At 68.7% G+C, this 57,117-nt stretch carries 48 protein-coding genes and 1 pseudogene (1 of these 49 only partly in view); 20 read left to right on the forward strand and 29 right to left on the reverse strand.

Annotated features, from left to right (window positions below; genetic code table 11):
- From AOZ49_RS33550 to dsbG, 9 genes are all read left to right on the forward strand, one after another.
- On the forward strand, positions 1-206 hold a 206-nt coding region (locus tag AOZ49_RS33550), incomplete at its 5' end, for a hypothetical protein (protein ID WP_231690352.1).
- Between the two features lie 10 nt (positions 207-216).
- A complete protein-coding gene (locus AOZ49_RS15560) occupies positions 217-990 on the forward strand; it encodes an SDR family NAD(P)-dependent oxidoreductase (RefSeq protein ID WP_054476308.1) in 774 nt (257 codons plus the stop codon).
- Positions 991-1,021: 31 nt separating this feature from the next.
- Positions 1,022-1,366: a carboxymuconolactone decarboxylase family protein gene (locus tag AOZ49_RS15565; RefSeq protein ID WP_054476310.1), complete on the forward strand. Its 345-nt coding sequence runs from the start codon at positions 1,022-1,024 to the stop codon at positions 1,364-1,366.
- 43 nt (positions 1,367-1,409) lie between these two features.
- Entirely contained in the window at positions 1,410-2,078 is a 669-nt protein-coding gene (locus AOZ49_RS15570; RefSeq protein WP_054476501.1) for a cupin domain-containing protein, read from the forward strand.
- The gene (locus AOZ49_RS15575; RefSeq protein WP_054476312.1) at positions 2,075-3,166 is read left to right on the forward strand and encodes a flavin monoamine oxidase family protein; all 1,092 of its coding nucleotides are present in this window, start codon (positions 2,075-2,077) and stop codon (positions 3,164-3,166) included. The genes AOZ49_RS15570 and AOZ49_RS15575 overlap by 4 nt, the downstream gene beginning before the upstream one ends.
- Before the next feature lie 27 nt (positions 3,167-3,193).
- Complete coding sequence (locus AOZ49_RS15580) at positions 3,194-4,228, forward strand: zinc-binding dehydrogenase (RefSeq protein WP_054476503.1); 1,035 nt, start codon at positions 3,194-3,196, stop codon at positions 4,226-4,228.
- 45 nt (positions 4,229-4,273) lie between these two features.
- Positions 4,274-5,497, forward strand: coding sequence for an MFS transporter (locus tag AOZ49_RS15585; RefSeq protein ID WP_054476315.1), 1,224 nt, complete (start codon positions 4,274-4,276; stop codon positions 5,495-5,497).
- Positions 5,498-5,546: 49 nt separating this feature from the next.
- Positions 5,547-6,047 carry a hypothetical protein gene (locus AOZ49_RS15590; protein WP_231690353.1) on the forward strand — a complete coding sequence of 167 codons (501 nt, stop codon included), beginning with the start codon at positions 5,547-5,549 and terminating at the stop codon, positions 6,045-6,047.
- Between the two features lie 131 nt (positions 6,048-6,178).
- Positions 6,179-6,952: a thiol:disulfide interchange protein DsbG gene (gene dsbG / locus AOZ49_RS15595; protein ID WP_054476320.1), complete on the forward strand. Its 774-nt coding sequence runs from the start codon at positions 6,179-6,181 to the stop codon at positions 6,950-6,952.
- 65 nt (positions 6,953-7,017) lie between these two features.
- Here dsbG and AOZ49_RS15600 read toward each other — a convergent pair whose 3' ends face one another.
- The 9 genes from AOZ49_RS15600 to AOZ49_RS15645 form a co-directional block, all read right to left on the reverse strand.
- A complete protein-coding gene (locus AOZ49_RS15600) occupies positions 7,018-7,785 on the reverse strand; it encodes an alpha/beta fold hydrolase (RefSeq protein ID WP_054476324.1) in 768 nt (255 codons plus the stop codon).
- Positions 7,786-7,980: 195 nt separating this feature from the next.
- Positions 7,981-8,733 carry an anti-sigma factor family protein gene (locus tag AOZ49_RS15605; RefSeq protein ID WP_231690354.1) on the reverse strand — a complete coding sequence of 251 codons (753 nt, stop codon included), beginning with the start codon at positions 8,731-8,733 and terminating at the stop codon, positions 7,981-7,983.
- Between the two features lie 2 nt (positions 8,734-8,735).
- Positions 8,736-9,254 (reverse strand): sigma-70 family RNA polymerase sigma factor, encoded by a 519-nt coding sequence (locus AOZ49_RS15610; RefSeq protein ID WP_054428810.1) that lies wholly within the window; start codon positions 9,252-9,254, stop codon positions 8,736-8,738.
- 138 nt (positions 9,255-9,392) lie between these two features.
- Entirely contained in the window at positions 9,393-9,920 is a 528-nt protein-coding gene (locus AOZ49_RS15615) for a hypothetical protein (RefSeq protein WP_231690355.1), read from the reverse strand.
- A 109-nt stretch (positions 9,921-10,029) separates the two neighbouring features.
- Positions 10,030-10,992 carry a restriction endonuclease gene (locus tag AOZ49_RS32535; protein ID WP_156355667.1) on the reverse strand — a complete coding sequence of 321 codons (963 nt, stop codon included), beginning with the start codon at positions 10,990-10,992 and terminating at the stop codon, positions 10,030-10,032.
- A 34-nt stretch (positions 10,993-11,026) separates the two neighbouring features.
- Entirely contained in the window at positions 11,027-12,811 is a 1,785-nt protein-coding gene (locus AOZ49_RS15625; RefSeq protein WP_054476340.1) for a sigma 54-interacting transcriptional regulator, read from the reverse strand.
- A gap of 4 nt (positions 12,812-12,815) precedes the next feature.
- Positions 12,816-14,120 (reverse strand): phospholipase D-like domain-containing protein, encoded by a 1,305-nt coding sequence (locus AOZ49_RS15630; RefSeq protein ID WP_082380466.1) that lies wholly within the window; start codon positions 14,118-14,120, stop codon positions 12,816-12,818.
- A 17-nt stretch (positions 14,121-14,137) separates the two neighbouring features.
- Positions 14,138-15,133: a hypothetical protein gene (locus AOZ49_RS15635; RefSeq protein ID WP_054476349.1), complete on the reverse strand. Its 996-nt coding sequence runs from the start codon at positions 15,131-15,133 to the stop codon at positions 14,138-14,140.
- 417 nt (positions 15,134-15,550) lie between these two features.
- Positions 15,551-18,397, reverse strand: coding sequence for an AAA domain-containing protein (locus tag AOZ49_RS15645; protein WP_054476353.1), 2,847 nt, complete (start codon positions 18,395-18,397; stop codon positions 15,551-15,553).
- A gap of 411 nt (positions 18,398-18,808) precedes the next feature.
- Here AOZ49_RS15645 and AOZ49_RS15650 point away from each other — a divergent pair, with 411 nt between their 5' ends.
- The 4 genes from AOZ49_RS15650 (at position 18,809) to AOZ49_RS15665 (ending at position 22,240) form a co-directional block, all read left to right on the forward strand.
- Complete coding sequence (locus AOZ49_RS15650; protein ID WP_054476355.1) at positions 18,809-19,141, forward strand: DUF4258 domain-containing protein; 333 nt, start codon at positions 18,809-18,811, stop codon at positions 19,139-19,141.
- A gap of 68 nt (positions 19,142-19,209) precedes the next feature.
- A complete protein-coding gene (locus AOZ49_RS15655; protein ID WP_054476357.1) occupies positions 19,210-20,238 on the forward strand; it encodes a radical SAM protein in 1,029 nt (342 codons plus the stop codon).
- Positions 20,235-21,074: a histidinol-phosphatase gene (locus AOZ49_RS15660; RefSeq protein ID WP_197286735.1), complete on the forward strand. Its 840-nt coding sequence runs from the start codon at positions 20,235-20,237 to the stop codon at positions 21,072-21,074. Before AOZ49_RS15655 ends, AOZ49_RS15660 begins: the two co-directional genes overlap by 4 nt.
- Entirely contained in the window at positions 21,074-22,240 is a 1,167-nt protein-coding gene (locus AOZ49_RS15665) for an ATP-binding protein (protein ID WP_197286736.1), read from the forward strand. Before AOZ49_RS15660 ends, AOZ49_RS15665 begins: the two co-directional genes overlap by 1 nt.
- A gap of 39 nt (positions 22,241-22,279) precedes the next feature.
- Here AOZ49_RS15665 and arsH read toward each other — a convergent pair whose 3' ends face one another.
- The 5 genes from arsH to AOZ49_RS15690 are packed head-to-tail and all read right to left on the reverse strand — an operon-like array spanning position 22,280 to position 26,140.
- Positions 22,280-23,008: an arsenical resistance protein ArsH gene (arsH, locus tag AOZ49_RS15670; protein WP_054476359.1), complete on the reverse strand. Its 729-nt coding sequence runs from the start codon at positions 23,006-23,008 to the stop codon at positions 22,280-22,282.
- A gap of 29 nt (positions 23,009-23,037) precedes the next feature.
- Positions 23,038-24,210, reverse strand: a complete 1,173-nt coding sequence (locus AOZ49_RS15675; RefSeq protein ID WP_054476364.1) for an MFS transporter — start codon at positions 24,208-24,210, stop codon at positions 23,038-23,040.
- Between the two features lie 3 nt (positions 24,211-24,213).
- Complete coding sequence (gene arsB, locus AOZ49_RS15680) at positions 24,214-25,293, reverse strand: ACR3 family arsenite efflux transporter (RefSeq protein WP_054476367.1); 1,080 nt, start codon at positions 25,291-25,293, stop codon at positions 24,214-24,216.
- Positions 25,294-25,297: 4 nt separating this feature from the next.
- On the reverse strand, positions 25,298-25,798 hold the full coding sequence (locus AOZ49_RS15685) for an arsenate reductase ArsC (protein ID WP_054476369.1): 501 nt from the start codon (positions 25,796-25,798) through the stop codon (positions 25,298-25,300).
- A 15-nt stretch (positions 25,799-25,813) separates the two neighbouring features.
- A complete protein-coding gene (locus AOZ49_RS15690) occupies positions 25,814-26,140 on the reverse strand; it encodes an ArsR/SmtB family transcription factor (protein WP_054428804.1) in 327 nt (108 codons plus the stop codon).
- A 416-nt stretch (positions 26,141-26,556) separates the two neighbouring features.
- On the opposite strand from AOZ49_RS15690, the gene AOZ49_RS15695 reads away from it, so the two are divergent.
- A complete protein-coding gene (locus tag AOZ49_RS15695; RefSeq protein WP_054476371.1) occupies positions 26,557-28,182 on the forward strand; it encodes an NRAMP family divalent metal transporter in 1,626 nt (541 codons plus the stop codon).
- Here the strand turns inward: AOZ49_RS15695 and AOZ49_RS15700 are convergent.
- The 11 genes and pseudogenes from AOZ49_RS15700 to AOZ49_RS15740 form a co-directional block, all read right to left on the reverse strand.
- On the reverse strand, positions 28,160-29,314 hold the full coding sequence (locus AOZ49_RS15700) for an acyltransferase family protein (protein WP_082380467.1): 1,155 nt from the start codon (positions 29,312-29,314) through the stop codon (positions 28,160-28,162). The two genes, AOZ49_RS15695 and AOZ49_RS15700, sit on opposite strands and share 23 nt — an antisense overlap.
- 13 nt (positions 29,315-29,327) lie before the next feature.
- Positions 29,328-30,155 carry an OXA-364 family class D beta-lactamase gene (gene blaOXA, locus AOZ49_RS33555; RefSeq protein ID WP_054476513.1) on the reverse strand — a complete coding sequence of 276 codons (828 nt, stop codon included), beginning with the start codon at positions 30,153-30,155 and terminating at the stop codon, positions 29,328-29,330.
- 38 nt (positions 30,156-30,193) lie between these two features.
- Positions 30,194-30,580 (reverse strand): serine hydrolase family protein, encoded by a 387-nt coding sequence (locus AOZ49_RS33980; protein ID WP_369815809.1) that lies wholly within the window; start codon positions 30,578-30,580, stop codon positions 30,194-30,196.
- Positions 30,564-31,898 (reverse strand): annotated as a pseudogene (locus tag AOZ49_RS33560) (M56 family metallopeptidase); the annotation flags it as partial. The pseudogene AOZ49_RS33560 and the gene AOZ49_RS33980, both read right to left, overlap by 17 nt.
- Positions 31,895-32,284 (reverse strand): BlaI/MecI/CopY family transcriptional regulator, encoded by a 390-nt coding sequence (locus tag AOZ49_RS15710; RefSeq protein ID WP_054476376.1) that lies wholly within the window; start codon positions 32,282-32,284, stop codon positions 31,895-31,897. The pseudogene AOZ49_RS33560 and the gene AOZ49_RS15710, both read right to left, overlap by 4 nt.
- 121 nt (positions 32,285-32,405) lie before the next feature.
- Positions 32,406-33,248, reverse strand: a complete 843-nt coding sequence (locus AOZ49_RS15715) for an ABC transporter permease (protein ID WP_054476377.1) — start codon at positions 33,246-33,248, stop codon at positions 32,406-32,408.
- A 68-nt stretch (positions 33,249-33,316) separates the two neighbouring features.
- Positions 33,317-34,300, reverse strand: a complete 984-nt coding sequence (locus AOZ49_RS15720; protein ID WP_054476378.1) for an ABC transporter permease — start codon at positions 34,298-34,300, stop codon at positions 33,317-33,319.
- Positions 34,297-35,883, reverse strand: a complete 1,587-nt coding sequence (locus tag AOZ49_RS15725; RefSeq protein ID WP_054428797.1) for an ABC transporter substrate-binding protein — start codon at positions 35,881-35,883, stop codon at positions 34,297-34,299. The genes AOZ49_RS15720 and AOZ49_RS15725 overlap by 4 nt, the downstream gene beginning before the upstream one ends.
- 70 nt (positions 35,884-35,953) lie before the next feature.
- On the reverse strand, positions 35,954-37,657 hold the full coding sequence (locus AOZ49_RS15730; RefSeq protein WP_054476380.1) for a hydantoinase B/oxoprolinase family protein: 1,704 nt from the start codon (positions 37,655-37,657) through the stop codon (positions 35,954-35,956).
- Entirely contained in the window at positions 37,654-39,795 is a 2,142-nt protein-coding gene (locus AOZ49_RS15735; protein WP_054476391.1) for a hydantoinase/oxoprolinase family protein, read from the reverse strand. Before AOZ49_RS15735 ends, AOZ49_RS15730 begins: the two co-directional genes overlap by 4 nt.
- Positions 39,796-39,965: 170 nt before the next feature.
- On the reverse strand, positions 39,966-42,044 hold the full coding sequence (locus tag AOZ49_RS15740) for a DUF8189 domain-containing protein (RefSeq protein WP_054428794.1): 2,079 nt from the start codon (positions 42,042-42,044) through the stop codon (positions 39,966-39,968).
- 145 nt (positions 42,045-42,189) lie between these two features.
- Here AOZ49_RS15740 and AOZ49_RS15745 point away from each other — a divergent pair, with 145 nt between their 5' ends.
- The 5 genes from AOZ49_RS15745 to pdeM all read left to right on the forward strand — a co-directional run bounded on the left by AOZ49_RS15745 (position 42,190) and on the right by pdeM (position 49,693).
- The gene (locus tag AOZ49_RS15745) at positions 42,190-43,827 is read left to right on the forward strand and encodes an ABC transporter ATP-binding protein (RefSeq protein ID WP_054476392.1); all 1,638 of its coding nucleotides are present in this window, start codon (positions 42,190-42,192) and stop codon (positions 43,825-43,827) included.
- A gap of 109 nt (positions 43,828-43,936) precedes the next feature.
- Complete coding sequence (locus AOZ49_RS15750) at positions 43,937-44,941, forward strand: ligase-associated DNA damage response exonuclease (protein WP_054476393.1); 1,005 nt, start codon at positions 43,937-43,939, stop codon at positions 44,939-44,941.
- A 48-nt stretch (positions 44,942-44,989) separates the two neighbouring features.
- The gene (locus AOZ49_RS15755; protein WP_054476395.1) at positions 44,990-46,594 is read left to right on the forward strand and encodes an ATP-dependent DNA ligase; all 1,605 of its coding nucleotides are present in this window, start codon (positions 44,990-44,992) and stop codon (positions 46,592-46,594) included.
- Positions 46,591-49,047, forward strand: a complete 2,457-nt coding sequence (locus tag AOZ49_RS15760; RefSeq protein ID WP_054476397.1) for a ligase-associated DNA damage response DEXH box helicase — start codon at positions 46,591-46,593, stop codon at positions 49,045-49,047. The genes AOZ49_RS15755 and AOZ49_RS15760 overlap by 4 nt, the downstream gene beginning before the upstream one ends.
- The gene (pdeM, locus tag AOZ49_RS15765) at positions 49,031-49,693 is read left to right on the forward strand and encodes a ligase-associated DNA damage response endonuclease PdeM (protein ID WP_054476399.1); all 663 of its coding nucleotides are present in this window, start codon (positions 49,031-49,033) and stop codon (positions 49,691-49,693) included. Before AOZ49_RS15760 ends, pdeM begins: the two co-directional genes overlap by 17 nt.
- Before the next feature lie 38 nt (positions 49,694-49,731).
- Here pdeM and AOZ49_RS15770 read toward each other — a convergent pair whose 3' ends face one another.
- The 4 genes from AOZ49_RS15770 to AOZ49_RS15785 are packed head-to-tail and all read right to left on the reverse strand — an operon-like array spanning position 49,732 to position 56,502.
- Positions 49,732-51,474, reverse strand: a complete 1,743-nt coding sequence (locus AOZ49_RS15770; protein WP_054476405.1) for an ABC transporter ATP-binding protein — start codon at positions 51,472-51,474, stop codon at positions 49,732-49,734.
- Positions 51,471-53,207: an ABC transporter ATP-binding protein gene (locus AOZ49_RS15775; protein WP_231690356.1), complete on the reverse strand. Its 1,737-nt coding sequence runs from the start codon at positions 53,205-53,207 to the stop codon at positions 51,471-51,473. Before AOZ49_RS15775 ends, AOZ49_RS15770 begins: the two co-directional genes overlap by 4 nt.
- Entirely contained in the window at positions 53,204-54,391 is a 1,188-nt protein-coding gene (locus AOZ49_RS15780; RefSeq protein ID WP_054476406.1) for an MFS transporter, read from the reverse strand. The genes AOZ49_RS15775 and AOZ49_RS15780 overlap by 4 nt, the downstream gene beginning before the upstream one ends.
- A 14-nt stretch (positions 54,392-54,405) precedes the next feature.
- The gene (locus AOZ49_RS15785) at positions 54,406-56,502 is read right to left on the reverse strand and encodes a TonB-dependent receptor (RefSeq protein WP_231690357.1); all 2,097 of its coding nucleotides are present in this window, start codon (positions 56,500-56,502) and stop codon (positions 54,406-54,408) included.
- A 155-nt stretch (positions 56,503-56,657) separates the two neighbouring features.
- On the opposite strand from AOZ49_RS15785, the gene AOZ49_RS15790 reads away from it, so the two are divergent.
- A protein-coding gene (locus AOZ49_RS15790; protein WP_180187738.1) for a helix-turn-helix transcriptional regulator crosses the window boundary here: on the forward strand, positions 56,658-57,117 show its 5' end (the start). 464 nt of this gene lie beyond the right edge of the window; the window shows 460 of its 924 coding nt (coding positions 1-460); the start codon lies at positions 56,658-56,660; its stop codon lies off the right edge, out of view.

A 57,117-nucleotide genomic window follows, 5' to 3' on the forward strand; every position in this document is an offset into this window, starting at 1 on the left:
ATGGCGATAAAGAATTTCTTTTAGTGATGGGAAGTTTATCTGATTTGTCGCGGGGCGCTGATCAGCGAAGAATCTCGGTAATGGGGCGCGGTTGTGTTGATCGCGCCGGCGGCCGGCGCGGATGGGTCGTAGACAGGTTTTCTATCAAGCCGTCGCCATTCGCGTCGTGGCATTCCGTGATTCCTGCCCGCACCGCGGGCCCGTGAGGCAATTCAAATGAACAAGCAATTCAGTGGCAAGAAACTGTTGGTGGTCGGCGGCAGCAGCGGCATGGGGCTGGAGACGGCGCGCCAGGTCCTGGCCGAAGGCGGCCGGGTGGTCATCGTCGGCCACCGTGCCGACAAGACCGAACAGGCGCGCCAGGCGCTGGCCGAACTGGGCCAGGTGTGGGCCTTGAACGCGGACCTGGCTTCCGACGCCGGCCTGCGGGCGCTGATCGCGGAAATCGACGCGCGGCATGCCGACATCGACCTGCTGGTCAACGCCGCCGGGGTGTTCTTTCCCAAGCCGTTCCTGGAGCACCAGGAGGCCGACTACGAGCCGTACATGGCGTTGAACAAGGCCTTCTTCTTCATCACGCAGAGGGTCGCGGCCAACATGGTGGCGCAGGACCGTCCCGGCGCCATCGTCAACATCGGCTCGATGTGGGCGCGCCAGGCGATCGCCGCGACGCCGTCGTCCGCCTACTCCATGGCCAAGGCCGGCCTGCATGCGCTGACCCAGCACCTGGCGATGGAACTGGCCGCCAAGCGCATCCGCGTCAACGCGGTGTCGCCGGCGGTGGTGCAGACGCCGATCTACGAGGGCTTCATCCCGAAGGCCGAGGTGCATGCCGCGCTGCAGGGCTTCAACGGTTTTCACCCGATCGGCCGGGTCGGCACGCCGCAGGATGTCGCCGGCGTGGCGGCCTTTCTGCTTTCCGAGCAGGCCAGCTGGGTCACCGGCGCGATCTGGGATGTCGACGGCGGCGTGATGGCCGGCCGCAACTGATCTGCCCCAACCCTCAAAAGGAATGACGACCATGATGCAAGACTGGAATGCCTACCGCGACGCGCTGCTGGTCCGTGTCGGCGACTACGCCGGCCAGAGCCCCGACGTGATGCGCGGCCTGATGACGATCGACGGCGCCGCCGCGAAGAGCGGTCTCCTGGAACCCAGGATCCATGAACTGATCGCGCTGGCGGTGGCCGTCACGACGCGTTGCGACGGCTGCATCTCGGTGCACACGAAAAAGGCGGTGGAGCATGGCGCGACGCTGGCCGAGATTTCGGAGGCCCTGGGCGTGGCCATCGCGTTGAACGCGGGCGCGGCGCTGACCTATTCGGCGCGGGTGCTCGAGGCGCACGCGCAGTTGTCCGGCGCCTGAGCCGCGCTTGCGCCGCAACGTCCACCCCCATCGCCGCCACGCCATGCTCGTCAACGCCGATTTTTCCCGCCCCGCCAGCGTGTCGCCGGCCGATTACCGTTGGACCGCGTCGCCGCAAGGCGGCGTGGAGCGCGTGCTGCTGGACCGGGTCGGCGCGGAGCAGGCCCGCGCCACCAGCATCGTGCGTTACGCGCCCGACAGCCATTTCCCGCGCCATGCCCATCCCGGCGGCGAAGAGATCCTGGTGCTGTCGGGCACGTTCTCCGACGACGGCGGTGATTATCCCGAGGGCTGGTACCTGCGCAACCCGCCGGGTTCCAGCCACCGGCCGCATAGCGCGGCGGGCGCGATGATCTTCGTCAAGCTGCGGCAGATGGCGGCCGCCGAGCGCGACCGCGTGCGCATCGATACGCGCGACGCGTCGCGTTGGCGGCACGCGGGCGGCCGCGCGGAATGCCCGCTGTTCCAGGATGGCTGCGAGCGCGTCAGCCTGCTGCGGCTGGCCCCTGGCCTGCCGCTGTTGGCGCCCGCCGCCGGCGGCGTCGAGGTGCTGGTGCTGGCGGGCGCATTGGCCGGTGGCGGCCGGCTGCTCCCGCAGGGCAGCTGGCTGCGCCAGCCGCGCGGGGCGGCGGCGGTGTTCATCGCGGGCGGACAGGGCGCGACGGTATACCTGAAGACCGGCCATCTGGCCGACACGCGGGAGGCGCGATGAACACGCCAACGCGCGTCATCGTCATCGGGGCGGGGCTGAGCGGCTTGTACGCCGCGCATCTGCTGGCGCGGCGCGGCGTGCGCGACTACCTGGTGCTGGAGGCGCGCGACCGCCCTGGCGGCCGCATCCTGGGCGCCGGGCCCTACGACCTGGGACCGGCCTGGTTCTGGCCCGAGGTCCAGCCGGAACTGGACCGGGTGATCCGACAGCTGGGCCTGGCGCGCGACGCCCAGTACGAAAGCGGCGCCACGCGGGTGGAGCGCGGCGGGCCTGTCCTGTCGATCAACGGCTACGCCAGTTACCCCGCCTCGGTGCGGCTGGCGGGCGGCATGCGGGCGTTGACCGACGCGTTGTGCCGGGGCCTGGATCCGGCGCGGCTGCGGATGGGTCATGCCGTGAGCCGGCTACGCGTCGACGCGGGCGGGGTCGAGGTCGAGACGACAGGACCGGCTAACGCCTTCGCCACCCATGCCGCGGATCATGTGCTGCTGGCGTTGCCGCCGCGCCTGGCGCTGGCCACGATCGCGTTCACGCCCGGACTGCCGCCGGCGCTGGCGGCGCAATGGCGCGCCACGCCGACCTGGATGGCGCCGCACGCCAAGTACCTGGCGGTCTACGACACGCCTTTCTGGCGTGAACAGGGGCTTTCCGGCCAGGCGCGCAGCGCACTCGGGCCGCTCGGCGAAATCCACGACGCCAGCGTCGAGGGCGGCGCGGCATTGTTCGGCTTCTTCAGCCTGCCCGCCGCGGCGCGCGCGCAGGCGGGCGAGGAGGCGCTGCGCGCCCATTGCCGCGCCCAGCTCGCGCGCCTGTTCGGGCCGCTGGCGGCAAGGCCCAGGGAGGCGTTCATCACGGATTGGGCGCAGGACCCGCATACCGCCACCCAGGCCGATCGCGATCCGGCCGCCGGACACGCATCGGCGCCGCCCGTCCGCGCCGCCGATGGTCCCTGGCACGGACGCCTCACGGCCATCGCCAGCGAATGGGCGCGCACCTATCCCGGCTATCTGGCGGGCGCGGTGGAAGCCGCCACGGCGGGCGTCGAGGCGCTGGCGGGCAACCCCGCCGGCTCGGTCGGCGGCTCATAGCAAACCATTGAGATGAAGGAGACGATCATGATCCACACCTACCGCGCCATCCAGTCGCCGGCGCCGGGCCGGCTCGAACTGGTCGAGCGTGAAATGCCGCCGCCGGCGCCGGGGCATGTCGTGCTGGCGGTGCAGGCCTGCGGCGTCTGCGGCGCCGATGCCGCCGACATCGACCATCCGACGATGGCGCGGCCGCGCGTGCCGGGCCACGAAGTCGTGGGGCGCATCATCGCGCTCGGACCGCAGGTGCCGCCGCCGTGGCGCGTCGGCCAGCGCGTGGGCGTGGGCCGACTGGGCGGCCATTGCAACGCCTGCGAGCCGTGCCGCCAGGGCCGCTTCAACCTGTGCGTCGACCAGCCCGTCGTCGGGGTGGACTGCGACGGCGGCTATGCCGAGCGGATGCAGGTGCGCGCCACGGCGCTGGCGCGGATTCCCGACGAACTGGACGCCTTTCATGCCGCGCCGATCCTGTGCGCCGGCATCGCCACCTTCAATGCCCTCAGGAAATGCGGCGCCGAGGCCGGCGATCTTGTCGCGGTGCTCGGCATCGGCGGATTGGGCCACCTGGCGTTGCAGTACGCGCGCAAGATGGGGTTCCACGTCGTCGCCATCGGCCGGGGCGCGGACATCGCCCGCGACGCGCTCGACCTGGGCGCGCACGCCTACATCGACACCCGCGAGGAAGCGGCCGGCGAGCGGCTCAGGCAGATGGGCGGGGCGCGCGCGCTGATTGCGACCATCGGCGCGCCGGATGCGATCTCGGACGCCCTGACGGCGCTGGCGCCGCAAGGCCGTGCCATGCTGCTGGGGGTCGGCAAAGACCCGCTGTCGGTGTCGTCCGGCTGGCTGGTGGGCGGCGAGCGGACCCTCGCCGGTTCGATCACCGGCACGCCCCACGACAGCGAGAGGACGCTGAAATTCAGCGTGCTCGCCGATGTCCGCCCGATGATCGAGATCGTGCCGCTGGCGCAGGCCGAGACGGCCTACCTGCGCATGAAGTCGGGCCAGGCGAAGTTCCGCATGGTGCTGGACATGGAGGCCGCGGACGCGGCCCGGCCCTGATCTAAGATTGCGCTCCCACACTGCTGTTCAACCTAGAGGCATCCCTTGTCGACCCCTTTATCCGCATCCTCGATCGATCCGGCGCAGGCGCTGTCGCCGCGTGAGCAGCGCGGCAACATCGCGCGCCTGACCGTGGCGCAGGCGCTGGCCGGCGCCAATTCGGTGGTGGTGTACGCCACCGGCGCCATCGTCGGCGACCTGCTGGCGCCGGACAAGGCCCTGGCGACGCTGCCGCTGTCGATCTTCGTGGTCGGCATGGCGGCCTGCATCCTGCCCGTGGGCGCGATCGCGCGGCGCCATGGCCGGCGCACCGCCTTCCTGGCGGGCACCGTCTGCGGCGTGCTGGTCGGCCTGCTGGCGGCCGCGGCCGTGGTGCTGGGGTCGTTCGCGCTGTTCTGCCTGGCGACCTTCTTCGGCGGCGCCTACGCGGCGGTCGTGCTGTCGTTCCGTTTCGCCGCCGCCGACGGCGTGTCGCCCGCCCGGCGGGCCCGGGCGCTGTCGCTGGTGATGGGGGGCGGCGTCGTGGCCGGCGTGGTCGGCCCGCAGCTGGTCACCCACACCATGTACCTGTGGCCGGCCCACATGTTCGCGGCGACCTTCGTGGTGCAGGCCGCCGTGGCGGCCCTTTCGGCGCTGGTGCTGGCCGGGGTGCGCCTGCCGATGCCCAGCGCCGCGCAGGTGGCGCAGGGAAGGCCGCTGGGCGTCATCGCGCGCCAGCCCCGCTTCATCGTCGCGGTGGTCTGCGGCGCGGTGTCGTACATGCTGATGAACTTCCTGATGACAGCGGCGCCGCTGGCCATGATCCTGTGCGACCACTCCCAGGAGAACGCCAATCTCGGCGTGCAGTGGCACGTCATCGCCATGTATGCGCCCAGCTTCGTCACCGGCCGCCTCATCTCGCGTTTCGGCGCCGGCCGCATCGTGTCGGCCGGGCTGCTGCTGACCGGGCTGTCGATCGCGGCGGGACTGACCGGACTGACGGTGGCGAACTTCTGGCTGACCCTGGTGCTGTTGGGCGTGGGTTGGAACTTCGGCTTCCTGGGCGCCTCGGCGCTGGTGCTGGAGTGCCACCGGCCCGAGGAGAAGACGCGGGTGCAGTCGCTCAACGACTTCATCATCTTCGGCATCATGGCGGTGGGCTCCTTCGCTTCCGGCGGTCTGCTGGCCCTGTACGACTGGATGACGGTGCTGTGGGTATCATTCATTCCTTTGGCACTGGCGGTGGCGGCCTTCGCCGCGAGCGCCGCCGGCGCGCGGCGGCAAGCGTAGACGCCGCCGTGTGGAATGCGTCGCGGAAACAAAAACATGGGAGTCGTGCATGCCGATAGATTTCGAGCCGATCGAGCAGGCGTTCATGCAGACCCTGCGCGCGCAGCCCGCGTTCGCGGGCTGGAAGAAGCGGCGCAAGCGTTGCCTGTGGCGGGCGCTGGCCGACGGCGTCGAGCAGGGCGTGGAACTGCTGCGTTACCGCGACTCGTTCGAGAATCGCCAGCTGGTGTCGCTGGGGCTTTACGTGTCGGTCCCGTGCGAGCGTGAATGGCCGGTCTACGTGCCGCCGGACGTGTGGGACAAGGGGCGGCTTTACCGCCGCGCCTGCCTGGCGCCGGGGCAGGGGCTGGTCGGCGAGGCCACGTTAGGCAGCGGCGCGGTGATCGAGCTGTGTTCGCCCGACGACCTGGCGCGCTGGCTGGCGGTCTTGCCGGTCGATATCGAGCGGTATGTCGGCCCCTGGTTCAGCCAGTACGACACGCTGGCCACCGCGTCGTACGAGTACGAGATTCCACGTTGGCGCCTGCAGCAGGCCGGCCTGCTGCCGTAGCGCCGTCCGCGCCGTGGGGCGGCCTGGCGCCCCTGTACGATGAAATGACAGTGCTGTGGGTATCATGCAACCCTCAGGCGCTGACGGCGGCCACGCCCGTCGCCCCATTTCCGCAGAGACCAGGAGTACCCATGATTCGATTGCACGCGCCCAGCCGCTTCCTTTTTGCCGTCGCCGCCTTGCTGGCGGCCGCCGGCAGCCACGCCCAGGGCCCGGACCGGCCCGCCGTGCTCAAGGCGCTGGAGGCGCGCGGGCTGCGCGTCGTGGAAGAGTTCAAGGTCGGCGGCGACCTGCGCGCGTTCGCCGGCGTGGCGGGCGACCAGCCGGTGGCGATCTACGTCACCCGCGACGGCAACGCCATCGTCGGCGCCCGCCTGGACGCCGAGGGCAAGCCGCTCGACGAAGCCAAGCTCGAAGCGCTGGTCAGCAAGCCCATGGGCGACCAGGCCTGGGCGCAGCTCGAGAAATCGACCTGGGTGCTCGATGGCAAGAAGGATGCGCCGCGCATCATCTACACCTTCAGCGATGCCAACTGCCCCTATTGCCACAAGTTCTGGGAAGCGGCGCGGCCGTGGGTCGATTCCGGCAAGGTGCAGTTGCGCCACGTGCTGGTGGGCGTGATCCGTCAGGACAGCCCGGCCAAGGCCGCGGCCATCCTCGGCGCCGCCGATCCGTCGGCGGCCCTGCTGGAGAACGAGCACAAGTTCAACGCCGGCGGCATCACCCCGGCCAAGAGCGTGCCCGACAACATCGGCAAGATGCTCGACGACAACCAGGCCTTGATGGTGTCGCTGGGCTTTCGCGGCACGCCCGGCATCGTCGTGCGCGACGACGCGGGGGCGCTCAAGAAGTACAACGGCATGCCGCAGGCCGCCAAGCTGGCCGAGGTGTTCGGGCCGCGTTGACGCGGCCCGTTCGGCGTCGTGATCGCCGCGGGGCGGTCCGGCGCAAGGCGGCCGGGCCTGTCGGTTCAGCCCTTGCGGCCGGCGGCCTGCAGGATCAGGTCGGTGATCTCGTCGGGATGCGACAGCAGCGACAGGTGGCCCGACGCCAGTTCGATGGTGTGGGCGTTCATGCGCTTGGCCAGGAAGCGTTCCAGCTCGGGCGAGGTGGTGCGGTCGTTGGTCGAGACCGCGTACCACGTCGGCTTGTGGCGCCAGGCGGCCTCGGTGGTGCGCGAGGCGAACAACGTGTCCGAGATGCGGCCCTGTTCGGCGTACAGCACGCGCGCCTGGACCGGATCGAGGTCGCCGGCGAAATCATGCAGGAAGGCCTGTTCGTTCAATTGCGCGTAGCCGCCCGACTTGACCAGCCCGGCGCTGGCGGGCGGGGTGGGGAACCTGGCGGCCAGCGCGCCGTAGTCCTCGCCGGCATCGGGCGCGCGCGCCGCCACGTACACCAGCCCGGCCACCTTGGGATCATTGCCGGCCTGGCTGATCACGGTGCCGGCCCACGAATGGCCCACCAGGATCGTCGGGCCGTCCTGCAAGGCCAGGGCGCGTTGCGTGGCGGCGGCATCGTCGGCCAGCGAGGTCAGCGGATTCTGCACCGAAGTCACATGCAGGCCGGCCTTCTGCAGGCGCTCGATCACGGCCGACCAGCTCGAGCCGTCGGCATAGGCGCCGTGCACCAGCACGACATTGCGGATGGGGGCGGCCTCGGCGGCCGACGCGGTGTGGGCGAGGCCGGCGCCGGCCAGGGCGAGCGCGGCGGCGATGAGGGAATGCTTGATCTTCATGGGATATCCTTCGGTTCTCGGTCGATAAGAGGCATGCAGGCCTGGGGCGTCCGGCGCGATGTCGCCGGCGTCTGCCTGTCCGCCGTAAGACGAACGGGCCTCGGGCTTATTCCCGGGACATGAAAGAAAAAGCCGCCCGGTTCGGGGCGGCTGGCGCGTGGGTCTTTTGCGGCGGTCCGGCCTGGTTCGGCTGGCTCAGGCGTCCGGCGCCACCGCCTGCTGCACCGCGCGCGCGGCGGGCGTATCGCTCGGGCTGACCACGCCGTAGAAGTAGCGCCCCTGTTTCCAGTACTGCGCCGTCAGGTCGCCGTCGCGCCGCTTGCCGTCGCCGAAATTGACCACGCCGCCGGGCGGGCGCACGTAGTACAGCACCGACTCGCCCGCCGGGTTCTGGTACAGCACCATCGCCGCCGGTCCGTACTCCGAGGACATCAGGCGTCCGCCCACCGGCTGGAAGCCGAAGGCGTTGAAGTCGGGCAACGGCGCCGGCTGCACGAAGTGCCGGTTCAGCCAGGCCTGCAATTCGGCCGGCTGGCTGGAACGGAAGTCGACCATCGACGGCGCCGCGTCCGAGGCGAACATGCGGTAGGCCTGCACCGCGTCGGCCATCGGCAGGTAGCTGGCGCGGATGGCGGCGTCGCGCATCTGCCAGCCACCCACGCTGCCCAGCCCCAGCGTCAGCACCAGCGAGGCCGCCAGCGCCATGGCGCGGCGCCGGCGCGCCGCCTGGGCCAGGCGGATCTGCGTCGGGTCGAGCCGCGGCGGCGGCGCGAAGTGGCCCAGGTCGGCGTGCTGGCGGCGCAGGCCGTCGGTCTGCTGGCGGATCGCGTCGACCTCGCGGGCGGCGTCGGGGTGGTCGGCCAGATAGCGCTCGACCTCGCGGCGGCGCTCGGCATCGAGTTGGCCGTCGGCGTAGGCATGCAGTTCTTGATCGCTGGGAGTCGGCATGGTCATTTCATCAATCGCAGGGCAGGCTTGGCGGCCACATGGCCTTCCGTGATCTCGCGCAGCGCCTTGCGCGCCCGCGACAGCCGGGACATTACCGTACCGATGGGGATATCGAGCACGTCGGCGGCCTCCTGGTAGCCCAGGCCCTCCACCGACACCAGCAGCAACAGGCTCTGCTGGTCGGCCGACAGGCGCGCCAGGTCGCCCAGCGCGGCGCGGGCCAGGGCCACGTCCTCGGCGGACGGCGCCACCGGCTCGGGCGCGCCGCTGAAGAAGTCGAGAATGCGGGCGTAACGCTTGCCGCGCCGCTGGCCGTCCAGGAAACACCGGTACAGGATCGAGAACAGCCAGGCCCGCAGGTCGCCGTCGGCGCGGCGGCCGCCGGCCCGCGACAGCGCGCGCTCCATGCACGACTGCACCAGGTCGTCGGCGTTGGCCACGTCGTGGGTCAGCGACAGCGCGAAGCGGCGCAGCCGCGGCAGCACCTCGCGCAGATCATCGTCGGTAAAGCCGCCAGTCATGGGGAAACAAGCCTTTCACGGGTCCAGGGTTGCCGTAAGACGACTGACGGTCGGGATTATTCCCGGCCTTGGCGTGAATATTACATTTGGGCGGCGGCCGCGGGAACGCGGGGCGCGTTCATCTCGGTCGGGGACGGTTCAATAGCGTCCCGCTGGCAAGACGTCGTCGAGATACGCCGCCGCATCGGGGCGGGCCGTCAGCATGTGCCGGATCCAGGCATTGCGCTCATGGCCGGTCACCGCCAGTTCCCACACGCAGGCCAGCGCCGGCGCGGTGACCGGGGTGAAGACATCGGGCCGGGCCAGGGGCGCCGACAGCATGCGCTGGCAGACGATGCCGCCGGTGATCCACCAGTCCACCAGCAGCCAGACGGCTTCCTGGCCCACGTGCACCATGCAGAAGCCGAGGCCATGGCTGCGCGCGTCCTGCGCGTGGTCGGCCAGCGTCGCGCCAACCGCGGCCCGCGCGGCGGCGGCGACCGCCTCCGTGAGCAGCGGCGCCGGATGCGCCGGCGCGTGGTGGATGCCATACGCCTTGATGGCATGGCCGGCCAGGCGCCAAGCGGTTCGATGCGGCGGGGCAGGTAGGGTTCGGGCGGGTGCGGCATGGAAGGAGGCGGCCGGCTGGAAAGGTGCCGTCATTCTAGTCGGCTCGCCGTCGTGCATCCCTCGGTGGCTCCTGCCTGCGCGCATCCGCCGACGGTGGGGCGACCGCACGGCGCCGACCGCCAGCGGAAATTAGTCGAACTGTGTCTTCATCAGGGCGGTCATGCTGTCAGAATACCTTGTCCATCAGCCATGACGCCAAGCCGGCGTCCATCGCCATTTCCGCGACCCGTTCGGGGCCGAGTAGGGTGACGCGTGAGGCATGCGTCGGGGGCGGCGCTACCTCACCTGTGTGATGAACGAAGAATAGCCTGTGGTATCCATCACTGTTTGCCAGAACCGCGATCGAGTTCTGGAGGTCCGCTTGAGTGGCTTTGCTCTTTACCTGTACGAACGCGCGCTCTTGGGTGGTGGGAAGATAAAGGTCGAAATCGGTATCGCGCTGCGACTTTCCTATGGGTGTCAAGCGGCGCCAGCCGCTTGTGGAAAAGATCAGCTCCAATAAGAGTTCGAAATCCTTCGGACCAAGCTTCCGGATAAGTTGTAGCAACGCCACGCGCATTGCAGTCGCAGCCGCGATTGCATTTTCCACTTCAGGGAGCGGCGTGTCCGTAATCTTGCGAATGGCGTAGTCTCGGGCGCGGACATTGCATATGGTTTGACGATACATCTGGACGCAGAGCAGTTCACCGCTGAGCGAGGAGGTCGTCAACGGTTTCCCGGATATGCTGCGAGACTGCCATCCGCCGATAGCTTGACGTTCGGTCGTGCCGTCGTCGTTCCAATGGACGGTCGCCGCCGCTCGGCTCCATAGCATCGATCCTTCTGCAAAGGTGACAAAAACGGCAGAGTCCGAGGCGGTGTGAAACACTGAGGTCTGACGAACGATGCTTTGCGCCACCGATGGATTTTTACCTTCCTTTTCAATCCAGTAGCGCCTTAAATCCTCCCATTTTGCGTTCTCCGCGAACGCTCTGGGCGCTGCTTCATATCCAAACTTCAGCTTGTGGTTGTCGAAGCATTCCCGTTCCCATTTTCCGCCCTCCCCGAGTTTGATGAAGTAGACGGGGGCATGGCGAAGCTCGTGGTAGGTAGGATGCATGTAGGGTGGGGCGTCATGGTTGTCTTTCATGGATGAAGCGATCTGTGCTGATGGCGGTGAAATCTCAGCCAGCGCCTCCTCCTTTTCTGTTCCAGGTTTTCAGTCTCAGGTTGAACGTGCGCGGATGCATACCGATCAGCCCCGCGGCCTTTGTGCCGCTTCCACTGACCGCCTGTGCCGCATACAGCAGACGTCGCTCCCATTGCTCGATCGCTGCATCGCCAGGAAACGAGGCGCCCGTGGCCTGGACGTCCCGAAGGAATCGTTCACACCTGGCCTGTGTCGGCAGTTCATCGATCAGCGAAGACGACGGACCGGTCATCGGCATGTCGATACTGTTCTCCGCGTCCCGCAGACGTTGCAGCTCTCGCTTTATCGTATCCCCAGACATGGAGACCTGGCGCCCGCCCGCGAGGCCGGCGACGATCAGGCGGCGGGCAAGCCGCTCCAGGTCTCGATAGTTCCCCGGAAGGCGCATGGACCGGAGTGCGCTAACTATCTGTGACCGATGAGGGCGGAACTCACTGAGAAGTCCGTCCAGGGGGGTCTGCGACCGCCGTTCATCGAGGTTGAGCAATTCCTCATACGCTCGCAGAAGTACCGACTCCCATATGTCATCAAGATCCTCCGCGCAATCGCGCAATTCGGGCAGTTCGATGACCAGGTCGGTAATGCGGTCGAGAAAGTCGGCGTTGAGATTCTCCCGTAGAACCTCGAAGGGTCGGTTCGTTGCGGCGATAAGCCTGAATTTCACAGGGATTGATTTATCGCCGCCGATACGCCGGATGCTGCCCTCGCGTTGGAGTGCGAGCAGCAGCAATGCCTGCGCCGACACATCCATCCAATGGATTTCGTCAAGGAAGACGCAATCATTGTGGGCTAGTTCGAGCAGCCCCGTCTTTCCCTGCTTGTTCGCGCCCGTAAACGTATTGGGTTCATAGCCTGACAAGGTGCTGCGCAGCATGTCAGGATTGCCCATGAATTCGGCGCAATTGAGGTGAAAGGACCATTCCTGCTCCATTTGCCGTCCGTCGGCTCCTTTGGGGCCTGGACGGTGGCTGGATCGCGGCGTCTGCCACTTGAGAAAACCCTTGCGCAGGTCCCGGGCAATGGTCGTCTTGCCTGTTCCCCGCGCGCCGATAATCAATACGGGGAACGGGACGCCGCCGTATTCCGACACCAGTCGGCTCACTTCCCGAAGCTTCGGCGAGCGCGCTTTTTCAAGGGTCCATTTCTCGCCGCGTTGGCGCAAGGTCTGGATTTCCGAGGGCTTGGCCGAAAGGGTGTCGAACAAGTCCCACGGTACTTCTTTGAGAGGGGACTGACCGGGCAGACGCTTGCTTTGGGGCGTACCCTGATAGGCGCGTACGTTGTCGCCCGCGACCCGGGCCTGCAGCGCTAGCAGCAGGACAGTCTGGGCCGCGGGCGTGCCGGGGCTCAGATTGACGGCAATGGGAGAATTCGGGTGCTTGAGGCGGATATTCCCCAGCGCCTTCACTGTGAATTCGAACAGGGCGGCATGGTCGATCGGCGTCGCGTCGGTATGCCATGGGATGATCTCCACCGCCGGCGCGTCCGGAAACGGCGCGATCTCCCGCTTGAGCTCATGAGCGACCTCGGACTCCGTCGAGTCCTTGTCGCGCAGCCCCTGGTCAGGCGTCTGGGGAACCCTTACGAATACATAGTGCTTTTCGGTTTTTCCGGCCAGCGGCGATCCTTCCCCGAAGAGAAATTCCAGTGTCGGACCGCGCGTCTTCTGGCTATCGACCAGACGGTACTGTCCATTCTTGTCTCGCTCATAGGGGTCATGATTGAACGATACCCAGGATACCGTGATGATGGTCCGCATTGATTCACCCATTCCGCTCTTGAACCTGTCCTGCGGGGAGACTGGCGGAGGGGGCCTGCGCGACTCTCCCCGCGGTGTGTGTAGCGCGCGCCATGACATCCGCCGTCCAGTTGGCGACTGCCATGGCGACGGCCGGGTCATCGACCACAACCCCCACCTCTATGCCATCGGACCAGCCGTGCCTCCCGTCCAGATTTCCGGTCCATAGCAACACCTTCTGGCGGTCGGCTACCAGAGACTTGGTGTGCGTGCGTCGGTGGCCAAATATCTGCAATTGCGCGGAGCCAAGGTCGGAGAGCCAGGCCAGCGCATTGCGCTGCGCTTCGACGTGATTGCGCGGTTGGACCAGCAGATCAATCGAAACGCCCCGCGTCAATGCGCGTTTCAATGCCGCGCCGACCACATGGTCCTCCATTGCCAAAAAGCTGTACGTGGCAATGGCGAGATGGCGGTGGCTGCTATCGATGATCTCTATGGCGGCGGATTGAAGCGATGCCTCGGCTTGTCGAATCGTAGCGACCGGTCGCACGCTACCCGCCGCCGCCAGCGGGCGCCATATGGGCGGCTGCGCGACCTGGCACGATTGGACGTTGAGACGTTCGCCTGGTGTGGACTCCAATGAAGTGAGATGGCGCCAGATGTGGGCGAAAAGCCGACCGTACTCACGTGCGACTTGCGCTTGGTGGAAAACGAGACCGTCTTCTGGATTGGATTCGTAGGCTTCCGGAGTGGCATTGGCTGAAGTGATGATCACGCATTCATCATCGATCACGCAGAACTTCGCATGGCAGCCGTCCGCGCTGCGCAGCCAGGCACCCGCATAGGCCAGCTTTCGCAGATGCTCGTCATGGCGTTTGGCGCGCTCTTCGTGCTTCAGCGTAGTGGCATCTGGATCAGCATCCAGTTCGAGCACATCAGCGCGCAGGTGTTTGCCTAGTGCCGTCAGGATGTAGACACCACCTCGCAGGCGCTCCGAGGCCTCGCATAATGCGTTGACGATCGCGTCATCGGCAAACAGGAAGCTGCAGAAGAACACTTTTTTCTTCGCGTGCGCGATGTTCTGGATGATCGCATCCCGGATGTGCGCCGTTCGCGAAAGGTCGTCGGTCGAGACGTGCCGGATATCAATGCATCCGGTGTCGTGGAGTCGATGAGGGGCGGCGGGCGCGTGTTTGTCGAGCAGCGGTTCGAAGACGATCCCCGACATTTGAGGGGGGGATGCAGGCAGGGCATTCGGGGCATTCGGGGCTTTCGGGACGCCCGCGCCAGAAAGCTGATGCGATCCGTGGCTTCCGTCGTTCATGTTCATATTCGGATTCTTTTCTATTATTTGGTCTCGTCAGCCGCGGCATATGCCGTGGTCAGATCTTCACGCAGGCGGCGATTGCATAATGCCGCGCGCATTTCGGCCTGGCGCCACAGGGTCGTCGCTGACTCCTCGATAGAGGGAAGGCCCGGATTTTCGTTCCAATACTGGATGAGTTGAGTGGCCACGGTGACGCAGGTGCCGTCGAAATCCTTGCGCAGGTCCATGTCGTGCCGTCGCAGGAATTCAAAGTAGGCAGAGCGGCCCGCCTCGATGTCGGCAGGCTGGCCATGCACGCGTAGACCCGCCCACCACTGACCCAGCGAAATAGGCAGCAGCGTGTCGCCGGGACGGTCTGCCTCACCTAGCAGGGCAGGCAGGCGTTCGGATCCGCAACGAAAGTTCAGCGCTCCGTCGGAGCGTAGCGAGGCCGCATCGGGCAAGGCCGTATGGCCTGCGAGTGCGCTCAATAGCCCCTCGAGCCGCTCCGAAGCCGGTGGCAGCAACCGGATCGGCTCGAGGTTCTCGCACGGACGGAGATCCCGGATCTTGCGGTAGCTGCGCCAATGCAGCGATCCGGCTGGCTTTTGCGCAAACGCCGCGAGAATGATCTGCGCGCTCTGCTGGCTCATGGGAGGGGTCTGCCCGCGATGGCCCGACGCCGGCCGGACTTCCCATTGGCTGCCTGGGACGACGCCGATGAGATTTCCCTTCATGCGGACGATGCCCGTGTCGATGCCGCAGGCGGCCATACGATGGGCGGGCGCAAGCGCAAGAATTTCATCGAGCCTGCGCAGGGTCTGCGGGACACGCTCGGGTAAGAGGGGCGCAGCGCGCTTGTGTTGGACATGGGAGTGTGTTCGCTCGTCCTCCACATCCAGAAAAAGCAGGGGCTCGGCCAGAAAGCGCAATCTTGCCGGCCTTTCGCGCCTGCGGATGACGACGCCGCGGTCGAGCGCCTGCAAACCCGCCGCTGTCAATTGGCAGCGGGGGCTGGCGGGGGGCTCGCGGAGCATGCAATGTGCGTGCCTGCGTCCGTTGGCGCGTCACGTCGGGGCTGGAGGGGGCCGCCCGCGACATACGGGATAGCAGCCGCTTCAGCAATCCGCTTTCCGGTCCATCCTCCTGCCGGGCGTCATCGGTGGAGCACTGGACCAGCAAGTGGTCCTCGAGCAGGCGATGCATGACCACCTGGGAAACGACTTCTCCCAGCCCCAGGTAGGCATCGACATCTTCGGGATCGACGACGCCCAACGCGCGGGCCAGCGCCAACACCGCCCAGTCGCTGGCGTGAAGCTCGCTCTCTTCGGTGAATTCCAACGCGGTGAAGTCCACCTCGTAGATGGGGGTGTCGCACAGGAGCAGGGCCGTTGGCGGGACGGGGGCACCCGTCTGCATGATGGCTGCCGATAGCTGGGCCAATGTGGTGGGATTCATGCCTGACCTCCAAGTGCGTGACCCCACTTGGGCTTTTGTTCGGAGTCCTGGTAAAGCCGCAACAGCAGGTCTGTTTCCGCACGGCGCCGGCCCTCGCCTTGGCCCGCCAGTGTGGTCGAGTCGCCGATAATGATGCGCTTGTGTCGCGCCCGGGTGACGGCGACGTTCAGTCTGTTGAGGTTGTCCACGTGTCCGCGCAGGCCCTTCGGGTTGCTCCGGGTCGTGCACAGAATGACGAGGTCCTTTTCCCTACCCTGGAAGCGATCGACGATACTGACGTGGATGTCGATGGCCGCTCGGTTTGCCGCGGATTCCTTCCATTGCCTGCGCCACGGATCGTTGCCCGGCGCGAGTTTTTTGAAGATGGCATCGCGCAACATCTGCGCCTGCTTAAGGTAGAAGCAGGTCACGCCGATCTCGAAATCGGCATCCGGGCCGCGCCCGTTCGGGCGAGGGTCTCCGCGCCAACTCTTGACGGCCCAGGTCGCGCAGGCCTCGACCAGTTCCATGGCAACTTGCAGCTCGAGTGGATTATGGTAGCCGCCTCCCGACCAGTCCTTGCCGCTCTCGGCGGTTCCATTTCGCGTCGGGCGGGGAAATTCATAGCGGCGCTGCGGACGCGCGTATGCCGTATCTATCCATATTGCCGGTGCCTCCAGTGTCGGAATCTCCAGGCCGAGCTGGTGCGTGGATACCGCGGAAGGATAGTCGCCTTCATAGACCATATCCGACGAGAACCTGGCCAGGGCCGGCATCATGCGATGTTGATAATTCAGACGTACCGCGCGGCTGTCAGGCAGACGCGTCAAGCGCTCGAACACGCTGGGTAGCGCCAGGGATTGCAATTCGAGCAGTTCGGCTCCCAGACGAATCACCTGTTCCTTGGCGGTGTTCCGTTCTTTCCCGGGGCCCGTGTGCCGGCCTGCGCGTTGGTGGTGTTGGCGCCACGTGCCGGCATCGGCGGGCAGCGCGTGCAGCTCCTCGATATCGGCCGGATCAAGCTGGAACGGCCGGATCAGCTTGTCGATAAGACTGCGCCATGCTTCCCGCTGGCGGCGGTCGTCGGGGTGCATGCGGTTATCGAAATGCCGGCGCAGCTCGGTGCTCACTTCGTCCAGCCAGTTGTCGTCCGGATCCTCGAAGCCCGTTCGTTTAACCCTCTCCGATATCACTGCCTTCAGTTCGCCGACATCCACGTACGGCGGCAACTGACGGTGGTCTCCGACCAGGATCCACTTTCGAGCCCGGGCCGCCGGAACGAGAAAGTCCGTGAGCGAGGCCTTGCTGGCCTCGTCCATGATCATCACATCGAACGCCGTCTCGACATCTCGGAACTCGCGGGCCATGGCGATGCCGATCGGAGTGGCGCAGATGAGGTTGGCGTTCAACAGCAACAAGGCCCCGGCTTCTTCGTCCCGGGCAATGCGCCCGGCCCACTCGCGCTGCACCGCAACGACGGCATCTTCGGCGGCGGCGTCTTCGACGGCGGTGTGCAGGGCCGTGGAGAGCCGAGCCGTCAAATCCAGGGTGCGATTCTGCAACAGGTAGTTCTGGGCCCGAACATCGACGTTCGCTGGCGAGCCCAGCCGGATCGCGGTCACGCCCGGTGCATTGCCGACGCGTTCGAGCACGTTGTCCAGGGCGACATGTGTCGGCGCCACAAGCAAGACTCGCTTGCCGCTTCGGACCAGTTCCTGGACGATGCCGCAGATGACGGTGGTTTTCCCCGTGCCGGGAGGGCCATGGATGAGCGCGATGTCGGGGGTGTTGAGGGCCAGCGCCTTAGCCGCCTGCTGTCGTCCGGCCTCGTCGTGTATGGCGGGCACGTGTATGGGCGGCAGGGGTTGCAATTGGTCGGGGCGCGTCAGGGCTTCGATCAGGCGGACGTGGCTGTCTTCGGCGCCCATTGCGATGACGTCCAGAGCCTCTCGCATGCGTTGAAGAGCATCCGTGCCTGGCTGGATATGCAGTTCCCCGTCGGATGCCAGGTCGCCTTTTTCGTCGTCGCCATCCAACGTCAGTACGCCGTCATCGGATACGTCGCATACGGCCAGCCGTCGGGAGCGGCCGCCAAGGGTTGGCAGGACGAGCTGAGTATTGGGACGCGCAAAGACAAGGGGCCAGGGTTCCTCGGTTGCCGTACGCAGGCGTACCGGGGAGCGCTCGCTGATCTGATATCGGATCTGGGGCGTTGACGACCGGGCATGATCGCGCAGGGCTTCCAGGTAGCGGCGCACGCCGGTGACGAAGTCGCGGTCCGCCGCGGCTTCCGCTTCCACCGCGCGCACGTTGACGGCGGTGCGGACACGGATCTGCATGGCCACCATGGAGCAGAATCCCCGCAGATCCAGGCCTCTTTCGCCTGTCGTGCCAAAGTCGGCGACGATCAGGCTGGCGCTGGACGGTCTGTAGATTTTGCTTGAGGCATAGATTGCCTTCAGGCTGCCGCCGTCGCTGGAAAGCTGGCACACCAGCGCCAGCTGGGAGTTGCCGAGAACCAAACGGAAATCGTCCGGTGTCAGGATGCCTTCGCTGCATTCGATAAATGCTTGCGGCAAAGGCTTGTCTCTCTCCGGTGTGCGGAATTTGTGGTCGGGAGTCTTGATCTGGATCCAGGCCCAGGCGTCGCCGCGGCTGAATGCGGCCAGGATGGTCTCGAACTCCAGTGCCGGGTCGATGTCCTTGATCAATGCCGGCAGTTTCGCGGAGCACGAAATGCCGATGGTGCCACCGTGAAAACGGAGCGTCCCGTACAGCCCCAGGTGCGTTTGGCCGGAAGTGGAGACGATGGGAATGTTGAGGCGTTGAGCGAGCAGGGCAATTCGTTGAACGTAGGTGGACATGACTCATGCCCCCCAAGTGCTGAATGTCAGGCCGTGATCAGGCAATGCGAATGTCTTCATTGGGTCAGTTTGCGTCATCGAGCCGGGTGTATTCCCGGGTGCAGATCTCCTAAAGCAAAGTCCGTGCCAGATAGGTTTTTCATTAATAATCATTGGGTTATGTTGATCCGACGTTTTCTTGTTTCTTGTTTTCGGGAATATTTATTCCTGATTATCGGCAGATATTTGTTTTTTTTAAATCGAGCAGAAAATTGCTTATGTATGAGAAGGATTTTGCTAATTGATCTGAAGAAGGAGCTAGGCTGGATCGGATTATTTTTTTAAGTTATTGATTTATATGGGTAATTATTTTTACTGAACGAGTTGGCACGGAAATCGCACAGGCAATGGTTGCCCCATCAGGAGACTTCCATGACTTTCTTTTTCCATGCAACGCCCGCCGCATCCGATTCCTTGCAATTGACGAGCCATGCCTGCCTGCGCATGCAACAACGCGGCATATCGCGCATGGCAGTCAACGCCGTTCTGGCTTACGGACGCCGCATTCATGCCAAGGCCGCCACCTATTGCGTCGTGGGACGCAAGGAGGTGCAGCGCTATGCGTCCGAGGGAGTGGACCTGTCCCGCCTGACCGGTTTGCAGGTGTTGGTCAGTGCGGAAGGGTCGGTCATCACCGTCTACCGCAGCCAGGATCTGCATGCGATCAAGGCAGTGCGGCGGCCGCGTATCCGAGGCGGCAAGTGATTCGGATATCCGATAATCCCGCTCCGCAGGCTATTCCCTTTCTCGTAAAAATAAACAGGCATCAAGAAATGAATATGAAAGGCCATCTTCTGTACCTCGACATAACCCAGATCTGCGGCATCGGCTGTGCCTTCTGCATGTATGCCGATAAGCACAAATCGGGGCGGCACATGACCCTGTCCGCGCTTGCTATCGAAAACCTCCGGAATCTGATCAATTCTCCTGACGTGAAAAGGATCTCGGTCAGCGGCGAGGGGGAGCCGTTGAACAACGTGGAGGTATTTCATGAGGTGCTGGGGCTTTCCAGTGGGGGCAACGCCTTCGAATTCATCACCAGCGGGTTTCTGCCTCCAGAAAAAATGGAGGCGTTCTACGAACGCACCAACGCGCAGGCCCACGCCAATGGCGACCGGTGCAATATCAGGTTGAGTTCGGATTCGCACCACATCGAGAAAGTCAAGCACAGGTCTCATGGATTCAGTCTCGAATACTTGCAACGCAAAAGACCGCACGCGCTGACGTTTTCGTTCCGCTCCGTGGATACGGATCGGATGTTTACGCGTGACTTTCTCATCGGTGAACTCTCCCGCTGGGGGCTGGCGGCAAGGATAGAGCAGCGGGGGATATTGGAGGACGCCTTGATTACCGGCGATGAAACCTTCAATGTCGACTACAAGAATCTGGTGCATCCGGGTCCCGATGCACCGAGTGGCTACTTGGATATGAAGGGATATGTGGCCGCGATCGAGGACAAGGTGCAGAAACGGTTCACTTTCGGCAGTCTCAACAAAGCGCCGCAGGACAACGGACTGGATATCACGATCAAGCCGAACGGCGATGTGCTCTTGTATGGCATTGAGAACATTGCCCTGGGCAATATCCACATGGATCGTATCGATTGGGAGATGCTCGTCAACCGGGCGCGGGAAACCCCATTGGTCCACGCGCTCTACACTCGCCCTTTCATCGATTTGGTCGAACGACTGGACGATGATGGGCTGGCGCAGTCCATCCTGGCCACCGCCAACAACCCCTACTGGGTCGTCAAGGCCATGGCGCGTCATGATGGATTGCTGGAAAGGCTGATTGCTCCATGATGATCGACTCCCACGTTCACACCGGTTACTCGAAACATGCCGCTGGTAGTGTCGATGACGTGGTCAATGCCGCGTTGGCGGCCGGTGTCAAGGTACTGACCATCACCGATCACGCGCCATTTCACATAGACAGCACGAATCGATTGCTGGATAGCGAACTGGATCGCTATTTCACGGACATTCACAAGGCACAGACGGCATACCGGGGTGACATAAAGATATTGAGCGGGCTTGAATGCGACTACATGCCGGGTTGCGCCGAGCAGGCGGCCCGATTGCTGGCTCGCTACGACCTTGACTTCGTTATGGCGTCGATCCATTACATCCCTACGCCCGAAGACGGATTGATCAAGGTCTGGGACCTTCCTCGTCTCAATCGGTCGGTGGTTCTCGAGTCGTATTTCTCCACCCTGGCCGAATTGTTGGAGTGTGGGTTGTTTGACGCCGTGGGTCATGCAGATGCGTTGCTGCGGGGCGTGCCGGAGGAGATCGTATGCCACTACATGGAGCCCTTGCTCGGCGCCTTCGCGCGCAGCAAAGTCGCATTCGAACTCAATGCTTCCGGCCTGCGCAAGACGGTTCTGGATCCAAATTCTGGCCGTGAGGAGCGTGGCAGGCAATCTTATCCGTCGCGATCTCTGTTGCCCAGGCTCATCGGCGCAGGTGCGGCGTTCACCATCGGTTCGGATGCCCACGCACCCGAAGACGTCGGGGTTGGTGTGCAGGCGCTTATCCATGCCCTGCTGCCTTTGGGCCTGAATGCCATCAGCTACTTCGAAAACCGGCGGCGCGTTGATATCGATGCGGCGTCACTTCTCTCGCCTCAGGCTTTGTGATGACGAAATTCATGGACATGACCCACTCCAAAAAGCCCATTACGCCCCCGATAGGCCGTCAGGCACCATTGGCGCCGAATTGGCGCCAGATGCGTGACACGTCGTCGGTTAGCAGGCTTCATTGCTTTCGCGAAGCTTCGGAAAAACCTCGTCAGGAGGACGTGTCCGCAGGCTTTCGGGCATTCTCCGGGGCGCTGTTCGAGGACGGCTTGATCGGCATGCGCGAATATGTGCGGGTTTTTGGCGGTGAGGCGCTGCATCACCTGACCCACGACGGCCGGGGTTTTCGCGATATGGAGACCGAACTGGATGCTGATGGCCTTTCCGCCATCTACAGCCGTGCGAAATATGGCAGTTTCAGTGACATCAGCTACCTTGCAAAAGAGGTGGTCCAGCATCTCAGCCAGGCTTTGGACGATCCCGAGAGCCATTGGACACGCCTCTTTCGCGATGCGCGTAGAGACGGCGATTGTGTCGTAATGATGACGACCGGTTGGCGAAATGTGCCCTCCACCGCCAACGTGATCTATCAGATGGTCGTCGATCGCATAAATCTAAAACTGGCGCATCTCGGCCTGCCGACCATTATCAATGTGAAGTTGCCGAGGCTTGCCCCGCCATGCGAGAACTATGCATCCTTGACTCTCGCTGAGCGTGAGCGCGTGAACCAAGTCCAGGATCATGTTATTCCCGGCCCGAATTTCTACGCGAACGCCGGTGTCCACGTCATATTCGGCGACGATGTGCTCATCACCGGAGCTACCGCGGATAAGGTCTTCGCGGAATCCATGCGCAATGGCGCAAGATCGTTTCGAGCACTCTATCCGATCGCCATCGATCCGCGAATGTCATTGAGCGATGCCACTATCGAAGAGCGGCTCAACACTGTGAAAGTGTCTGGAAAGCTGGATCACACCCTCGCCGGCCTGCTGTCAGAGCCTGATTATGTGCCGATCCTGCGAACACTCAGGTTGGTGTTCGCAGGTAGGAATCACGCCGATTTTCGGTCCTTCCTGGCACAGATTCCGAACGACAATTGGCTACGGCTGTATATGGCGGCACTAGGCAACGATTTCCTGGGGCAGGAGGAGTGCCGGCCATCGTTGCTCATGCTGCGTGACCATCTTCAGCGGCATGAGCTGTTGGATGGAGGTGGCTTGGTGTAAAGCCGCAGATGCCGGTCGCATTGCGCCATCGTCGGTGCGTTATATGGACTGCTGCCTCATCCGCGCCGACAACGCCTGCGCGCTTTCCTTGCGCTCGCTGTAGCGGTCCGTCAGATAGGGCGAGGCGTCGCGCGTGAGCAGGGTGAACTTCATCAGCTCCTCGACCACGTCGACGATGCGGTCGTAGTACGGCGACGGTTTCATGCGGCCGGCGTCGTCGAATTCCTGGTAGGCCCTGGCCACCGACGACTGGTTGGGGATGGTCAGCATGCGCATCCAGCGGCCCAGGATGCGCATCTGGTTCACCGCGTTGAAGGACTGCGAGCCGCCGGACACCTGCATGACGGCGAGCGTCTTGCCCTGGGTCGGCCGCACGGCGCCGACCGACAGCGGAATCCAGTCGATCTGCGTTTTCATCAGGCCGGTCATGGCGCCATGGCGCTCGGGCGAGCTCCAGACCATGCCCTCGGCCCATTGGACCAGCGCGTGCAGTTCGCGCACCTTGGGGTGGTCTTCGCTGCCGGCGTCATCGACCAGCGGCAGCCCGGCGGGGTCGAACAGCCGCGTCTCGCCGCCCAGCGCGCGCAGCAGCCGCGCGGCCTCCTCGGCGGCCAGGCGGCTGTACGAGCGCTCGCGCAACGAGCCGTACAGCAGCAGGAAGCGCGGCGCATGCGCGGCGCGTTCGGGCGACAACAGGCGCGTCCGGTCCGGCGCCTCGAACAGCGCGGCGTCGAGGTTGGGAAGATCGGAGGGCGACGTGGAATGCATGCAATGCCTCGTGATGCAGGATGGAAATCTCAGTGGGGATGGCGCGGCGCCCGCAGCGCCAGCAGCGCCGCCCAGGCGGCCACGCCGATCGCGCCGGACAGCCACAGCGCCCGCACGCCCCAGGCGTCCAGGGCCAGGCCGAAGGCGAACGGCGCCAGCGCCTGCGCGATGCGCGCCGGCATCATCAGCCAGCCCTGGCGCGCGCCGTAGCCTTGCGGACCGAACAGCGCCAGCGGCAGGGTGCCCTTGGCGATGGTCAGGATGCCATTGCCGGCGCCGTGCAGCAGCGTGAGCGCGGGCGCGGCGACCGAACCGGCGGCCAGCAGTACCGCCACGCCGGCGGGGTGGGCCAGGGCCGCCAGGCGCGCCGACCGCAACGGATGCACGCCGCGCAGCAGCCCGAATTCGAACAGGCGGCCGGCGACCTGGGCCGGGCCGATGAGCGCGCCCGCGGCCACCGCCGCGGTCAGGCCGACGCCGGCGTGCTCCAGCAGGCGCGGCAGGTGCGTGGCCATGGCGGTGCTGATGAACCAGGTGGCGGCGAAGACGAAGGCCAGCAAGGCGGTGGCGCGTCCCGCCTGGCTCGGCGGCGCGGCAGCCTGCGCCGGTGGCGCCGAGTCGCGCTGGGCGGCGGCGGGCCGGACCGCGGCCTTGGGCAGCCAGGCATTCAGCGGCAGGCCGATCAGCAGGTGCAGCGCGGCCCAGCCGAAGCACGCGCCGCGCCAGCCGAGATGGCTGTCCATCCAGGCCGACAGGGGCCAGCCGACGGTGCTGGCGAAGCCGGCGATCAGGGTGATGCCGGTGATCGCGCCGCGCGCGTCATGGCCATACAGGCGCACCAGGCTGGCGAAGGCCGCTTCGTACAGGCCGGCCCCCATGGCCACGCCGAGCACCAGCCAGGCCGCGGTCATCGACCACACGCCCTGCGCCAGGCCGAGCAGGGCCAGCCCGCAGGCGAACAGCACGCTGGTCGCGGCCAGCACCACGCCGCCGTGCCGGTCGATCAGCCGGCCGGCCCCGGGGCCCGTCAGCGCCGAGACCGTCATCGCGCCGGAGAAAGCCGCATAGACCGCGGCCGTCGGGATGCCGAGGTCGCGCGCCATGGGCGCGGCCAGCATGGCGGGCAGGTAATACGACGAGGCCCAGGCCAGGGTCTGGGCCGTGCCCAGCGCGCCGACCACGCGCAGCGCGGCGCCGGCCATGGCTCAGCGCCGTCCCGGGCCGGCGTCGTACCAGCCCTTGCTCTGGTTGACCACGCGCACCACCAGCAGCATCACCGGCACCTCGATCAGCACGCCCACCACCGTGGCCAGCGCCGCGCCGGACTGGAAGCCGAACAGGCTGATCGCGGCCGCCACGGCAAGCTCGAAGAAGTTGGACGCGCCGATCAAGGCCGACGGACCGGCGATCTCGTGGCGTTCGCCGACGCGGCGGTTGAGCCAGTACGCCAGGCCCGAATTGAACAGCACCTGGATCAGAATCGGCACCGCCAGCATGGCGATCACCAGCGGCTGGGCGAGGATGGCGCGGCCCTGGAAGGCGAACAGCAGCACCAGCGTCAGCAGCAGCGCCGCCATGGAGAACGGCGCGATCCGGGCCAGGGCCGCGTCGAAGACCGCCTGGCCGCGCCGTTGCAGCGCGCGGCGCCACAGCTGCGCGAGAATGACCGGAATCACGATGTACAGCCCGACCGACACCAGCAGCGTGTCCCACGGCACGGTGATGGCCGACAGGCCCAGCAGCAGGCCGACGACGGGCGCGAAGGCGAACACCATGATGGTGTCGTTGAGCGCGACCTGCGACAGCGTGAACGTCGCGTCGCCGCCGGTCAGCCGGCTCCACACGAACACCATGGCGGTGCACGGCGCCGCGGCCAGCAGGATCAGGCCGGCGATGTAGCTGTCGAGCTGGTCGGCCGGCAGCCAGGGCGCGAACACCTGGCGGATGAACAGCCAGCCCAGCAGCGCCATCGAGAATGGCTTGACCGCCCAGTTGATGAACAGCGTCACGCCGATGCCGCGCCAGTGGCGGCCGACCTGGCCCATCGCGCCGAAGTCGACCTTGAGCAGCATCGGGACGATCATCACCCAGATCAGCAACCCCACCGGCAGGTTGACCTGGGCGACTTCGAGCCGGCCGATGGCCTGGAACAGGGACGGCATGAGCTGCCCCAGCGTGATGCCCAGCACGATGCAGAGCACGACCCAGAGCGTGAGATAGCGTTCGAAAACACTCAACCCCGCGGGCGGCCGCCGGGCGGGCGCCTGCTGTCTGGAGAGCGACATGGCTTTACTCCCGCGATGCGCCGATGCCGCGCAGCTCGGCCAGCAGCGACAGGGCGTCGAGCTTGTCCAGCGGCAGGGACAGGAACAGTTCGATGCGGCGCTTGAGCGTGCGCGCGGCGTCGTGGAAGGCCTTCAGGCGGCGGGCCTCGTCGCCGGTTTCGGCCGCGGGGTCGGGAACGCCCCAGTGCGCCGTGGCCGGATGGCCCGGCCAGACGGGGCAGGCTTCGCCGGCGGCGTTGTCGCAGACGGTGATGATGAAGTCCATCGCCGGCGCGCCCGGCCCGGCGAATTCGTCCCAGGGCTTGCTGCGGTAGCCGTCCGTCGGCAATGCATAGGCCTGCAGCGTGGCGAGCGCGAGCGGATGGACCTCGCCCTTGGGCGCGCTGCCGGCGGAGTAGGCGCGAAAGCGCTCCCCGCCCAGGCCCCTGAGCAGGCCTTCGGCCAGGATCGAGCGGGCGGAATTGCCGGTGCAGAGAAACAGCACGTTGAAGGGAACGGATGACATGGGGATAACTCCTGGTCAGCAGGTGGTGCAGGCGCCGGGATCGGTGACGTCGCAGGGGGCGCCCTGGCAGCAGTGTTCGGTGAGATAGCCAAGCAGGCCGTTCATGCGCGAGTAGTCGGCGCGGTAGATCAGGTTGCGGCCCTGTTGTTCGACCGTGACCAGGCCGGCGTGCGCCAGCTCCTTCAGGTGGAACGACAGCGCATTGCGGGCGATGCCCAGCTGGTCCGCGAGAACGCTGGGGGTGAGGCCGGGCAGGCCGGCCACGACCAGCGCGCGGAAGGTGCGCAGGCGTTGGGCATGGGCGAGGGCGCCGAGGGCGGAGATGGCTTGGTCTTCATTCATGATTCGATAATACAACGATTATTGAATTATTGTGGATTTTTCTTTTATGGCAAAGGCTTGTGGCCGCGCGGCGACAGCTGTCATGCCGCGCGCGCCGGGCCTTGACCTTAGAGTCACTCCAAGGTTTTTAATCGCGCCAACTCAAGAGGAAGGAGGGATATGTCAGACCCCGACAGTAGCGACTTATCGATTTCGATGCCATGGAATGCGGAGACTTTCGGCATGGTGTCATCCGGGGCGTGGAATCCCTCCACGGTCCGCCGGCGTCGATGGACGCGCCGCGCGGCCGGGGTGGGCCCGTGATCGCCTGCGCGACGCAAAGGAGCCCACGGGTCTTCCTTCGGCGTGGCGGATGAACGTGTTCGCATGACCAGGCAATGGCTATGACTGGCAGTACATGATCAGGAACTGGATTCATGCAGAACAAAGTGAAAGACGCGGCCGTCCTGGACGACGCGCATATTGGCGATATCCGAGGCGCCTTCGGCACCATCAAGGAAGGCGATATTGAAAAACGCAGGAACTGGTGGCACCGGTTCCGGACCCTGCTGGTGATCCTGGGGCCTGGCCTCATCGTCATGGTGGGCGACAACGACGCCGGCGCGTTCAGCACCTATGCGCAGGCCGGCCAGAACTACGGCACCACCCTGCTGTGGACGCTGGCGCTGCTGGTGCCGGTGCTGTATGTGAACCAGGAGATGGTGCTGCGCCTGGGCGCGGTGACGGGCGTGGGCCATGCCCGCCTGATCCTGGAGCGGTTCGGCAAGTTCTGGGGCGCGTTCAGCGCCATCGATCTGTTCGTGTTGAACGCGTTGACGATCGTCACGGAATTCATCGGCATCTCGCTGGCCCTGGATTTCCTGGGGATACCGAAACTGCTCGGCGTGGTCTGCGCCGCGGCCCTCATCATGATCGCGGTCAGCACCGGTGATTTCCGCCGGTTCGAGCGGTTCTCGCTGGTGCTGGTGTTCGGCAGCCTGTTGCTGGTGCCGCTGTTGCTGATGGTGCATCCGCCCGTGGCGCAGATCGGCTTCGACTTCCTGGTGCCCGGGCTGCCGAAGGACGGCAAGCTCAGCGACGTGATGCTGCTCATCATCGGCATCGTCGGCACCACGGTGGCGCCGTGGCAATTGTTCTTCCAGCAGAGCTACGTCATCGACAAGCGCGTGACGCCGCGCTTCATCCGCTACGAGCGCGCCGACCTGTGGCTGGGCATCGTGCTGGTGGTGATCGGCGCGGTGGCGATCATCGCCGTCGCCGCCGCCACCTTCGCGGGCCGTCCCGAGTTCGGCAACTTCGAGGATGCCGGCGCGGTGGCCACCGCCATCGCCAACTATCACGGCCGGCTGCCCGGCATTCTGTTCGCGGTGACCTTGCTCGATGCCAGCCTGATCGGGGCGGCGGCCGTGTCGCTGTCGACGGCCTATGCGGTAGCCGACGTGCTGAGCCTGAAGCACTCGCTGCATCGCAAGCCGACCGACGCCAAGGCCTTCTACGCCATCTACGGCCTGCTGATCGCCGGCGCCGCGGCGCTGGTGCTGATCCCGGGCGTGCCGCTCGGGGTGCTGACCAACGCGGTGCAGACCCTGGCCGGCGTGCTGCTGCCGAGCGCCTCGGTGTTCCTGCTGCTGCTGTGCAATGACAAGGAAGTGCTGGGGCCGTGGGTCAACACGCGCTTCACCAACCTGTTCACCGGCGTGATCGTGTCGGTGCTGGTGATGCTGTCCATCATCCTCACCGCCGCCGTGATGTGGCCGGACATCTCCGGTCGCGCGATCACGATGGTGCTGGCCGGCGGCAGCGTGATCGGCGCCGGCGTGGTGTTCGCGTCCCAGCTCGTTGCGCGGGGCGCGGGCCGCAGCCAGGCGGCCAGCGTGCTGCGCCGCGGTGACCGCGATACCTGGCGCATGCCGCCGCTGCACCGTCTCAAGCCGCTCTCGCTGTCGTTCTCCAACCGTCTGTGGATGGGCGTGCTGCGGACCTATCTGGTGGTCGCGGTCGGCATGGTGATCTACAAGGTCATCGAGGTCGCCGCGGGCTGAGGTCGCCAGCCGGCTGGCGCGGGCCGGCCGGCGCGACGCCGAGCCATTGCCGCAGGCGCCGGTTCAGGGGCGTGGAGTAATGGCGCGACACCAGCGCGCCCAGCAGGCATGCGCCGCCGAAGTAGGCCAGCAGCAGCCCGAGCCGGGCGTCGCCCGATGCTTGCGCGGCGGGCAGCCAGGTGCGCAGCAGGCCCAGCACCAGCAGATGCAGCAGGTAGATCTCGTAGCAGTCGCGTCCGCAACGCATCAGCGCGCGCCGCGCCAGGCCGGGCGCGGCCGGCCCCGTCGCGGGCTGGCCCGGCAGCAGCAGGGCCGCGCCCAGCGCCATGGCGCTGGCGCCGAGGACGTTGCTCTGGCTGATCGGCCATGCCAGGTAGAGCAGCGCCATGGCGCTGCCGACGAGCGGGCGGATCCCGGGCCGGCGCGATGCCGGCCATGCGCGGCCGCGCGACAGCGCCGCGGCGACGCAGCCGATGGCGATGGCATCGAAGCAGGCCAGGTAGCCATACAGGTAGGCCTCGCTGTCTCCCTGGTGGGCCAGCCGGTAGAGCGGCCCGGCGATCACGAGCGCGGCGGCCAGCAGCGCCAGCCGCGCCTCGCGCCGCAGCAGCGCGCAGGCCAGCGGAAACAGCAGGTAGAAGGCCATCTCCACCGACAGCGACCACATCACGCCCAGCGCGTAGTTGATCCATCCTTCGCGGATGACCAGCACGTTCATCCAGGCGCCGAGCGCGGCGGCATTGGTGGTCCAGAGCGAGACCGCGCTGCCGGCCCGGTTGCCGAACAGCGGCAGGCCAGCGAGCGCCAGCGCGTCCACCGCCGCCAGCGTCAATGCCAGCGTCGGCAGCAGCCGCGCCACGCGCAGCCGCCAGAACGGCGCCGGCCGGATGGCGTCCAGGCGGCCCCAGCGCTCCAGCGCGTTGCGGGTGATGAGAAACCCCGAGATAACGAAGAAGATCGTCACGCCGTAATTGCCGTTGCGCGCCAGCGCCAGCAGCAGCGGCCAGCCGGGCAGCCCGGCCAGCGCCGTGTCGCGCAGCGGATAGGCGATGTTGAAATGATGCAGCAGCACCAGCAGGATCGACAGGCCGCGCAGCATGTCGATGGCGTCATCGCGGGGGGCGGCGTTCATGCTCGGCGCCGGCCTACTGGCGGGGCGCGTCGGCCATGGCCGGCCAGTCGCGCATCAGGTCATCGCGGGCGCGCAGGCCGGCGTTGGGCCTGGTGGCCTTCTCGTCCTGCAGCAGGCGGGCGAACACCAGCTGGCGGCCGTCCTTGCGCGCCCAGCCGACGAACCAGCCGTAGGCGTTGTCCGGTGTGTAGACGCCGTTGCTGCCCGGCGAGCCGGTGCCGGTCTTGCCATACAGGCGCCAGCCGCCGGCCTCGCCGACGTCGAACAGCGTCTCGGCCAGATCGTAGGCCGCGGGCTTGAGCGGCAATTGCCGGTTGACCAGCTTGCGCAGGAACGCCAGTTGCTCCAGCGGCGAAATGCGCAGCGACGAGTTGATCCACGCGCCATCCAGGCCGTTGTGCTTGCCGGGCTCGCCCGAGACGTCCTCGTTGCCGTACTGGAAGGCCGAGGCGTAGCGCTGGAAGCGCTCCTGCCCCAGCGCCCTGGCGGTCAGCTGCGAATACCAGACCACCGAATACTTGATCCAGCGCGCCGGGTCCGTCGGCTGGCGCCAGGCGTCGCCGCCCCAGTCGGGGTAGCCCGGCTGGTAGTTCCAGACCGGCGCGTGCGGGCCTTGCAGGATGCCCGCGTCCACGCCCATCAGCGCGATCGGCAGCTTGAAGGTCGAGGCCGGCGTGTAGCGCTCGGCGCAGGCCGCCTGCGTGCCTTGCTGGAACACGATGCGGCCGTCGGCGGCGTCGGCCACCACGGTGCACAAAACCGCCGCGCGGGCGGGGGCGCCCGCCAGCGCGGACAGGGAAAGGGCTGCGCCCAGGGCGCACGAAAAACGTCGAACGGTCATGATCGATGAAGCGTGGTGGGGAAAAACGGAAAGTGCGTTCAGGCGCGGTCGGCGCGGCCGTTGAGCAGGACCAGCGTCAGGTCGCGGTCGTCGATGTGGATGCGCATGGCCAGGCAGCGTCCGGCCTCGGTCGAGGCGCCGGTCTTGGACAGGCGGATGTCCCAGCCCTGCGCGCCGACCAGCGGATTGGTGTTGCGATAGCGCAGCGAGCCGCCGGCGGCGGCCACCGTCTCGGCGGGCGTGGTGGTGTCGCGCGCGATCTGCGGATACGCGGCGGCCGCGCTGACGATGCGGCCGACGTCGGCGGCGCTGGCGCGATTGGCGGACGACAGGCCGGTCGGCTCTTCCAGCGTGGTGTGTTCCAGATGCAGCGCCGCGGTCTTGCGCCGCAGGGGCCTGGGCGAAGGCCGCCTCGCCGCCCGGATAGGTGCGGGCCAGGGCGTGGGCGGCGCGGTTGTCCGAGGCCATCAACGCCAGCTTGAGCAACGTGTCCAGCGTCACGCTGGCGCCCACCGGCAGCGGCGAGGCGGCGCCCGCGGCGGTGGCGCGCGCGTCGCGCTCATCGATGCGGATGGCGCGCGACAGGTCCGGCGCGGTGTCCAGCACCACCATGGCGGTCATCAGCTTGGTCAGCGAGGCGATCGGCACGGCGTCGTTCTCGGCGCGGCCGAGCAGCGTCGCGCCCGAACGGGTGTCCAGCACCAGCACGTGGGAGGCGCCGCTGGCCGCGATCAGCGCCTGGACCGCGGGCAGGCGCGCCATGAGGCGTTGCGCCTGCTGCGCGGACAGCGGCTGCGCCGGCCCCGTCGTCAGCGCCGACCAGGCGCCGAAGCCGGCCAGCGCGCACGACATGGCCAGCACGGGCAGGGCCACCGCGCGGCGGGCGGCGAGCGTGTCGGGACGCACCAGGCGGCGGATGCGGTCGAGCAGGTCGCCGTCGCGCGCGGCGGGCGCCACCGGCGCCGGCGCATCGTTGGCGCGTTCCAGCGCGTGCAGGGCGCGCGCCAGCGGCATGGGGCCGCCGATCAGGGCCGCGGCCATCTGGTCGGCAATGCGCTCGCGCTCGATCCGCAGGCGGCGCGACAGCCACCAGATCGACGGATGGAAGAACAGCAGCACCTCGGCCGCGTGCTGCAGCAGGTTGACCAGGTAATCGTGGCGCCGCACGTGGGCCAGCTCATGCGCCAGCAGCGCGGCCAGCAGGTCCGCCGGCATGCCGGTGACGAGCGAGGCCGGCACCAGGATCACCGGCTTGAGCCAGCCGGCGGTGACCGGCGTGGACAGGTGGCGCGCCACGCGCAGGCCGACCGTGCGCGACAGCCGCAGGCGGTGCGCCATGTCCGCCACGCGCGCCTGCCAGGCGGGATCTTGCCAGGGCTGGCTGGCGCGCAGCACGCCGCGCAACCAGGCCAGTCCGAACAGCAGCCGCAGCGCCGCCAGCGCGCAGCCGGCCAGCCAGGCCAGCGCCAGCCACAGCGGCCAGACCGTGGCGGCCGCTTCCGTCGCGGCCGCGGCGGGCAGCGGGGGCGGCAGGCCGCGCCAGGCGAGCGCCACGTCGGTCACGCCCAGGCCCACGCCGGCGAACAACGCCGCGCCCAGCAGCGCGTAGCGCAGCCGGGCATCGTCGGGGCGCGTCAGCGCCAGCAGCGCCAGCGTGGCGGCGTGCAGGCACAGGATCTTCCAGGCCAGCGCCGGCAGGCTGCCGCCCAGGGTCCAGGCCGTGGCCAGCAGAAAGTCGGTCACAGCTTGTCGTCGCGCAGCAGGGCTTCGATTTCCGCGCGGTCCTTCCTGCTGACATGGCCTTCGCGCAGGGCGGCCAGCACCGGCGCCTTGCCGGAGCCGGCGAAGGCCTTGCCGATCAGGTCCTTGATCAGGCCGCCCTGGGTCGCCTTCTGGCTCTGGGCGGCGGCGTAGACGTGCGAGCGTTCGCTTTCGTCGCGCGTCAGCAGGCCCTTGCCGTGCATGATCTGCATCAGCCGCAGCACGTTGGCGTAGGTCAGGCTGTCGCGCCCGGCCGCCATCGCGGCGTGGACCTGCTTGACGGTGGCGGGGCCGGTTTCCCAGAGCGCCTGCAACACGTCGAGTTCGGCGCTGGTGGGCTTGGCGGTGGCGGAAGGGGAGGCGGTCATGAAGCGGGGATGTCGACAAAAGGCCGATCTAGAATAAATGTTCTAGAAAAGTTTGTCTACTTCCGTTTCTTCCGCCCCTTTCGCCGCCGACGCGCCGCCGCCGCGCCGGGCCGACGAGGCCTCAGCGCGACAGTCGCGGATTGAAGGCGTCGTTCAGGGCATCGCCCAGCAGGTTGAGCGACAGCACCGTCAGGATGATGGACACGCCCGGCAGCGCCGCCAGGTACCAGGCGGTGCGCAGCATCTCGCGGGCGTCGCCGATCATGCTGCCCCACGACACCGCATTGGGATCGCCCATGTTCATGAACGACAGCGCCGATTCCATCAGGATGGCGTTGGCCACCAGCACCGACGTCGTCACGATCACCGGTGGCAGGGCATTGGGCAGGATCTCCAGCAGGGCGATGCGGGCGTGGCTGAAGCCCAGGCTGCGGGCCGCCTGCACGAACTCGGATTCGCGCAGGGTGCGGAATTCGGCCCGCACCAGCCGCGCCACCACCGGCCAGGAGGCCACGCCGATCGACAGCGCGATCACCGTCACCGAGGGCCGCGCGATCGCCACGATGACCACCACCAGCAAGAAGGCCGGAATGGTCTGCAGCAGCTCGGTCACGCGCATCAACACCACGTCGACCCAGCCGCCGAAGTAGCCGGCCGCCGCGCCGATGGCGATGCCGATCACCAGGCTCAGCAGCGCCGCGGTGACGCCCACGGTCAGCGACACCCGCGCGCCATGCGCCAGGCCGGCGGCCACGTCGCGGCCCATGGTGTCGGTGCCCAGCCAGAATTCGTGGTCCTGCCCCGGCCACAGGATGGGCGGCCCCACCATGTCGAGCGGGTCGTGCGGAAACACCCACGGCGCGGTGAGCGCGGCCAGCAGGATCAGGAGCAGCAGCAGCGCGCCGGCCACGGCGGCCGGGTTGGCCAGCAGGCGGCCCAGCGCGCCGCGGCGCAGCCGGGGCAGGGGGGGGGGCGGCCGGCGCCGGCGCGGAAGCGGATTGAACGGTCATCGTGAATCGGGAAATGAAGGGGTCAGCGCACGCGGATGCGCGGGTCGAGCAGGGTCTGCAGCAGGTCGACGATGATGTTGGCCAGGATCACCAGCAGTGACGACAGCACCAGGATGCCCAGCAGCACCACGTAGTCGCGCGCCATCACGGACTCGTAGGCCAGCCGGCCCAGGCCGGGCCAGCTGAACACGGTCTCCACCACCACCGCGCCGCCCAGCAGCGTGCCGACGTTCAGGCCGGCCACGGTGGTGACGGGAATCAGCGCGTTGCGCAGCACGTGGCGCAGCGCCACGGCGCGCGGCGTCAGGCCCTTGGCGTGGGCGGTGCGCACGAAGTCCTGGCGGTTCACCTCCAGCATCGAGGCGCGCGTCAGGCGGGCGAAGATGGCGACGTAGAAGCCGGTCAGCGCCAGCGTCGGCAGCACCAGGTGGCGCGCCACGTCGAGCGCGTAGGCCCAGCCGGTGGCGCCCGAGCCGATGGTGGACACGCCGCCGGGCGGCAGCCAGCCCAGCTTCACCGACAGCAGGATGATGGCCATCAGCCCGAGCCAGAAGCCGGGCGTGGAATACAGCAGCAGCGCCGCCAGCGACAGCACGCGGTCGAGCCAGCGGCCGGCGAAGCTGGCCATGACCGCGCCCAGCGCGATGCCGGCCGCCAGCGCACAGGCTAGCGCGCTGCTCATCAGCAGCACCGTGTTGCCCAGCCGGCTGAAGATCAGCTCGGACACCGGCAGGTTGTAGCGCGGCGACACGCCCAGGTTGAGCGTGGCCAGGTCGCGCAGGTAGGCGCCCAGCTGCTGCAGCACCGGCTGGTCCAGCCCGAAGTGGCTGCGCAGCGCCGCCATGCTGGCCTCGGTGGCCGAGCCGGACTCCGCCGCGATCACGTCGGCGGCGTCGCCCGGCACCGCCTGCAGCAGGAAGAAGCTCAGCAGCACCACGCCGATGACGGTGGGGATGGCCTGCAGCAGCGAGCGGCCCAGCACCCGCAGGGAACGATGCGCCGTCATGGCTGCAGATAGACGTCGGCCAGGTTGGACTCGACGCCGTCGGCCGTCAGCGAGTGGTCATGCACGCGCTGGTTGGCGATGGTGATGAACTCCGGCTGGTACAGGTTCAGGTCGGGCACCTCGCGCGCCACGATCTGCTGGAACTCCTTGAACAGCTGCACGCGGCGGGCCGGATCGTTCTCGACCGCGGCGGCTTCCAGCAACTGGTCCACCTTCGGGTTCTGGTAGTGCGTGCCGTTGGAGAACGGCACGCCCTTGATGAAGTTCTTCGACCAGTACAGCCGCTGCACGCCGACGGTGGGGTCGAACAGGTTGCTGGCGCCGTTGGTGGTGAAGGCGAAGTCGCGGTCGGTGTAGACGCGCTTGATGAAGGCCGAGGCGTCCTGCGCCCGCACCGTCACCGCGACGCCGACGCGCGCCAGCGTGGTGCGCAGGTAGTCGGCCAGGCGCGGGCCGTCGGCGCCGATCGGGTTGTAGTCCAGCGTCACGCGAAAGCGCACGCCGTCGGCGCCCTTGGGATAGCCGGCCTCGTCCAGCAGCGCGTTGGCGCGCTTCAGGTCGAAGGGGTAGGGCGTGGGCGTCGGGTCGTTGTAGGTCTTCAGGCCCGGCGCGATGGGCGAATACGCCACCTGGCCGACGCCGTAGTTCACCACCTTCAGGATGACGTTGCGGTCGATGGCGTGGGCCACCGCCTGGCGCACCTTCTCGTTCTTGAAGTGCGGATCGTCCAGGTTGAATTCCAGGCGCGTGACGTTGTAGGAGTAGCTGTTGCCCTTGGTCTCGAAGCGCAGCGACGGCACGGCCTTGAGACGCGCCAGGTCGGCCAGCGGCACGGGCGTGCGGTAGCCCAGGTCGACCGTGCCGGTCTCGAAGGCGATGGCGGCCGCCGCCGGGTCGGCGACGATGCGCACGATCAGGCGGTCGATGTAGGGCTTGGGCTTGTCCCAGTAGTCCGGGTTGCGCTCGTAGACGATGTGACTGCCGCGCACCCACTCCTTGAACTTGTACGGGCCGGTGCCGATCGGCGCCGAGGTGGCCGGGTTGGTCAGCGGATCGGTGCCTTCGTAGATGTGCTTGGGGATGATCGGCGTTTCGGTCGCGACGAAGGCGCGGATCAGGTAGGGCGCCGGCTTGGACAGGCGCAGCACCACGGTGTGGTCGTCGGGCGTCTCGATGGCGGTGACGTTGGCGAAGGTGTTGCGGCCGCGCGGGTGGATCTTCTTGAGCAGCTCGATGGAGAAGGCCACGTCCGCCGCCGTGAACGGCTTGCCGTCGTGCCACTTGACGCCCTGGCGCAGCGTGAAGGTGTACACGGTGCCGTCGGGGCTGATGTTCCAGGCGGTGGCCAGCTGCGGCTCGGGGTTCAGGTCGTAGTCGTACTTGAGCAGGCCTTCGGTGACCTTGGCGCTGACGCTCAGGATCGGCGTGGCGACGTTGCCCACGGTGACCAGCGCGGTGGGTTCGGACGGCAGCAGCAGCGTCAGCGTGCCGCCGCGGGTGGGTTCCGCATGGGTGTACGGGCTGGCGGCCAGCAGCAGGCCGGCAAGGGTCAGGCTGAGAAAGGAACGGCGGGTTGGCTTCATGATCGTCGCGAAAACAGGGGATGAGATGGGCCCCGGGACGCGCCCGGGGCGATCCAGGAAAAGGGAGCGGTCAGGCGGGCGCGCCGTCGTGCTGGTAGGCGCTGCCGGCCTGCTCCACGCTGACCAGGCCGTAGCGCACGTCGCGCTCGACGCGCGCGGCGTCGCGGCGGGCCGGGTCGCCCAGTCCGCCGCCGCCCGGGGTGTGCACCGCCAGGCGTTCGCCGGCCGGCACCAGCTGGCGGCCCTTCGCGCGCAGGCCCGTGCCGCAGGCCAGCCCCAGCGCGCCGCCGGCGCCCGCTTGCCCGCCGAGCGCGCCGCGGGCCGGATGCACCACGCGATCGAAGGCGGCGGCGATGATCATGGCCGCGTGCGGATCGGCGTGGCGCACCACGATGGTCTGGCCCAGGCCACCGCGCACCGTGCCCGGCCCGCCGGAATCGGCGCGGTATTCCTTCTGTTCGAACACCAGCGGATTGGCGCTTTCCAGGATCTCCAGCGACACGTTGCGCACGCCGCTGGGATACGAGGTGACGGACAGCCCGTCCTTGCCGGGGCGCGCGCCGGTGCCGCCGGTGGAAAGGCTGACCGCGTTGAAGCGCGGGCCGGCCAGCAGTGCCTGCTGTTCCTCCTGCGTGGCGCCGGCCAGCGGTTCGCCGCCGACCAGGTGCAGGTTCCACAGCGACGAGGCGCCCTCGGCCGGCACCTGGTCGGGCCGCGCCTGGCGCAGCGCGCCGAACACGGCGTCGGGCAGCAGCTGGCCGATGATGTGGCGCACCGTCACGGCGGCCGGGAAGCGGGCGTTCAGGATCGAGCCTTCGGGCGCCGCCACCTCCACCAGCGACAGCGAGCCGGCGTTGTTGGGCACGTCGGCGCCGATCAGGCAGCGGATGCCGAACGAGGTGTAGGCGTCGGTATAGGCCTTGACCACGTTGATGCCGCGCGCCACGCTGGGCGAGGTGCCGTCGAAGTCCACCAGGATCTTGCCATCGCCCACCGTCACGCTGGCCTGCAGCGTGATCGGCGCGTCGTAGCCGTCGATCACCAGCGTGTTGTGCCAGGTGCCCTGCGGCCATTCGGCGATGGCCTGGCGCATGGCCTGCGCCGACTGCTCGATGACGTAGCCGCCCAGCGATTCCAGGTCGGCCAGCTGGAACTCGGTCAGCAGCGACTTCAGGCGGCGGCCACCGATGTCGTTGCAGGCCACCAGCGCGTACAGGTCGCCCTCGACCTGCTCCGGCTCGCGCACGTTGGCGCGGATGATGGCCAGCACGCCGGGGTCCACCTGGTGCTGGTGGAAGAAGCGCAGGATCGGCAGGAACAGGCCTTCGTGATAGACCTCCAGGCCGTCGGCGCTGCTGCCGATGCCGCCGATGTCGATCACGTGCAGGGTCGAGGCGAACAGCGCCACCAGCGCGCCGTCGTGGAACACCGGCGAGACCATGGTCATGTCGAACAGGTGGCCGGTGCCCTTCCATGGGTCGTTGGTCAGCAGCACGTCGCCGTCCTTCAGGGTCTCCGGCGGAAACACCTTGAGGAAGTGCTTGACCGATTCGGCCATGGCGTTGACGTGGCCGGGCGTGCCGGTGACGGCCTGGGCGATCATGCGGCCGTCGGGCAGGAAAACGCCGGCCGACAGATCGCCGGCCTCGCGCGTGGCGGTGCCGAAGGCCGAGCGGATCAGCACCTGGGCCTGTTCCTCGACCACCGACAGCAGCCGGTTCCAGGCCAGCTGGAAGCGGATGCGTTGCTGGGGCGTGTGTTGCGGGGTGCTCATGCGGGGTCCTTTGCGGCGCGCGCGGCGGCCGCCTTGATGTCATCGAGCACCAGCGAGCCGAGCCGGCTGCGCCGCGCCTCGAAGCCCGCGGGCACGAAAGTGGTGGTCTCGTCTTCCACGACCAGGGCGGGGCCGCTCAGTGTCTGCTCGGCGTCGAGCGCCTGGCGTTCGTAGGTCGGCACCTCGATCCAGTCGTTGCGCTCGAAGTCATACAGCCGGCGCGTGCCGGCCTGGCGCGCGGCGGTGCCCGGGCCGCTGGCGATGTGGTCCTGGGGCCGCGCGCGGCGCTCGCCGGCCTGGGCGGCGACCGACCAGCTGACGGCCTCGGGCGCCACGTGCGGCAGGCTGCGGCCATACAGCTGGGCGTAGCGTTCGGCGAAGGCGGCGCCCAGCCGCGCGCTGGCGGCGGCGTCGAAGGGGCCGTCCGGCAAGTCCACGGCAATCTCGTGGCCCTGGCCGCTGTAGCGCATGAACACCACGCGCTTGTGATGCAGCGGCGCGTCGGGCGCGGCGCGCCGCACCACCGTGTCGACCCCCGCGGTCAGTTCGTCCAGCAGGCGCTGCACCGCGGCATGGTCGATGTCGGCCAGCCGCTGGTGGAAGCTGCGCACCGCCTGGTAGGCGATCGGCGCCCACAGGAAGCCGACCGCCGAACCGACGCCCGCCGATTCCGGGATGATGACGCGGCCGATGCCGAGCTTGCGCGCCAGTCCGGCGGCATGCAGCGGCGCGGCGCCGCCGAAGGCGATCAGCGTGTGCTCCTCGGCCGCCTTGCCCAACTCGGAGGCGTGCACGCGGGCGGCGTTGGCCATGTTCTCGCTGACCACTTCGATGATGGCCTGGGCGGCCTGTGGCGCCTCCAGCCCGGCCTGGCCGGCCAGGTGCGTCTCGATGGCCTGGCGCGCGCGCTCGGGTTGCAGGCTGACCTTGCCGACCGCGAAGCGCTCGGGCGTGACGGTGCCGATCAGCGCGTGGGCGTCGGTCACGGTGGGCAGCTCGCCGCCATTGCCGTAGGCGGCGGGGCCGGGCGAGGAGCCGGCGCTGTCCGGGCCGACCTGCACCACGCCCAGGTGGTTGACGCGCGCGATCGAGCCGCCGCCGGCGCCGATCTCCACCATCTCGATCACCGGGATGCGGATCGGCAGGCCCGAGCCTTTCAAGTGGCGGTGCACGCGGCCGAATTCGAAGCTGCGGCTGACCTGTGGCTCGAAGTCGTCGATGTAGCAGATCTTGGCGGTGGTGCCGCCCATGTCGAACGACAGCGCGCGCGCCGCGCCCGTCTGTTCGGCGATGTGCTGGGCCAGGATGGCGCCGCCCGCGGGGCCCGATTCCACCAGCCGCACCGGTTCGTCGATGCCGGTCTGCAGGGTGGCGATGGCGCCGCCCGAGGTCATCAGGAACGGTTCGTCGCGCAGCCCGCGCTGGCGCGCCGCGTCGTTCAGCCGGCGCAGGTAGCCGGACACCTGCGGCTGCACATAGGCGTTGGCGCTGACCGTGGACAGGCGCGGATATTCGCGGATCTCGGCGCAGACGTCGGAAGACAGCGACACCCACAGCTGCGGCGCGTGCGCCTTGAGCAGCTCGCGGATGCGGCGCTCGTGGCCGGGGTGGGCATAGCTGTGCAGCAGGCACACCGCCACGCTCTCGATGCCGGCGCGGGTCAGTTCGCCGGCCAGCTCGACCACCTGGGCCTCGTCCAGCGGCGTCAGCACCTGGCCGTGCGCATCGACGCGCTCGGTGACGCCGAAGCGCCAGGGCCTCGGCACCAGCGGTTCGGGCTTGTCCAGGAAGATGTCGTACTGCGCGAAGCGGTCTTCCAGGCCGATCTCGACCAGGTCGCGGAAACCCGCGGTCGTCAGCAGCGCGGTGCGGGCGCCCTTGCGCTCGATCAGCGCGTTGGTGGCCAGCGTGGTGCCCAGGATCAGCAGGTCGACCCGCGGCCACGCCAGGCCGGCCTGGCCGAGCAGCTCTTCGATGCCTTGCAGCACGGCGGTTTCGGGCGCGTCGGGCGTGGTCAGCAGCTTGGCCGACCAGCGTCGCGGTTCCTGTTCGAGGACGATATCGGTGAACGTGCCGCCGACGTCGACGGCAACGCGCACCGGCGCCGTCGAGGCGGACTCAGAGGGGGAGTGGGGCATGAGGGCAGGGAAGGAAAAACCCTGATCCTAAGCAGTCACGGCAGCCGCCAGAAGGACGTTTTTCGCATGTCGATATGCGGATTCCGCGTTAGCCGGCCGCCAGCCCGCGCGGCCGGGTGTTCCGCTGGTCGCCCATCGCCGGGCGGACTACCGTGCCGGCAATCCGCCCTTCATTGCGTGCGGGTCGGTGTGGCGGCGCGCGAGGCCTGCGTGGGCATCGCTTCCTGTGTCAGGGTGCCGGGTTCGGTGGCGGAGGGCCGCACCACGACCGCGTTCTGGGCGTCGTTGGCGCCCAGCTTGGGCAGGTCGGCGGGCCGCGCGGCCAGGGTCGCGAACGGGCCGCCGCCGGTGGCGGGCATGCCGTCCAGGGTCAGGCTGGCGGCCCAGACGCCGTCGCGGCGCGACAGCACCTGGTAGCGCTGGGGCCCGCCCGCCATGCGCGCGACGACGTACAAGGTGCCGTCGATGAGGTGGATGGCCGGCGGCGAGGCGGCCTCGGCGTCGAGCCTGGCCGGCTTGCCGTGTTCCACTAGCCAGAGCGGTCCGTCAGCGCGTTCCAGGATCGCCACGATCACGTTGCCCTGCGCATCGGCGTCGATGGCGGGGCGGCCGATGTAGGGCACGCCCAGGTCGGTCGGCGCGCTCCATTCCATGTCCAGGTCGGTGGTGTCGCCGGCTTCTTCCAGCCGCGTCAGGTGATTGTTGGCGCGCTGGCGGAAATAGAGTTCGACGCGGTGCTCGTGGTTGCGGATCGCGGCCAGTCCGCCGGCGGCCTGGGGCGCCTGCACGCGGCGCCAGGAGTGCCACTCGGGGCGCTGGCCCTTGCGCGCCGGCAACTGGCGCGTGTAGAACAGCTGGCCGCCGCCGGCCGACGCGAAGACGATGTAGCGGCCGTCATCGCCGCGCACGACCGCGGGCGCGCCGGTGGCGCCGTCCAGCGGCGGCAGGCTTTGCCACGGGGCCCAGCTGCCGTCGATGCCGGTCGGCGCGATCCAGTGCAGCAGGCCGTCGTAGCCGAGCGCCACGGCGGCGGCTTCGCCGCGCGGCGCCACGGCCGGAATCTGGCTGACGCGCACGCCGGCCAGGGCCTGCCAGCCCTGCCAGGTGCCATCGTGGCGCTGCTTGTTGGCCCACACGCCGCCCAGCGGATCGCGCGCCATCAGGCCGGCGGTGCCGTCGGCGTGGCCGAATGTCACCAGCGGGCCGCCAGTGCGGCCGCCCAGGCTCTGCCAGCGGCGCTGGCCGGAGTCCCAGCGGTTGGCGGCGGCGTTGGTCTCGCCGGCGGCGAACACCACCAGGCCGTTGCGTCCGTCCGGATAGATCTGCGGCGGCATGTCCTGGCGCGAGACGTAGTAGGCGCGTTGCACCCAGGCGGCCGCGGGACCGGCCGGCTCCTTGCAGCCGGTGGGGCCGGCGCAATAGTGGTAGTCGTTCCAGGCATAGTGCTGGAAGATCATCGATTTGCTGGCGATCTCGTTATCGGCGAGGTTGCTGGCGCGTTCCTGGCTGGGGTAGTCGATGTAGCCGATCTCGGCGTAGTTGCCGGGCGCGCGCAGCATGGCGGCGCGCACCAGCCGCGCGCTGGCGATATGGTCGGGGTGGCCGTGTCCGGCGCAGCGCCAGCACAGCTGCGTGTAGGGCACGCTGATGGTGTCGTCCAGGTGCCGCACCGTGGTCGGCTGGTACTGGCGGATCAGCTCGGCCAGGGTGTCGATCAGCTGTTCGCGCGAGTAGACCTCCGGATACGGCCCCAGCGTGTCCACCGTCTGTCCCGGTTCCGACTCGGTGCGGCTCAGCGGCGTGAGGCTGCCCCAGCCCTTGCCCAGCCACGGGTCTTTCAGGCGCAGGTGCCACAGCTGCACGCGCGGGTTGCCGGACAAGGTGAAACGCGCGATCTGGCGTTGGTCCGCATGGCCCACGCTTTCCTTCCACAGGTCGGGCTGGCGCGCCATGTAGGCATAGGCCGCGCGCACGCCGCGCTCCCGGCCCAGCATGTAGGTGTCGCCCTCGCCGGCATCGCTGGCGGTCAGGTAGATCACCCGCACGCAGCCGCCGGCGGCGACGTTGGACGCGATGTCCGGGTTCATGAACAGCAGGTCGTCATCCAGGTGGGCGACGACGGCCAGATCCTTGATGCCGTTGCATTGCGCCAGGGTGGGCGGGGCGGCAAACGCGGCGGAGCAGGCCAGGCAGGCGAGCAGCAGCGCCTGGCCGAGGCGGGAGAGCAAGGTCGTGAGGATCCGCGTCAAGGGGCGCTGCTCCTGTGGGCAAGGGCAAGAATCTGCCGTTGCGGGCATCTTAACAAGTCCGGTCCGCGGGATCACGCGGCGGGAATTTGCTAATCGCCGATCTGTCGTTAGCCGCTGTCGCCGCGCGCTTTACCATCGGCCTCCCATGACCGAACTGCTACGCATCCAGAACCTGACGGTGGACCTGCCGGCCGGCGCCGACCGGCCGCACGCGCTCCATGACCTGTCCCTGTCCGTCAACGCCGGCGAGATCGTGTGCGTCGTCGGCGAGAGCGGGTCCGGAAAATCGCTGACCGCCGGCGCCATCCTGGGCCTGTTGCCGCAGGGCGTGCGCGCCAGCGGCGGACAGGTGCTGTGGGAAGGCGAGGACCTGCTGCGCCTGTCCCCGGCCGCCATGCGCCGCCTGCGCGGCCAGCGCATCGGCGTGATCTTCCAGGAGCCGATGACGGCGCTCAATCCGCTGCGCACCATCGGCGACCAGATCGCGGAAGTGTTCCGCACCCACACGCGCCTGTCCGGCGCCGAGATCCGCCGCCGCACGCTGGGCCTGCTGGATTCGGTGCGTCTGCCGGACCCGGCGCAGGCGCTGGGCGCGTATCCGCACGAACTGTCCGGCGGCCAGCGCCAGCGCGCCATGATCGCCATGGCGCTGGCGCTGGAGCCGGCGCTGCTGATCGCCGACGAACCGACCACGGCGCTCGACGTCACCACGCAGGCGCAGATCCTGCACCTGATCCATGACCTGCAACGCCGCAAGGGCACGGCGGTGCTGTTCATCACCCATGACTTCGGCGTGGTGGCCGAGATCGCCGACCGCGTCGCCGTCATGCAGCGCGGCGAACTGGTGGAGAGCGGCCGCGCCGACGAGGTGCTGCGGCATCCGCGCCATCCGTACACGCGCGCCCTGATCGCGGCGGTGCCGCCGCTGGCGCCGGCCGCGGCGCGCTCGCCAGTCGCGCCCGATGCGCCCGCCATCCTCACGACCGTGGCGCTGACCAAGACCTACCGCAAGCGCGGCTGGTTCAACCAGCCGGGGCGCGAGACGCGCGCGCTCGATGGCGTGTCGCTGACGCTGCGCGAAGGCGGCACGCTCGGCATCGTCGGCGAAAGCGGCTCGGGCAAGTCGACCCTGGCGCGCACTCTGCTGGGGCTGGCGCCGCCCGACGCGGGCGCTGTCACGCTGGCGGGCGAACCGCTGGCCTTCAAGGGCGCCGGCGCGCGGCGCGCGCATGCGCGGCGAGTGCAGATGGTGTTCCAGGACCCCTATGGCTCGCTCAATCCGCGCCAGCGCGTGGGCGAGATCGTCGCGCGCGGACCCATCGTGCATGGCATGCCGCGGCGCGAGGCCTGGGCCCAGGCGCGCGAATTGTTCGAACTGGTCGGCCTGTCGCCGGACGCGATCAACCGCTATCCGCACGAGTTCTCGGGCGGACAGCGGCAACGCGTGGGATTGGCGCGGGCCTTGGCGATGCGGCCGCGCGTGCTGATCGCCGACGAGCCGGTGTCGGCGCTGGACGTCTCGGTGCAGGCGCAGGTGCTGGCGCTGCTGGCGCGCCTGCGCGAGCAACTGGGCCTGTCGATCCTGTTCATCACCCACGACCTGCGGGTCGCGGCGCAGGTGTGCGACCACGTTGCGGTCATGAAGGACGGCAAGGTGGTGGAAGAGGGGCCGTGCGCCGAGGTCTTCGGCCAGCCCTCGCATCCCTATACCCAGGCATTGCTGGCGGCGGTGCCGGGCCGGGGTTGGGATCCGGCCGAGGCCGCCGCGCGGCGGGCGGCGTAGCGGCCTGGCGGCTTTGGCCAGGCGCGGCATTCGCGGTATAACCGACTGATGCCGTGCCGCGTTTCGCGCGCCCCGCGCGAGTCGCGCCCATCCCGGCGGGAGAGCATCCATGGCCGACATCGTCCAATTGCGTCCGGAGGGCCTGTACTGCGCCGCGGGCGGGTTCTACATCGACCCCTGGCGCCCCGTGGACGTGGCCGTCCTCACGCATGGCCATGGCGACCACGCCCGCGTCGGCATGGGTTGCTACCACACCAGTGCCGAGGGCCTGCCCATCCTGCAATGGCGACTGCGTGAGCAGGACTACCGCGTCCACGCCTATGGCGAGCCGTTCACGCTGGGCCGGGCGCGCGTTTCGCTGCATTCCGCGGGCCACGTGCTGGGCTCCGCGCAAGTACGCATCGAGGTCGACGGCCAGGTCTGGGTCGTGTCGGGCGACTACAAGCGCCAGCCCGATCCCACCTGCGCGCCGTTCGAGGTGGTGCCGTGCGACACCTTCATCACCGAAGCCACCTTCGGCCTGCCGATCTATCGCTGGCCGGACACCGCGGAGGTGGCGCGCGACATCGTCCAGTGGCGCGACCATTGCGCCGCGCGCGGCGAGGCGGCCATTCTCTACTGCTATGCGCTGGGCAAGGCGCAGCGGGTGCTGGCCGAACTGATGCCGTTCGTCGACCGGCCCGTCTACCTGCATGGCGCGATTGCCGCGGGGGTGGACGTCTACCGCGAGGCCGGCATCGCGCTGCCCGACACGCGCCTGGTCATCGACGCGGACGGCGCGCCGGCGGCCGCGGGCACGGGATTTGCTGGCGAGCTGGTGCTGGCGCCGCCGTCGGCGGCCGGCAGCGCGTGGCTGCGGCGCTTCCGCAAGGCGCAGCACGGCTTCGCGTCCGGCTGGATGCGGCTGCGCGGCAACCGGCGCCGACGCAACATGGACCGGGGCTTCGTCGTGTCGGACCATGCCGACTGGCCCGATCTGCTGCGCACGATCCGCCAGACCGGCGCCCGCCGCGTCATCGCCACGCATGGCGATACCGACGCGCTGGTGCGCACGTTGAATGAATCCGGCATCGCCGCCGAGACGCTGGCCACGCAATATGGCGAAGACGATTAGGACGGCGCGCCGCGCCATTTTCGTAGCGACAGGGGAACGGACCCAGGCATGAAGCGATTCGCGGCGTTGTATCAGGAGCTGGACCGCAGCACCGCCACCTTGGACAAGCGCGCGGCGCTGCTGGCGTACTTCCGCGATGCGCCGCCGCGCGACGCGGCCTGGGCCCTGTACCTGCTGGCGGGCGGCAAGATCAGCAGCGCGCGCCGCAAGATCGCCGCCGTCGGCGAGTTGCGCGCATGGGCCGCGACCGCCTCCGACACCGCGCCCTGGCTGGTGGACGCCTGCTACGACCAGGTCGGCGACCTGGCCGAGACGCTGGCGCTGCTGGTGCCCGATCCGCGCATTGCCGCGCCCGAGCGCGGCCTGGCCGATTGGATCGAGGAGATCCTGGTGCCGGTCGCCAACCGCGACGAGGCCGAGCGCCGCGAAGTCATCGTCGCGGCCTGGCGGGGCCTGCCCTACATCGAGCGCCTGGTCTTCAACAAGCTGCTGACCGGCGCGCTGCGCGTCGGCGTGTCGCAACGCATGGTGCAGCAGGCGCTGGCGGAGTTGTCGGGCGTGCCCATCGCCCGCATCGCGCAGCGCATGCTGGGCGCATGGTCGCCCAGCCCCGCGTTTCTGCGCGACCTGCTCAGCGCCGACGAGCTGCCGGGCGACCGCCAGCAGCCCTATCCCTTTTTCCTGGCCTCGCCGCTGGAGGGCGCCCCGGCGCTGCTGGGGCCGATCGACGACTGGCTGCTGGAGTGGAAGTGGGACGGCATCCGCGCGCAACTGATCCGGCGGCGCGGCGAGGTGGCGTTGTGGTCGCGCGGCGAAGAGCGCCTGGACGGCCGCTTCCCGGAAGTCGAGGCCGCCGCGGCCGCGCTGGCGGTGGACTGCGTCATCGACGGCGAGCTGCTGGCCTGGCAGGAAGACAGCGCCGATCCGATGCCGTTCTCGGCCCTGCAGACCCGCATCCAGCGGCTCAAGCCCGGGCCCCGGTGGCTGGCCGAGGCGCCGGTGCGCTTGCTCGCCTATGACCTGCTGGAGCTGGACGGCGCCGACCTGCGCGACGCGCCGCAGGCCGGGCGCCGCGCGCGGCTGGAAGCGCTGTTGCGCGAGCGCGCCGACCCGCGCCTGGGCCTGTCGCCGCTGGTGGCGCCGGCAAGCTGGGACGAGGCCCAGGCGTTGCGCGCGCAATCGCGTGAGCGCGGCGTGGAGGGCTTCATGCTCAAGCGCCGCGGCGCGCCCTACCAGGCCGGCCGGCGGCGCGGCGACTGGTGGAAGTGGAAGATCGATCCGCTCACCATCGATGCGGTGCTGCTGTACGCGCAGTCCGGCCACGGCCGCCGCAGCACGCTCTACACCGACTACACCTTCGGCCTGTGGGACGGCGACGCGCTGGTGCCCATCGCCAAGGCCTACTCGGGCCTGGACGACAAGGAGATCCTTGAACTGGACCGCTGGCTGCGCGCCCACACGCGCGAACGCTTCGGCCCGGTGCGCTCGGTCGACCCGGTGCAGGTGTTCGAGCTGGGCTTCGAGGGCGTCAACCTGTCCCGGCGGCACAAGTCCGGCGTGGCGGTACGCTTTCCCCGCATCCTGCGCTGGCGCCATGACAAGCGCGCCGACCAGGCCGACCGGCTCGATACCCTGAAGGCGTTGGCGCGATGAGCGCCGCGAAGCGGGACGGCCCCTTGCTGGCATGGTTCGCGGCGCGCGGCTGGAAGCCCGCCGCGTTCCAGCGCGAAACCTGGCGGCGCTATCTGGCCGGTGAATCCGGCCTGCTGCATACGCCCACCGGCAGCGGCAAGACCCTGGCGGCATTCGGCGGCCCGCTGCTGGAGGCGCTGGCCGACCCGGCGCCGGCGCGCGCGGCGGCGGGCGAGGGGCCGCGCGTGCTGTGGGTCACGCCGCTGCGGGCGCTGGCCGCCGACACCACGCGCGCCCTGGCGCAGACGGCGGCCGACCTGGGCCTGGCCTGGACGGTGGCGCTGCGCACCGGCGACGCCAGCGCGCGCGACAAGCGCCTGGCGCGGCAGGGCAAGGCGGACGTGCTGGTCATCACGCCCGAGTCCCTGGCGCTGCTGCTGTCCTACGCCGATGCGTCGCAGCGCTTTCGCGCCCTGCGCGGCATCGTGGTGGACGAATGGCACGAGCTGCTGGGCAACAAGCGCGGCGTGCTGCTGCAGCTGTGCCTGGCGCGCCTGCGCCGCCTGTCGCCCGGCGCGCGCACCTGGGGCCTGTCGGCCACGCTGGGCAACCTGGACCAGGCCCGCGCCGTGTTGCTGCCGCATGCGCCCGACAGCGCGCTGGTGGCGGGCGCGCGGCCGCGCAGGATCCAGATATCGACCTTGTTGCCCGAACGCAGCCGCGCCCTGCCGTGGGCGGGGCACCTGGGGCTGTCGCAGCTGGAACGGGTCTTCAAGCGCCTGTTCGACGTGCGCGCGACACTGCTGTTCACCAACACCCGCGCGCAGGCCGAGCTCTGGCATCGCGCGCTCGAATCGATCTGGCCGGAGGCGCCGGGCACCCTGGCGCTGCACCACGGTTCGCTCGATCCCAAGCTGCGCGCGGCGGTGGAGCAGGGCCTGCGCGACGGCGCGGTGCGCTGCGTGGTGGCCACCTCCAGCCTGGACCTGGGCGTGGATTTTCCGGCGGTGGACCAGGTGTTGCAGATCGGCAGCCCCAAGGGCGTGGCGCGCCTGTTGCAACGCGCAGGCCGCGCCCGGCACCGGCCGGGCGAGTCCGGCAACGTGGTGTGCGTGCCGGCGCAGGCGCTCGAACTGATCGAGTACGCCGCCGCCCGGCAGGCCATCGCGCGCGGCGAGATCGAATCCCGGCCGCCGCCGGTCGGCAGCCTGGACGTGCTGGCCCAGCACGCCGTTACGCTGGCGCTCGGCGGCGGCTTCGACGCCGACGCGCTGTACCAGGAAGTGCGCGGCACGCACGCCTATGCCGCGCTCGATCGCGCGACCTGGCAGGCGGTGCTGGACTTCATCGTGCAGGGCGGCCGCGCGCTGGCCAAGTATCCGGATTATCAACGGGTCGTGCGCGACGACGACGGCCGCTATCGCGTGCACGACCGGCGCGTCGCGTTCCGCCATCGCCTGTCCATCGGCACCATCACCGCCGACGGCGCCGTGGCCGTCAAGTACCTGCGCGGGGGCAGCCTGGGCTCGGTGGAAGAAGGCTTTCTGGCGCGCCTGCGGCGTGGCGACCGCTTCCAGTTCGCCGGCCGCACACTGGAGTTGGTGCGGCTGGAAGGCATGGTCGCCTACGTGCGCCGTGCCAAGGGCGGCGATGGCCCGGTCGCAACCTGGCAGGGCGGCCGCATGCCCTTGTCGACGCAGCTGGCCAGCGAAGTGGAGAGCCTGTATTCGCACCCCGGCACGCATCCGGAGATGCGCGCGGTCGCGCCGCTGCTGCGGATCCAGGCGCAGGCCAGCGCATTGCCGGATCGGGGGCGGCTGGTGGCAGAACGCATCGGCACGCGGCGCGGCATGCATCTGTTCCTGTTTCCGTTCGCCGGCCGCGCCGTGCACGAAGGCATCGCGGCAATGATCGCGCTGCGCTGGGGGCGGCGGCAGGCCAACACGATTTCCTACACCGTCAACGACTACGGACTGATGCTGACGCTGGCCGAGCCGGCCGCGCTGGACGACGCGCTGTTGCGCCAGCTGCTCAGCCCCGAACACATGGCCGAGGACCTGCGCGATGGCGTCAACCTGGGCGAGATGGCGCGTCGGCAGTTCCGCGAGATCGCGCGCGTGGCGGGCCTGTTGACGCCGTCGCTGCCCGGCCAGGCGGCGCGTTCGCTGCGCCAGGTGCAGGCGTCCAGCGGCCTGCTCTACGACGTCCTGCGCCGCTACGACCCTGACCACCTGCTGCTGGCGCAAGCGGAGCGAGAGGTCTTCGAGCTGCAACTGGAGGCGCCGCGCCTGCTGGCGGCATTGCACGACTGTCAGCGGCGCGAGCTGGCGCTGTGCGAGCCGCGCGCGCTGACGCCCTTGTCGTTCCCGCTGTGGACCGAAAGCATGCGCGGGCAACTCAGCACCGAGACCTGGCAGGCGCGCGTCAGGCGTGCCGCGCAGCAACTGGAGAAGCGCTATGAACGCGTTGCCTGAGGGCGCGTTGCAGGCGCTGTTGGGCGACGAGCCGATGTGGCTGCTGGGGACGCGGGCGCTGTTCTGGCCCGCGCGATCGCGCCTGATCATCGCCGACCTGCACCTGGGCAAGAGCCATGTGTTCCGGCGCGCGGGCATTGCGGTGCCCAGCGGCGCCACGCGCGGCGACCTGGACCGCCTGGCGGAGGTGATCGCGCGCACCGCCGCCCGCGAGCTGTGGATCGTGGGCGACTTGTTGCACGGACCCGCCGGGCAGGCGGGGTGGCGCGACACGTGGATGGCGTGGCGGCGGGACCGGGCCGCACTGGAGATCGCCGTGCTGGCGGGCAATCATGACCGCGCCCTGGACGGTCCGGCGTTTGGCGTGCGGCAGCTTGGCGAGACCTGCATCGACGGCCCGTTCCTGTTCAGCCATGTTCCGCGGGCGTCCCCAGCCGGCCTGCACGTCATCGCGGGCCACGTGCATCCGAAGACGTCCGTGCGCGGCGTGCCGCGCAGTTGGCCGGCGTTCTGGCTACGCCCTGGCCTTGCGATCCTGCCGGCGTTCTCGGACTTCACCGGCGGCCATCCCGCCAGCGGCGATGACGGGCGCATCGTCGCCTGCGTCGAAGGCGTCGCGATCGAGGTCGGCGGGCGCCCGCGTTGACGGGCCGGGTCCGGGACCGCGCGGGAGGCGGACGCCCGCTAGCCCTGCTGCGCTCGCCACATCTGGCGATAGCGGCCGGCCGTGGCCAGCAGCTGCGCGTGCGTGCCGCGCTGCGTGATGCGGCCCTCCTCGAACACCAGGATGCGGTCCGCGGCCACGATGGTGGACAGCCGATGGGCAATGACGATGACGCTGCGGTCGGGCACCAGCGCGTCGATCGCCGCCTGCACCGCCAGTTCGCTTTCGGTGTCTAGCGCGGCGGTGGGTTCGTCCAGGATCAGGATCGGCGCGTTCTTCAGGATCGCGCGGGCGATCGACAGCCGCTGGCGCTCGCCGCCGGACAGCGTGCCGCCGGCTTCACCGAGCCGCGTCTGCCAGCCTTGAGGCAAGCGCTCGATGAGATCCAGGCAATGCGCCGCGCGGGCGGCGGCGCGGATCTCGGCCTCGCTGGCCTCGGGCCGGGCCATGCCGATGTTGGCGAGCACCGTGTCGTCGAACAGGTGCACGTCCTGGAACACGGTCGACACCAGCCGGTTGAGGTCGGCGGGCGACAGGCTGCGGATATCGACGCCGCCGATCCGCACCGCGCCGCGCTGCGGGTCGGCATGGCGCATCAGGAGGCGGGTGAGCGTGGTCTTGCCCGATCCTGACGGCCCCACCAGCGCCGTCAGGCCGCGCGCGGGCAGGTCCAGGTCGATGCCGCGCAGGGCCGGCGCGCTGCCGGCCGCGTACTGGAAATCCAATTGTTCGATGCGGATGCCGTCCTGGGGCGAGGGCGCGCCCTGCGCCGGCCACTGCGGCAGCGGCGCCACCGCCAGCACCTCCTCGACGCGCGCCAGCGCCGCCTCGATCAGGGCGAAGATGGCGGTGAACGACACGAACATCGCCAGCGGCTCGGCAAAGCGCACCACCAGCACCAGCACCGCGGCCAGCAGCGCCGGATCCAGGCTGCCCTGGGTCACCCAGAACGCGCCGCAGGCCAGGATCGCCAGCAGGCCCGCTTCGACCAGGGTCACCACCATCAGCGTCGGCTTGGCGCCGCGGCGATGCGCCTGGCGCTGCAGGCGTTCCAGCTGTTCGAAGCCCTGGCGCAGCCGTTCGTTCGCGGCGCCCGCGCGGCCGGTCGCCAGGCAAACCGGCAGGCCCTGCATGTATTCCAGCAGCTCGGCGTTCAGCGCCTCGTTGGCCCGGCCGGTGTCGCGGGCGCCGCGGTCCAGCGCCGGACGGCGCCAGCGGTACAGCGGAATGATCAGCGGAAACACCAGCAGCAGGGCCACGCCGATGCGCCAATCCAGCGCCAGCAACGCCAGCGCCGCCACCGCCGGGGTGATGATGGCGCCCAGGATCAGGTTGATCACGGTCAGCGCGTAATTCATCTGTTCGTCGACGCCGCCCAGCAGCTTGGCGGCGATGCCGCCGGTGCGTTGCGCCTGCAGCGTTTCGAGCGGCATGCGGCGCAGCTGCTCGCCCAGCCGCACGCGCAGTTCGTGCGTGGCGCGGGCCATGTGGCCGCCGTAGTCGAAGCCCTGCGCGCGCCAGCGCAGCGCGGTCGCGGCCAGGGCCAGTCCGGACAAGGCCGCGAGCCAGGCGGCCGCGGCCGGCCACGGGTCGCCATGGGCGACATGGAGAAACAGCGGCGCGACGCAGGCCAGGGCCAGGCCCTGGAATACGGCGGCCAGCGCCAGTTGCAGCAGGCTGGCGCGCAGGCGGCGCGCCTGGCCGCCGGCGCTGCGCATGAGGCGGAGATAGGTCTCGCGCCAGGAAGCGGGGCGTGTGGTCATGATTGCGGTTCGCCCAGGGTCCAGAGACGGGCGCGTTGATGGTTGTTCCACAATTGGGCGTACAGGCCGTCGGCCGCCAGCAGGCTGTCATGCGTGCCGGATTCGGCCAGCCGGCCGCGCTCCAGCACCAGGATCTGGTCGGCGTGGCGGATGCTGGGCAGGCGATGCGCCACCACGATGACGGTGCGTCCGCGCATCAGTTCGGCCAGCGCCGCGTTGACCGCGCGCTCGTTCTCGGGATCGGTGGCCGCGGTGGGTTCGTCCAACACCAGGATCGGACGGTCCATCAGGATGGCGCGGGCGATGGTCAGGCGCTGGCGCTGGCCGCCGGACAGGTCCTTGCCGCCTTCGCGCAACGCGGTGTCGTAGCCGTCGGGCAGCGCCTGGATGAAATCGTGCGCCTGCGCGGCGCGGGCGGCGGCCTCGATCTCGGCGCGGCTGGCATCGGGGCGGCCCATGGCGATGTTGTCGGCCACGCTGCCGGAAAACAGGAAGTTGTCCTGGAACACGAACGCCACGTGCTGGAACAGAGTGTCGCGGTCCATGTCGCGCACGTCGACGCCGCCCACGCACACGCGGCCGCCGTCGACGTCCCAGAAGCGGGCGATCAGCCGCGCCACCGTGCTCTTGCCGGCGCCGGAGCGGCCCACCAGCGCCGTCACCTGGCCCGGGTGCGCGGTGAAACTCAGGTCATGCAGGGCGGGCTTGCCGCCGTAGCCGAAGTCCACGTCCTCGAAGCGCACGGCGCCATCGGCCGGACGCCGGTCGGGTGCACGCGCCGGCGCCAGCGGCTCGATCGCCATCAGTTGCTGGATGCGGGCGATGCTCAGCTTGGCCTGGTCGACCATGTGCGCCAGCGACATCATCGGGAACATGGCCTCGGCCATGCCCATGCCGAACAGCAGTGCCGCCAGCCAGAAGGCGAAGTCGAGCTGGCCGTGCGCGGTCCACCAGCCGCCCAGCCACAGCAGCACCGCCAGCGTCGGCAGCGGGCCGAGCAGCGCAATGGCGAAACGCGCGCTGAAGCTGGCGTCGCGGTACCAGTCGGTCAGCATGGCCAGGTAGCGTTCCAGGGCGCGGTGATAGCGGCCGAAGGTGGTCTGGCCGGTGTCGAAGGTGCGCACCACCGGCATCGCCTGCACGTATTCGATGACGGCGGCGTTGACCTGCTCGCGCGCCTGGTGATAGCGCCGCGTCATGACCTCGCGCCCGCGCATCGCCAGCGCCATCACCAGCGCGCCGAAGGCCAGTACGCCGACGCAGGCCAGCGCCAGGCGCCAGTCCAGCGCGAACAGCAGCGCGGCGCTGAACAGCGGCATGGCATAGGCGCGCGCATACAGCGGCGTGCTGTCGGCGACGAAGGCGTGCAGCGCCTGCACGTCGTTCTGCGCCACCTTGGCCAGGGCGCTGCCGCCCAGCGCCTGCAGATCGCCGAACGACAGCCGCGCCAGGTGCGCCACCAGGCCGGCGCGCAACGTCACTTCCAGGCGGAAGGCCGCATAGTGCGATTGGTTGAAGGCCTGCAGGCGCAGGAAGCAGGCCAGCAGCGTGCACGCCAGCGCGCCGGCGAACGCGGGCCAGGGATAGCGGCCGGGCGCGTGCAGCAGGCCGTCCAGCGCCAGCGCCAGGCAGGCCAGCGAAGCCAGGCTCGCCAGCACGCCGGCCACCGCCAGCGCCATCGCGAAACGGATGCGGCCGCGCACCGGCCGCATGATCTGCCACGGGGTGTTCATGCGGCCTCCCGCGGCGTCCAGCGCACGGCGGCGACCAGCGCGAGGGCGGCCAGCGCCACGGAGGCGGCGATCACGCCGCCGTAGCCGATGCGGCCGGCCAGCATCGCGCCCACCGAAGACAGCCCCATCGAGAGGAAATGGCTCAGGCTGGCCTGCACCGTGTAGTCGGTGGCCGGACTCTCCGGCGAGGCATGATCCATCATCAGGGTGGCCAGCACGGTGGCGGCCGGGGTGTACAGCAGGAAATACAGCACCACCAGCGCGCCGGCCGCGGCCGGCGGCCCCCAGCCCATCGCCGGCCAGGCCAGGCCGGCGATGCCCAGCAGCTGTAGCACCGCCGCCACCCGCATCGCGCGCGGGCGCGCCATGCGCCGCAGCAGCCGGCCGTATGCCAGCGCGGTGGCCAGCCCGGCCACCGAACCCACCACGTTGACCACCAGGCCGATGCCGTCCAGCGTCCAGCCGCTGTCGATCAACGCCGGCATGATGACGGCGTACGCCAGCGAGCTGGCGGCCGGGTACAGCACCAGCAACAGCAGCCAGCGCTTGCGCGCCGCGCCGCGCCAGAAAGTGAACAGCCGGCGGTGGCTGACCGGTCCGGCGGCGCGCGGCCAGTCGGGCTCGCGGTAGCCCAGCAGCTGCAGCCACGACACCGACGTGAGCGCCGCCAGCACCAGGCAGCAGCCCTGCCAGCCCAGCGTCGGGTACAGCATCAGCATCACGCCGCCGCCGACCAGGTTGCCGATCAGGCCCGCCGCGATCTGCAGGCCGTTGCCCAGGCCGCGCTCGGCGGCGCCGAGCAGGCGGCAGGCCAGGCCGTCGAGCGCGATGTCCTGGGTGCACGACAGCAGCGCCGTCGCCAGGCACAGCAGGTAGATCGCGGCGAAGTCCGCGCGCAGGTCCAGCATGCCGATGACCGCCAGGCACAGCACCATGCCGGCCTGGGTCAGCAGCAGCCAGCCGCGGTAGTGGCCGCGCAGCCCGGTGGCGTGGCGGTCGATCCACGGCGCCCACAGCGCCTTGAGCGGCCAGGTCATGCCCAGCAGGTAGATCAGGCCGATGGTGTCCAGGCTGGCGCCCGCCTCACGCAGGATGGCCACCATGGCGACGACGAAGAACATCAGCCCCAGGAACTGGGTGCTGTAGAGGCTGGCCAGCAGGGTCCAGGTACGGCGGGACTGCATCGGAGGGCTCCGGATCAATAGGTATAGGAAACGCCGACCCCGAGCGTGCGGCCGCGGGCCGGCGCGCCGTAGGCCACCGACGGCGGCGCGAAGTAGCCGTACAGGTCGTACTGCCGGTTCAGCAGGTTGCTGCCCCACACGTAGTACTCGGCGCGGCCGTTGGCCACGCCCAGGCGCGCGTTCAGCAACTGGTAGCTGCCCAGGTCGAAGTGGTTCTGCGGATCGGCGGCGCGCTTGCCGACGTACTGGTAGTCGACGCGGGCGTTGAAGACCGGCGCCGACATCGCCAGCATTGCCGGCATGGCGTGGCGATAGGTCACGCCCAGCGTGCCGCCCCAGCGCGAGACGTCGGGCACGCGGTTGCCGGCCTTGACGTCGCCGTCGCCGATGCCGTTGACGGCGGTGGTGATCTTGGCGTCGATGTAGCTCAGGCCGGCGGTCAATCCCAGGCCGTTGTCCAGCTGCACCGTGCCTTGCAGTTCGGCGCCCTTGCTGCGGGTGTCGGCGTTGAGCGCGTTGACGGCGAAGGTGGCCGAGTCATACGACAGCAGGTGGTTGTTGCGCACCTGGTTCAGGTACACGGCGCCGTTCAGGCCATAGCGCCCGTCGGCGCTCAGGTACTTGAAGCCGATCTCGTAGGAGTTGGTCTTGGCGGCCTTGTACGGCTCGCTGTCCAGCGGCTGCGCGGCATAGTCGTTGAAGCCGCCGGGGTTGTAGCCGCGGCCATAGCTGCCGTACAGCGTGGTGGTGGGCGTCAGCGCATAGGCCAGCGCGATGCGGCCGGTGGTGAAGCTGTCGTCGAGCTCGCGGTGGTCGGTGGTGACCATGCCGCCGCCGTGGTACTTGCCGTCGTAGGTCTTGCGCACCCACGACTGGCGCAGGCCGGTGGTCAGCTTCCATTGGCTCGCCAGCGGCACGGTCATCTCGCCGTAGACGCCGTAGCGGTCGGTATCGAAGTCGCGGTACTTGGCGCTGGCGTCGCCGTAGGTGTTGCGCGGCGTGTCGTACGAGCGCTTGGCATGCGAGTACGACAGGCCCGTGACCCAGAACAGGTCGCTCTCCGGCAGCGAGGCCAGCCGCAGGTCCTGCGTGAACACGCGCTCGCGCGCTTCGTCGACGTTCCAGAACTCGCTGTTGCCGCGGCCCATGGCGTTCTGCAGCCGGCGGTCGTAGACCACCGGGCCGATGTTGTAGCTGTCGGTGTAGGCCGAGATGGCCGTGAGGCGGGCACGGTCGAAGCGGTGGTCCAGCTGCAGCGTGTAGCGCTCGACGGTCTTCTTGGCGTCGTCCAGCAGCGACGGATCCATGTCCACCGTGGGCGGCCGGCCGTAGGGCATCAGCACCAGCTGTTCGCCCAGGTGGCGGATCTGGTGGCGTTCGGCCGACACCAGCGCGCTGGTGCGGGTGGTCAGGTCCCATAGCAGGCTGCCGCGGAACGCCAGATCGCGCGGCTTGGACAGCGGCTGGTCGGTGCGGGCATTCTCGATCCAGTGGTCCGAGCCGCCGGCGCGGATGGCGAAGCGGCCGGCCAGCTTGTCGGTGAGCGGGCCGCCGACCGCGGCCTCGGTCAGGAACTGGCGGTCCTGTCCGTATTCGGCGCGGGCATAGCCTTCCCATTCGCGGGTCGGGCGGCGCGTGGTCAGGTTGACCGCGCCGGCCTCGCCCATGCCGCCGAACAGCGTGCCCTGCGGGCCCTTGAGCACCTCGATCTGGTCGACGTCGAGCGTGCCGATGGAAATGTTGCGCGTCGACAGCGGGCTGCCGTCGACGTTCAGCGCCACCGAGCTGTCGTCCATGCTCATGGGATAGAGCGCGCCGACGCCGCGGATGTAGATGGTGGACACGTTGGCGCCGCCCGAGGAATTGACGTTGACGCCGGGCGTGGCGCGCAGCACCTGCTCCACGTTCAGCAGGCGGCGCTGTTCCAGCGTGATGCCGTCCATGACCTCGACCGTGTAGGGCAGGTCCTTGGCGTTTTCGTCGGCGCCGCGCGCATGCACGGTGACGGCGGGCAGGGTGGCGGCATCCGCGGCGGATTGCGCCTGGGCGGGCAGGGCGATGGACATTGCCAGCGTGGACAGGGAAAGCGCTGGCAGGGAAGGGAGTCGCATGGGGGCCTTCTGGAAGTGGGGGTGGAGCCATCGCGGTTGGCCGGACCGCGATTGCGGGCTTGATACGAATGGATGATAATGATTTACATTTGTATTGCTACCCGGATCCGATCATCCCCGCCCGAATCGGATCAACTCTGCCTGGTGCGTGTCCCATGAGTTCCAGCCTGATCCCGCTTTCCCGTGTCGTGATGGACACTTCGGTGCTGCGCCTGGGTCCGGGCAGCGTCTGCCGCATCACCCGCATGCCGCTGCAGGATGGCGCCGAGCTGGTCTACTGGCGCAGCGCCCTGCGCGAAGCCATCGACCTTCCCCTCCAGGACGACAGCGACTACGTTCATTTCAGCTTCAACAGCCGCATGGACGGGCGCGCCGCCTGCCATTTCGACGGCTGGGAAGGCGGCCGCGAATTCGCGGTGCGCGAGGGCACCGGCACCATCAGCTACGGCCCGGGCCGGCGCGGCCACTACTGCCAGGAAGGCTGCCTGGACAATGTCACCGTGATGGTCAGGCCCGACGTGCTCCAGCGCTGGAGCCACGACCTCGAAGGCGACCTGGCCAGCGGCCTGGCGTCGGCGGCCTGCTTCCTGCACGGCCATGGCGGCGCCGAGCTGC

The sequence above is a fragment of the Achromobacter sp. 2789STDY5608615 genome (assembly GCF_001298995.1).
Classification (GTDB): domain Bacteria; phylum Pseudomonadota; class Gammaproteobacteria; order Burkholderiales; family Burkholderiaceae_B; genus Achromobacter; species Achromobacter insuavis.

Bases quoted from the DNA above. Each gene is read 5' to 3' on its own strand.
- AOZ49_RS15560 (WP_054476308.1), top strand. From the start codon at position 217: ATGAACAAGCAATTCAGTGGCAAGAAACTGTTGGTGGTCGGCGGCAGC.
- AOZ49_RS15565 (WP_054476310.1), top strand. From the start codon at position 1,022: ATGATGCAAGACTGGAATGCCTACCGCGACGCGCTGCTGGTCCGTGTC.
- AOZ49_RS15570 (WP_054476501.1), top strand. From the start codon at position 1,410: ATGCTCGTCAACGCCGATTTTTCCCGCCCCGCCAGCGTGTCGCCGGCC.
- AOZ49_RS15575 (WP_054476312.1), top strand. From the start codon at position 2,075: ATGAACACGCCAACGCGCGTCATCGTCATCGGGGCGGGGCTGAGCGGC.
- AOZ49_RS15580 (WP_054476503.1), top strand. From the start codon at position 3,194: ATGATCCACACCTACCGCGCCATCCAGTCGCCGGCGCCGGGCCGGCTC.
- AOZ49_RS15590 (WP_231690353.1), top strand. From the start codon at position 5,547: ATGCCGATAGATTTCGAGCCGATCGAGCAGGCGTTCATGCAGACCCTG.
- dsbG (WP_054476320.1), top strand. From the start codon at position 6,179: ATGATTCGATTGCACGCGCCCAGCCGCTTCCTTTTTGCCGTCGCCGCC.
- AOZ49_RS15600 (WP_054476324.1), bottom strand. From the start codon at position 7,785: ATGAAGATCAAGCATTCCCTCATCGCCGCCGCGCTCGCCCTGGCCGGC.
- AOZ49_RS15605 (WP_231690354.1), bottom strand. From the start codon at position 8,733: ATGCCGACTCCCAGCGATCAAGAACTGCATGCCTACGCCGACGGCCAA.
- AOZ49_RS15610 (WP_054428810.1), bottom strand. From the start codon at position 9,254: ATGACTGGCGGCTTTACCGACGATGATCTGCGCGAGGTGCTGCCGCGG.
- AOZ49_RS15615 (WP_231690355.1), bottom strand. From the start codon at position 9,920: ATGCACGACGGCGAGCCGACTAGAATGACGGCACCTTTCCAGCCGGCC.
- AOZ49_RS32535 (WP_156355667.1), bottom strand. From the start codon at position 10,992: ATGAAAGACAACCATGACGCCCCACCCTACATGCATCCTACCTACCAC.
- AOZ49_RS15625 (WP_054476340.1), bottom strand. From the start codon at position 12,811: ATGCGGACCATCATCACGGTATCCTGGGTATCGTTCAATCATGACCCC.
- AOZ49_RS15630 (WP_082380466.1), bottom strand. From the start codon at position 14,120: ATGAACATGAACGACGGAAGCCACGGATCGCATCAGCTTTCTGGCGCG.
- AOZ49_RS15635 (WP_054476349.1), bottom strand. From the start codon at position 15,133: ATGCTCCGCGAGCCCCCCGCCAGCCCCCGCTGCCAATTGACAGCGGCG.
- AOZ49_RS15645 (WP_054476353.1), bottom strand. From the start codon at position 18,397: ATGTCCACCTACGTTCAACGAATTGCCCTGCTCGCTCAACGCCTCAAC.
- AOZ49_RS15650 (WP_054476355.1), top strand. From the start codon at position 18,809: ATGACTTTCTTTTTCCATGCAACGCCCGCCGCATCCGATTCCTTGCAA.
- AOZ49_RS15655 (WP_054476357.1), top strand. From the start codon at position 19,210: ATGAATATGAAAGGCCATCTTCTGTACCTCGACATAACCCAGATCTGC.
- AOZ49_RS15660 (WP_197286735.1), top strand. From the start codon at position 20,235: ATGATGATCGACTCCCACGTTCACACCGGTTACTCGAAACATGCCGCT.
- AOZ49_RS15665 (WP_197286736.1), top strand. From the start codon at position 21,074: ATGACGAAATTCATGGACATGACCCACTCCAAAAAGCCCATTACGCCC.
- arsH (WP_054476359.1), bottom strand. From the start codon at position 23,008: ATGCATTCCACGTCGCCCTCCGATCTTCCCAACCTCGACGCCGCGCTG.
- AOZ49_RS15675 (WP_054476364.1), bottom strand. From the start codon at position 24,210: ATGGCCGGCGCCGCGCTGCGCGTGGTCGGCGCGCTGGGCACGGCCCAG.
- arsB (WP_054476367.1), bottom strand. From the start codon at position 25,293: ATGTCGCTCTCCAGACAGCAGGCGCCCGCCCGGCGGCCGCCCGCGGGG.
- AOZ49_RS15685 (WP_054476369.1), bottom strand. From the start codon at position 25,798: ATGTCATCCGTTCCCTTCAACGTGCTGTTTCTCTGCACCGGCAATTCC.
- AOZ49_RS15690 (WP_054428804.1), bottom strand. From the start codon at position 26,140: ATGAATGAAGACCAAGCCATCTCCGCCCTCGGCGCCCTCGCCCATGCC.
- AOZ49_RS15695 (WP_054476371.1), top strand. From the start codon at position 26,557: ATGCAGAACAAAGTGAAAGACGCGGCCGTCCTGGACGACGCGCATATT.
- AOZ49_RS15700 (WP_082380467.1), bottom strand. From the start codon at position 29,314: ATGAACGCCGCCCCCCGCGATGACGCCATCGACATGCTGCGCGGCCTG.
- blaOXA (WP_054476513.1), bottom strand. From the start codon at position 30,155: ATGACCGTTCGACGTTTTTCGTGCGCCCTGGGCGCAGCCCTTTCCCTG.
- AOZ49_RS15710 (WP_054476376.1), bottom strand. From the start codon at position 32,284: ATGACCGCCTCCCCTTCCGCCACCGCCAAGCCCACCAGCGCCGAACTC.
- AOZ49_RS15720 (WP_054476378.1), bottom strand. From the start codon at position 34,300: ATGACGGCGCATCGTTCCCTGCGGGTGCTGGGCCGCTCGCTGCTGCAG.
- AOZ49_RS15725 (WP_054428797.1), bottom strand. From the start codon at position 35,883: ATGAAGCCAACCCGCCGTTCCTTTCTCAGCCTGACCCTTGCCGGCCTG.
- AOZ49_RS15730 (WP_054476380.1), bottom strand. From the start codon at position 37,657: ATGAGCACCCCGCAACACACGCCCCAGCAACGCATCCGCTTCCAGCTG.
- AOZ49_RS15735 (WP_054476391.1), bottom strand. From the start codon at position 39,795: ATGCCCCACTCCCCCTCTGAGTCCGCCTCGACGGCGCCGGTGCGCGTT.
- AOZ49_RS15745 (WP_054476392.1), top strand. From the start codon at position 42,190: ATGACCGAACTGCTACGCATCCAGAACCTGACGGTGGACCTGCCGGCC.
- AOZ49_RS15750 (WP_054476393.1), top strand. From the start codon at position 43,937: ATGGCCGACATCGTCCAATTGCGTCCGGAGGGCCTGTACTGCGCCGCG.
- AOZ49_RS15755 (WP_054476395.1), top strand. From the start codon at position 44,990: ATGAAGCGATTCGCGGCGTTGTATCAGGAGCTGGACCGCAGCACCGCC.
- AOZ49_RS15760 (WP_054476397.1), top strand. From the start codon at position 46,591: ATGAGCGCCGCGAAGCGGGACGGCCCCTTGCTGGCATGGTTCGCGGCG.
- pdeM (WP_054476399.1), top strand. From the start codon at position 49,031: ATGAACGCGTTGCCTGAGGGCGCGTTGCAGGCGCTGTTGGGCGACGAG.
- AOZ49_RS15770 (WP_054476405.1), bottom strand. From the start codon at position 51,474: ATGACCACACGCCCCGCTTCCTGGCGCGAGACCTATCTCCGCCTCATG.
- AOZ49_RS15775 (WP_231690356.1), bottom strand. From the start codon at position 53,207: ATGAACACCCCGTGGCAGATCATGCGGCCGGTGCGCGGCCGCATCCGT.
- AOZ49_RS15780 (WP_054476406.1), bottom strand. From the start codon at position 54,391: ATGCAGTCCCGCCGTACCTGGACCCTGCTGGCCAGCCTCTACAGCACC.
- AOZ49_RS15785 (WP_231690357.1), bottom strand. From the start codon at position 56,502: ATGCGACTCCCTTCCCTGCCAGCGCTTTCCCTGTCCACGCTGGCAATG.